Raw genomic sequence first — 41,087 nt, 5'->3', positions numbered from 1 at the left:
TGTCCTCGGTCGCCTTGGCCGTCTGGTTGGCGAGGTTCTTCACCTCCTGCGCCACCACGGCGAAGCCCTTGCCGGCCTCCCCCGCCCGCGCCGCCTCAATGGTCGCGTTGAGGGCGAGGAGGTTGGTCTGGCTGGCGATGCTCTGGATCAGGTTGGCGACCTCGCCGATGCGGCCGACGGCGTCGGACAGCGAGCGGATGGTGCCCTGGGTGCGCACCCCGGTCTCCACCGCCTGCCGGGTGACCGCGCCGGAGTGCGCGACCTGCGACGTGATCTCGCGGATCGAGGCGGCCAGCTCCTCGCTGGCGGCGGCGACGGTCTGGGCGTTGGCCTGCGCCTGCTCGGCGGCGGCGGCCACGCTCTGGGCGTTGGCGCTGACCCGCTCGGCCGAGCCGGCCATGCCCAGCGCGTCGCGCGCCATGGCGCCGGTGCGGTCGGCGACCTGCGACACCGCGGCGCCCGCCTCGCGCTCGACCGTCTCGGCCATGGTCTTCAGCGCGGTGACGCGCTCTTCCTCGGCGCGGCGCTGCTGCTCGGTGCTCTCCTGGACCGAGTAGGCGAGCTTCGCCTTCATCGCCCGCAGCAGCGCGGTGATGCGGGTGAACTCCGGCACGCGGGCGTTCTCGATGACGTAGGCGAAGTTGCCCAGCGCGATGGCGTCCAGGTGCGCCTCCATGCGCCGCAACGGGGTGCGGATCGTGGCCATCAGCAGCAGGCAGAACCCGACGGCGCCGAGCACGCCCAGCGCGTTGACGATCACCGCGACGAGGAGGTGACGCTGGTAGTTCTCCTCGGCCTCGCCGAACGCCTGCCCGGCGACGCGGACCTGCAGGGCGGCCAGTTCGCCAGCCAGCGCGGCGGCGCTGTCGGCCAGGGGGATCAGTTTCTCCCTGAGGTGCCGCTCGGCGCCGGCCGCATCGGCGGCGCGCAGCAGCCGCAGCGCCGGCGCGAACCCCTCGGTGTCGAGCGTGGCGCGGAGCCCGGCCAGGCGCCCCGCCAGGGCGGCCTGCTCCGGTGTCTGGGCCGCCGCCATGACGCGGTCCCAGGCGCCGGCGATCTGGCCGCTGGTCGCCGCCACGGCCGCCGCGCGCGCCTCCAGCGCCGGGGCCGGAGCCCCCGACCGGGCCTCCAGGACGCCGAGGGCGACCTGCTGCACGCTGCCGCGCCACCGCTCCTGGATCTCGCCGAGTTGCGCCACCGGCACCGTCCGGTCGCGGTAGACGCTGCTCAGCGCGTCCTCCGTCTCGGACATGCCGGCAAGCGAGGTCCACGACACCGCGATCATGGCGCAGATCAGCAGCACGAACGCCGCGATCATCCGGCCGCCGATGCTGGCCGCGATCTTCGACAGCCGGGCCGCGGCGCCGGTCCGCACGACCTGCCCGTCGTCGAGCCCGTAGCCGGCCCCCTTGCCGGTGCGGATCGCCTCGTAGATCCGCTCGGCGGCGGCGACGTCCTCGCGCGACGGCTTGGAGCGGATCGAGACGTAGCCGGTGATCCGCCCGTCCTCGGTCCACGGCGTGACGTTGGCGCGCACCCAGTAGTGGTCGCCGTTCTTCGCCCGGTTCTTCACCAGCCCTTCCCAGGGGCGGCCCGCCTTGATGGTCGCCCACAGGTTGGCGAACGCCTCCTTGGGCATGTGGGGATGGCGCACGAGGTTGTGCGGCGCCCCCAGCAGCTCCTCGCCGGAGAAGCCGCTGATGTCGGTGAACGCCTGGTTGACGAAGCTGATCCGGCCGCCGGTGTCCGTCCTCGACACCAGCAGGGTGCCGTCCTGCATCTCCACTTCGCGGTTGGTGATCGGCCCGTTGTCTCGCATGGCGCTCTCCCTCTCCGACGGCCGCCGCCGAGACCCGTGCATCCGGCCGCAGGCGATTGGCGTATATCAGTCGGTGTACGAAGGGCCGATAATTTTGGATCGAAGTTAATTTGCGTCAATTTGTGACATGACGCCCGCGCTCCGGGTTCCCGACACGCTCACGCGCTTGTGTTCCCGGTGTGATTCGCGCCGTTGCGCCACCATGGTTAGGGTGACCGCATCGATCAGCCGGTGTGTGGAGAGGGTCGGATGTTGCTCAGGTTCCCCAGGGCGTCGCAGGCGCGCGAGGATGAGGTCACGCCGCGGTCGCTGTTCCTGTCGCGCCGTTCGCTGCTGGCCGGCGCCGGCGCCGCGGCGCTGTTCCCGGACGCGGCGGCCGCGGCTCTCCAGGCGCCGACCACCCTGCGGCCGCAGGACGCCAAGCTGGACGAGGTGACGCCGAAGAAGTCGGCGACCACCTACAACAATTTCTACGAGTTCGGCGTCGCCAAGACCGACCCCGCCGAGGCCGCCGGCGCCCTGCGCACCCGCCCCTGGGAGGTCGTGGTCGAGGGCGAGGTCGCCAAGCCCAAGACTTTCGGCATCGAGGAACTGCTGACGTTCCCGCTGGAAGAGCGCATCTACCGCCTGCGCTGCGTCGAGGCGTGGTCGATGGTGATCCCCTGGGTCGGCTTCCCGCTGGCCGAGCTGCTGAAGCGGGTGGAGCCCACCGGTTCGGCCCGCTACGTCGCCTTCCAGACGCTGCACGCCCCCGACCAGATGCCGGTGCAGCGCACCGGATTCATGGAATGGCCGTACGTCGAGGGCCTGCGCCTGGACGAGGCGATGCACCCGCTGGCCATCCTGGCGGTGGGCATGTACGGCGACGTGCTGCCGAACCAGAACGGCGCGCCGGTGCGGCTGGTGGTGCCGTGGAAGTACGGCTTCAAGTCGATCAAGTCGATCGTCCGCATCCGGCTGACCCGCGACCTGCCGCCGACCACCTGGAACCGCATGCAGGCGAGCGAGTACGGCTTCTACGCCAACGTGAACCCGGACGTCGACCACCCGCGCTGGAGCCAGGCGACCGAGCGCCGGGTCGGCGAGTTCCTGCGCCGCAAGACGCTGCCCTTCAACGGCTACGCCGAGGAGGTCGCGTCGCTGTACGCCGGCCTGGACCTGAAGGCGAACTTCTGAGATGCGCCGCTGGATCGAGACGCGCCTGGCCTCGCGCCGGGCGAAGCCGGCGGCGTTCGCGCTGGCGCTGCTGCCGCTGGCGTGGATGGTGTGGCTGGCGCTGTCCGGCGGGCTGGGCGCCGAGCCGGTCGCCGGCGCGGTGCGGGAGACCGGGGTGTGGGCGCTGCGGTTCCTGCTGCTGGCGCTGGCGGTCACGCCGCTGCGCCGGCTGACCGGGCTGTCAGGGCTGGCGCGTTTCCGGCGGATGATCGGGCTGTTCGCCTTCTTCTACGCGGTGCTGCACCTGTCCACCTACGTCGGCATCGACCAGTTCTTCGACTGGGCCGCGGTGTGGAAGGACATCGTCAAGCGCCCGTACATCACCGTGGGCATGGGCGCCTTCCTGGTCCTGACGGTGCTGGCGGCGACCTCCACCGACGCCATGCTCCGCCGTCTCGGCGGGCGGCGCTGGCGGGCGCTGCACAAGGCGGTGTTCGCCGCGGGTGCCGCGGGCTGCCTGCACTACGTCATGCTGGTGAAGGGGTGGCAGACGGCGCCGCTGGTCTACGCCGCGGTGTTCGCCGCCCTGGCCGGCGTGCGGTCGTTCCGGCTGAACACGGCGCGCGGTCAGGCCGCCCGTCACGCTCTCAGGCGGAACGGCGCCGTTGGCTCGCCGCGTTAGGGTTGCGGCTTCAGCAGAGCCCCCTTACAGTTGTACCCCTGAGGTTGAGCGCCCTATCAGTGCGCGCGCAGGGCGGGCGCTCCCGCCGCTTCCGGGGGGAAGGTCATGACCAATTTCACCACCTATGTTCAGACCAGCACGGCCGGGGAAGGGAGCATCACGCAGGTCACATTCGACAATTATTATACACTGTCGACGACCCTCTCCTCGATTACGTGGAGGTATACGCTGCGCGGCACCCCGGTCATGGACGTCACGGCGACCGGGACCTATTCGGAATACTGGGGAACTCCATACGGAAGCCTTTCCTCGATTACAGCCCAGCGCCCCGATGGCAGCCCGATTGTAAGCATAACCAACATCAACAGAACCTTTTATGGTCTCTCGGGCCTGTCCTCGCTGCTGACCATGTCCTCGATGCTCTCCGGAAGCGATTCCATCATCGGATCCAGCTACAGCGACACGCTGTACGCCCGTGACGGCAACGACATCGTCTTTGGAAACGCGGGTTACGACCTCCTTGATGGCGGCGCTGGCGCCGACACGCTCTACGGCGGCTTCGACGGGGACGTGATCTATGGCGGTTCCGGCGCGGACGTCATCTACGGAGACGAGGCCGGAGACGTCCTCTACGGGGGCGCCGACAACGATTACGTGGTCGGCGGCAGCGGCAGCGACATCCTGTACGGAGACTCCGGGGACGACCGGCTGTTCGGGGCCGAAGGAGTGGATACGATCGTCGGCGGCACCGGCAACGATACCATCGCCGGCCAGGACGACAGCGACCTCCTGATGGGAAGCGAGGGCAACGACGAACTGCACGGCTGGACCGGCAACGACACCTTGTATGGCGGATCCGGCAACGACCTCCTGCTCGGCCAGTCGGGCGACGACGTGCTCTTCGCCGAGGATGGTGACGACAGGCTCGATGGCGGCGACGGCACCAACCTGCTGTTCTGCCAAGCCGGAGCGGACTGGGCGGTCGGCGGCAGCGGCGCCGATTCGCTGTATGGATGGACCGGCAACGACACGCTGATCGGCGGCGCCGGCGACGACGCGCTGTTCGGCGAACAGGACGCCGACCAGCTTTACGGCCAGGAGGGCAACGATGTTCTCTGGGGCGGCGCCGGCAACGACGAGCTGCATGGATGGGTCGGAGACGACACCCTCTACGGTGCCGGGGGCAACGATCTCCTCCTCGGCCAAGGGGGTGCCGACACGTACCTGTTCATCCCGGGTTCCGGAAACGACACCATCGTCGACTTCAACGCCGCCGAAGGCGACCGCATCCAGGTTGCGCCGAACACCGTCTGGTCGGTGCGGACTTATGCGGGCACGGGCGCGCAGATCACGTTCGGCAGCGGCGACACCGTCGTGCTGCAGAACATGGCGGCGTCGGCCGTGACGGCGGACGTCTTCCGGTTCGTATGAGCCGCACGCCTGAGCGGAGCGTGGAGACATGGAAAACAAAAAGGCCCAGCTGAAAAGCTGGGCCTTTTAATCTCGTGACCGATCCAAGAAAGGATGGCGTCCCCACGGGGATTCGAACCCCGGTTGCCGCCGTGAGAGGGCGGTGTCCTAGGCCTCTAGACGATGGGGACGTCGTTCGGCGTGGGCGGTTATGTACCGATACGCCGAACCGAGTTCAAGCTCTTTTTTACGCCGATGCCGCAGTTTTTACGAATTCGTCCACCGCCCACGCCGGCGTGTCGAACGCCGTCACCACACGCAGCAGCGAGCCCTCCCAGCGGTGGAAGCGGAAGCCGGCCGTCTCCAGCGCCCCGATGGCGCCTTCCGGCAGGCGGACGAACACCTCGTTGGCCTCGACCGCGAAGGCGAGTTCGGCCCCCGGCACCGCCGCCAGCCCGGCCGCCAGACGGTCGGCCATGGCGTTGGCGTGCCGCGCCAGCCGCAGCCACAGCCCGCCGGCCAGCCACGCCTCCATCTGCGCCGAGACGAAGCGCATCTTCGACAGCAGGTGGCCGCCGCGCTTGCGCAGGAAGCCCAGGTCATCGGCCAGCGCCGGGTTGAACACCACCACCGCCTCGGCGGCGAAGCAGCCGCCCTTGGTGCCGCCCAGCGACAGAACGTCCACCCCGGCCTTCCAGGTCAGCTCGGCCGGCGTGCAGCCCAGCCGCGCCACCGCGTTGGCGAACCGCGCGCCGTCCATGTGCACGGTCAGTCCGGCGCGGTGCGCCACGTCGGCGAGGCCCGCGATTTCGTCCGGGCGGTAGACGGTGCCGGCCTCGGTGGCCTGCGACAGGCTGAGCGCCGCCGGCTGCACCCGGTGCACCACGCCGATCCCCGACCCGGCCAGCGCCGAGTCGAGCGCCGCCGCCGTCAGCTTGCCCGAATCACCCTTCAGCCCGACCAGCTTGGCGCCGCCGGTGTACAGCTCCGGTGCGCCGCACTCGTCGACGTGGATGTGCGCCTCCTCGTGGCAGTACACCGCCCCGAAGGGTGGAGTCGCCGCGGCGAGCGCCAGGGAGTTGGCGGCGGTGCCGGTGGCCACCGGGAACACCGCGACCTCGGTCTCGAACAGCGCCGCGACCTGCGCCTTCAGCCGCTCGGTCCAGTCGTCGGCGCCGTAGGAGGCGGCGGTGCCGCGCGCGGCCAGCGCCAGCGCGTCCATCACCTCCGGCGCGCAGCCGGCCACGTTGTCGCTGCGGAAATCGTATCCGGTCATTGGAAAGCCTTCCCGGTGGTCACCGCCGGGCTGACGCCGCCGGTGCGCGGATCGAGGATATAGAGCGTGTCGGCCCCGTCGGGCACCGTCACCTTGAACACCACGCGGGCGCCCGCCGGCACCAGGTCGCCGATGCGCGCCCCGGCGGGCAGGCCCAGCGCCGCGACTCCGCCGGCCACCGGCGGGATCGGCCGCTCCTCGGGCGCCTCACGCGCCGGTTCCGACGCGTGGCGGGAGAAGCGTTTGATGACCTCGACGCCCAGATAGGCGTAGCCGGCCAGGATGAACACGCCCATGATGATCAGGGCCGCCTTGAGAACGCGCACGGTTCCGGTCCACTCTCAGACAATCATGCAGAACGACGAACGACCCGACACCGGCGGACGGCTGCACACCGTCGCCGTTCCCGACACCGCCGCGGGCGAGCGCCTGGACAAGGTTCTGGCCGCAAACATCGACGGCCTGTCGCGCTCGCGCGCGCAGGCGCTGCTGGAGCAGGGCCATGTCCGTCTCGACGGCCGGACCATAGCGGACCCCTCGCAGAGGGTCAAACCCGGCCAAACCGTCGAGGTTTTCCTGCCCGAGGCCGAGCCCGCGATTCCCGAGGCGCAGGACATCCCGCTCCAGGTGGTCTACGAGGACGAGGACGTGCTGGTGCTCGACAAACCCGCGGGGCTGGTGGTCCACCCGGCCGCCGGCAATCCGGACAACACGCTGGTCAACGCGCTGCTGGCGCATTGCGGCGACAGCCTGTCGGGCATCGGCGGGGTCAAGCGACCGGGAATCGTGCACCGACTCGACAAGGACACCAGCGGCCTGATGGTCGTCGCCAAGAACGACCGCGCGCACCACGGGCTGACCGAGCAATTCTCCGGCCGCAGCCTCAGCCGCACCTACCAGGCGCTGGTCTGGGGCGTGCCGTCGCCGTCGCGGGGCCGGATCGAGGGCAACATCGGCCGCGACCCGCACGACCGCAAGAAGATGGCGGTGGTCGCCGGTGGCAAGCCCGCCGCCACCCGCTACACGGTGCTCAAGGCCTTCCACGGCGGCGCGGCGCTGGTGGAGTGCACGCTGGAGACCGGCCGCACCCACCAGATCCGCGTGCACATGACGCACATCGGCCATCCGCTGGTGGGCGACCCGCTGTACGGCCGCGGCCGCTCCACCCGGTCCCGCGGGTCGAAGGCGACCCCGTTGCCGGAACCCCTGCGCGGCGCCCTTGTTGGCTTTCCCAGACAGGCCCTGCACGCGGTCGGCCTGACCTTCGCGCACCCGCGCACGGGCGACCGCCTGAGCTTCTCCGCCGACCTGCCGGAGGATCTGCAGGCCCTGATTCGGACTTTGGAATGAATAAAATGTAATTATGCCCCTCGTGCGGGGCGGGGTATCGTTTCCCAAGCATCGTTTGAAGGTGGCGACGCCGTCACGGCGTGGCATACTTGGTCCAAATCGGTCTGGCGCTCGTAAGAAGGCAGTGAAGAGGCCGAAGAGAGGGTTTCGACATGGCGGCAGTTCCCAGCGTCCCGGTGATCAGCGCGGAAAGCAACCTCTCGCGCTATCTGCAGGAAATCCGCAAGTTTCCGATGCTGGCGCCGGAGGAGGAGTACATGCTCGCCAAGAGCTGGCAGGAGCATGAGGACTCGCAGGCCGCGCACAAGCTGGTCACCAGCCATCTGCGTCTGGTGGCGAAGATCGCCATGGGCTACCGCGGCTACGGCCTGCCGCTGTCCGAGCTGATCTCGGAGGGCAACGTCGGCATGATGCAGGCGGTCAAGCGTTTCGACCCCGACCGCGGCTTCCGGCTGGCCACCTACGCGATGTGGTGGATCCGCGCCGCCATCCAGGAATACATCCTGCACTCCTGGTCGCTGGTGAAGATGGGCACCACGGCCGCGCAGAAGAAGCTGTTCTTCAACCTGCGCAAGCTGAAGGGCCAGATGCAGGCCATCGAGGAGGGCGACCTCAGCCCCGAGCAGGTGAAGCAGATCGCCACCAAGCTCGAGGTGCCCGAGCAGGACGTGGTCAACATGAACCGCCGTCTGGCGGCGCCCGACCATTCGCTGAACGCGCCGCTGCGCGCCGAGAGCGAGGGCGAGTGGCAGGACTGGCTGGTCGACGAGACCTCGAACCAGGAGATCACGCTGGCCGAGCAGGAGGAGCTGGGCAAGCGCCGCAAGCTGCTGGCGGCGGCGATGACCGGCCTCAACGACCGCGAGCGCGACATCCTGATCGAGCGCCGGCTGCGCGACAACCCGACCACGCTGGAGGATCTGTCGCAGAAGTACGGCATCAGCCGCGAACGCGTCCGCCAGATCGAGGTGCGCGCCTTCGAGAAGCTGCAGAAGGCCATCAAGAACGCCGCGCTGGAGCAGAAGCTGGCGGGCTGACGCCCGCCGCCGCGGCGAAGCCGCTTGTCAGACGCGGCCGGATCCTCTAGGATTTAATTCGCAAAAGCCCGTCGTGCGTCCGCAGCGTCCCGGGTGGTGAACTGAACAGCCCCCGCACACTGTTCCACGGTGTTCCAAACTGTTCCATTCGGCCGAGCGTCCTACTGAGCGGCGGCCGAGCCGATGTCCGGGCCGCCGGACTCGTCGAACATGTCGCCGGCGACGTCCGGCCCCCACTCCTGCACCAGGGCGACCTTGCGCTGCTTCAGCGCGTCGATGCGCCGTTCGGAACGCATGACCTCGGCGTTGGCCACCGCCGGCGGGATGCCGTAGTAGAAGGCCCAGCCCACCGCGGCGGCGCCGTACATCACCAGCCACGCCAACGGATCGCCGAACACCTTGAACGCCGCGTTGACACCGGCGCCGTGCTTCCACAGCTCGATGGCATAGGGCAGGCAGCCGCAGAAGTTCAGGCCGCCGACGGTGATCGGCGCCGGCTTCTCCGGGTCGCGGTCGATCACGTAGGCGACCATGGTCGGGATCATGCCCAGCCCGAACAGGATCGACGTCGGCAGCACCACCAGCCCGGCGGGCAGCAGCAGCAGCAGGAACGTCCACAGGCTCTTCTTCTTGCGCTTCCCGCCGCCGCGCGGGGGCGATTTTTTCGCCATGGCTGCGCGTCCCCTTCCTACAAGGCGAAGAACAGGATGATGCCGGCGACCAGCAGGGTCGAGACGACGCTGGACGCGATGGCCGCCACCTGCCGGCCGGTGGAATCGATGATGCCTTCGCGGTCGCCGACGGTCTGGCGCAGCCGTTCGATCTCGGCGTTGGCCTCGCGGTAGGCGATCTGCGCCGCCTCGAACTCGGCCTTGTCCTTGCGCAGCGAGTCGGGGTCGTCGACGATCTTCAGAAGTTCCGCCAGCCGCCCGTTGTGGGCCGCCGCGTCGGCCTGGCGGCGCACCTCCTCCTGGTGCGGGCGGTTGTGGAAGCGGCGGATCGCCGGGTCCAGCAACGACACGACCCAGCCGCACAGGTGCGGCAGCGGCTCGGTGTTGGTGCGCACCTGCACGTCGGCGAGGATGGTCAGCATGGCGATGATCCGCCGCATCGGCTCGACGGAGGCCGCCAGCTGGCCGTACAGGATCTCCTCGGCGCGCTTGTGGCGGGCGGCGAAGAAGGCGGCGATGTGGCGGTCGACGGGATCCTTGTTGCGCTCACCGCCGGACGCGGTCCAGTCCAGCGCCCGCAGCACGTCGGCCGGCGTCACCGGGTACTGCGCCGCCACCAGCGGGCTGATGCAGGGCATCGCCGGGTTGGCCTCGTACAGCACGCGCTCCAGCCCCAGGCCCGGCGCCGTGCGGTCGAGGAAGGTGCGCAGCTGGTCGAAGGCGTGCACCAACGGCACGAACTCCGGCTTGAAGTCGCTCTGGACATTGACCCAGAACATCGGCAGCTGGTTGCTGATGACCTCGGCCACCGACTGCGGTGACTCCCCGCGCAGGAACGCCTCGGCCAGCGCCGGCCCGACGCCGTCGGGCAGCACCGCCTTGGTGCGGTAGCGGATCGGCGCCGCCGGGTCGAGCGCCATGCACACGCGCGCCACCAGCCGGTCGGTGGCGGTGCCGCCCTTGCCCGAGGAGGCCGTCTGGATGGCGTTGGCGACGGCGTCGGCGCGGATCTCGTCGGACATGCTGCGGCGCAGCCACTTGTCCAGCTCGCCGCTTTCAATGACCGGCGTCGCCGCCGCCGGGCTGCGGCCGAAGGCGCGCGACAACGTGCGGCAGTACCAGTAATCCTGCCCCTGGAACTCCATGGGGCGCGCGGCGCGCTTGGGGATCTGCGGCTGCTTGGGGCTGAGGCGGCGGCCGGACAGCCAGAGGTCGAGGTCGTTCAGCGTCCAGCGCTGCTTGGGGTCGTCCACCAGCAGGCCGCGGATCACCTCGCCGATGGCGAGCGGCAGGCGCATCTGCCCGACCAGCGCCGGGTAGGACCCGCGCTCGATCTTGGTCTGGATCAGCACCTCGTCGTCGACGCCGGCCACCGGGTTGCGCCCCAGCAGCAGGATCAGCAGCGTGACGCCCAGCGAGTAGAGGTCGTCGGCGATGGTGCCGTTGCCGCGGCCGGACGGCATGGCCATGCCGCGCTCGATGGTCTCCAGCAGCACCGGCTGGCCGAATCCGGGCGGTGCCGTCACCGCCTCGCCCAGCATCAGCGTGCCGGACGCCACGTCGCGGTAGAAGAGGTTGTTCGGCCGGATGGCGCCGTGCACCACGCCGCGGCTCGACAGCTCCCGCAGCGCGCTGACCACCAGCTGCACCACCTGCCGGGTCAGCTGCTCCTCGGGCATGGGCTCGATCGGCTCGGCCAGCGAGTTCATCAGGCGGCGGCCGGCCGGCTTCTCGAAGACCATGCAGTAGCGCCGGGTCTTGTCGGCCGGCCAATCGACGACGCCCCAGTCGAACAGCTTCATGATCGCCGGGTTGTCGACGTTGGCGAAGGTCGACACGACGTCGGCCCGCGGCGGCACGGCGCCGTAGCAGATCACGGCGAACGGCTCGGTCCCCTTGCCGCGCAGCGAGCGCGCGGCGAAGGCGTTGGCGTTGACCGAATTGAGGCCGGGAAGCGCCGAGCTGGGCACCACCTCGTACCGCTCGGCCAGCTTGACGGTATCACCCGACATGGCGGCACGCGCGCGGAGGACGCGCCAAGCGTCGGAGGGGTTGGCGGGGGATGATCCTCACTCTCGGCACACGGAGCAGCCTAACTTGCGTCGTTCAGCGAAAATAACCGCTTAACGTTGCGCGGTCGAGCACGCTTCGCACAGCAACGCTCACGCTCGCGGTGCCGGTCACCGCGACACGCCGCTACTCGACGCAGGGAGGAAAATGTCATAAAGATGTACGCGCCGCACGAGAATCCTCCCGTGCGGCAAACTGGAGGGTAAGACCATGCGGAAACGCTGGCGTCTTAGCCTGAAGGTCCAGGTGACGGCGAAGGGAGTCACGATCCGCTTCGCCGTCGAGTACCTAGACTAGCGGCGGGGAGGTCCGGGAAACCGGCCCTCCCTCCCCTCCAAGATAGTGCAAGCGGGGCCGCCGTGCAACCGGCCGCCACCCCGCCTCAGTCGGCGAACGGGTCGTGCATCAGAATGGTGTCGTCGCGCTCGGGGCTGGTGGACAGCAGCGCCACCGGGCACTGGATCAGCTCCTCGATGTGGCGGACGTACTTGACCGCCTGCGCGGGCAGTTCGGCCCAGGAGCGGGCACCCTGGGTGCTCTCCTTCCAGCCCTCGAACGTCTCGTAGATCGGCTCGACGCGGGCCTGGGCGCTCTGGCCGGCCGGGAAGTAGTCCAGCTCCTGCCCGTCCAGGCGGTAGCCGACGCACACCTTGATCTCGTCGAAGCCGTCCAGCACGTCCAGCTTGGTCAGCGCGATGCCGTCGATGCCGCCGGTCTTGATCGCCTGGCGGACCATGACGGCGTCGAACCAGCCGCAGCGGCGCTTGCGGCCGGTGACGGTGCCGAACTCGCGCCCGCGCTCGCCGATCTTGTCGCCGATCTCGTTGATCTGCTCGGTCGGGAACGGGCCGGAGCCGACGCGCGTCGTGTACGCCTTGCAGATGCCCAGCACATAGCCGACCGCCCGCGGGCCCATGCCGCACCCGACGGCGGCGTTGCCGGCCAGCGTGTTGGAAGAGGTGACGAACGGGTACGTGCCGTGGTCGATGTCGAGCATCGAGCCCTGCGCGCCTTCGAACAGGATGCGCTTGCCGGAGCGGCGCAGCTCGTCCAGCCGCTTCCAGACCACCGCCATGTAGGGGAGGATCTTCGGCGCGACCTCCTTCAGCGGGGCCAGCAGCTCTTCCGGCTTGATCTCCGCCGCGCCCAGGCCGCGCAGCGAGGCGTTGTGGTGGAACAGCAGCTGGTCGACCTTCTCGGCCAGCAGCGCCTCGTCGGCGAGGTCGCACAGGCGGATGGCGCGGCGCGCCACCTTGTCCTCGTAGGCCGGACCGATGCCGCGGCCGGTGGTGCCGATCTTGGAGGCTCCGCGGGCTTCCTCGCGGGCGCGGTCGATGGCGCCGTGAATGGGCAGGATCAGCGGAACGTTCTCAGCCACCAGCAGGTTCGCCGGATTGACGTCGACGCCCTTCTCGCGGATGCCCTCGACCTCCTTGAGGAAGGCCCACGGGTCGAAGACCACGCCGTTGCCGATCACCGACAGCTTGCCCGAGCGCACCACGCCCGAGGGCAGCAGGCTGAGCTTGTAGGTGACGCCGTTGATCACCAGCGTATGGCCGGCGTTGTGGCCCCCCTGGAAACGGACGACGACGTCGGCCCGGCTGGACAGCCAGTCGACGATCTTGCCCTTGCCCTCGTCGCCCCACTGGGCGCCGACCACCGCCACGTTGGCCATGTCGATCTCCGCAATAAAACCGCTGTTTTCCCGAAGGAGGAAAGTTTCGCTACTCCGCCGGCGACACCGCGCCGCCCGTATAAACATGGCTGCAGGCCAGACGTTTGGCCTCGGCCTTCACGTCGGGCGCGGGCTCCAGCCCGGCCACCGTCACCCAGCCCTGGGTGCGCAGACCCGCCGCCTCGTCCACCGGGGTGCCGTGCGGCACGAAGACCCGGCGTGGCGCCTGCGGCGCCGGCACGGCGCGCAGCACGCTGTCCATGTAGAGGGTGAACCCGGTGGCGGGCTCGCCCTCGTCGTCCTTGCCGCTGCCGGCGCGGTAGCGCCCGCCGCCGCCCAGCTCGCCGCGCACGCCGCGCGCGAACAGGGTGAAGCTGAGGCCGGTCTGGTACTCGAAGCCGCGGTGTTCGACGAAGTCGATGGTGACCGTCAGCCCCGGATTGGCGGCGCGGATCAGGCGCACCACCTCGGTCAGGCGGCGGCGGTCCTTCTCCGCCGCCTCGGGCAGCGACAGGCCGGCCAGCGCCGTCATGGCGCGCTCGGCCGGGCCGGAGGCGACGATCAGCTTCTCCAGCAGCACCGCCGCCGGGCCGCCGACCGCCGCCACCGCGGCGGCGTCCTTGCGGTCGAGCGCGGCGCGCAACGTGGACGCCGTCTCGTCGTCGAGGCCCAGCGCGCCGAAGAGCAGCGGCACCATGGTCGGCACGCAGAGGTCAACCGACAGGTGCCTCACCCCCACCGCCTCCAGCGCGCGCGCTGCCAGCAGGATGACCTCGGCGTCGGATTCCGGCTGCAGGACGCCGATGATCTCGACGCCGACCTGGGCGAACTGCCGCTCGGGGCGCAGCTGCGAGCCCTTCACGCGCAGCACCTGCCCGGCGTAGCACAGGCGCAGCGGGCGCGGCGCCTTGGCCAAGCGGGTGGTGGCGATGCGGGCGATCTGCGGCGTCATGTCGGCGCGCACGGCCATCATGCGTTGCGACAGCGGGTCCATCAGACGGAAGGTCTGCTTCGCCATCGCGGCGCCGGAGCCGGACAGCAGGCTCTCCTCGAACTCGACCAGCGGCGGCTTCACGCGTTCGTAGCCGGTGGCTTCGAACGCGGCCATCAGACGCTCGATCGATGCGGCCTCGTGCGCGGCCTCGAGCGGAAGCACATCGTGCAGGCCTGCGGGAAGCAGCGCGGAACTGGACGGGTTGGGCATGGCTCGAGCAGGGTCGTTCTTAGGGCACCGCCCGCAGCACGGGCGCACGGAGCCGGTCAATAGCCGACACGCCGCCGCCGTGCAAACGGAAAAGGCCGGTGGGCATGCAAGGCGGCTCCGCGAAATTCATAGAACCTAAAGTTTGCGATTGAATTTATCCGAAAAAAGTTCGAATCCTGAATTGTCGTGCGGCAAATCGTCCGAGGCCAAAATGGCGGGCATCCGCGGCACCAGCTACGAGGTCCAGCTGTACCAGCAGGACCACTGGGTCATCGACTCCCGGTTCGATGACGAGGCCGAGGCACGCGCCTACGGCAAGCGCATCATCTCCGGCGGCAAGATCGAAGGGTTCCGCGTCGTCCGCGACTGGATGCGGCCGGACGGACGCCATGTCGAGACGCAGATCTGCGAAGAGTTCCGAGCCACCTCGAACACCATCACCATCGCCCCCATCGACGAGGCGCCGACCGCCTGCCAGACGGCGGGGCAGACCTACAGCGTCGAGAGCCGCATGGTGATGAATCGCCTGCTGCGCGGCTACGTCGAGCGCATGGTCGTCACCCCGACCGAGATCATGCACAACTACCAGGAACTCAAGCGCCTCCTGGACAAGGACAACCTCGTGCCGATGGCGGTTGGCCGGGTGGCGGCGCTGCAGGCGGAGGGCAGCGGCAAGGACAGCCGCTCGCGCCGCGACGAACTGTACGGCTTCGTCAACGAGATCACCGAGCGCGCCCGGCGCGCCTCGGCGCGCGAGGACCTGCCGCAGATCGGCCGGACCGGCTTCGGTCCCGCCTTCGAAGCGCTGGCGGCGAAGGAGACGCCGGAGGACCGCGATTTCTTTGCCCGGGTGGCGCTGTCGCGCGACCTCGTGCAGATGCGCAACTGGCTGGCCAAGCTGGACTTCCTGTCCGAGCTGGTGCGCGAGGACGGCGGCCTGAAGGACGAACCGCTGACCCTGGTGGACGGCGTCATGGCCGACGTGCTGGGGGCGCCCTCGGTGGCGCAGGAGTTGCTGGGCACCCAGCGAAATCTGGCCGAGGCGCTGTGCAACCTGATCGACCTGTCTTGCGGCCGGCTCGACGCCACCCACCGCACCGAGGAAGACCGCGCCCTGCACCTGAGCGAGCTGCTGGCCTACAACGCGCTGGACGAGACGCGGCTGGTCATCATCGACCTGGTGCGCCGCCAGCTGAAAAGCGCGCAGCCCTTGCACCGCAACGACGCGTCGGCCGAGCGCGACGCGTTCGACCGGGTACTGACGCGCGCCGTCTCGCCGGACGGCGTGGTCGGCGGCGGCGGCATGGCGGAGGCGCTGGTCCAGCGCTACATGCGTTTCCTGGAGGCGGGCGGCGCCACCGGGCGGCGGCAGGCGATCACCGACGTGTGCAACCGCCTCACCGATCCGAAGGACCGCGTGCGCTTCCTGCTGGCGCTGTCGCAGTCCGAGCTGGGGCAGATGCACGCCGAGGACATCCTCGGCGCGCTGCAGGCGCTCACCGGCGAGCCGTCGGCAGTGTCGCGCTTCGTGGATCGTGCACAGCCGATCAAGAACAACCTGGAGCAACTCACCAAGCTGTTCGTCCACGTCAACGAATCCCAGGCGCCCGACCCGTTGCGCCGTCAAATCGCCGAGAATCTCGATACCCTGCTGTGCGCCTACATCGTCAACAGCCGGGTGGTGGAGCGGTTGGACAACCCCAACGACATCCTGCGCCACCGCGCAAACCGCCTGATCCAGCTGTGCGCGCCGGGCACGCTGCGCAGCCGGAAGGCGTTGGACATGGTGCGCCAGCATGTCGTCAACCACCTGCGCCAGCCCAACTTCGAGCGCCGCTACGTCGAGGACATCGTCGATCCGGCCATGCAGGCCAAGCTGCTGCGCGACTTTTTCAAACTGCTGGGCGACGCCGGCTTCCGGTGAGACTCCCGATCAGAGCTGCAAGGACACGCGAAGTTCTTCCCTGGCATGTCGCTGACGAAATTGCCCGCAAAGCGTGTGCACGATAACTTTTTCGCAGCGCAACACAGTTCGTATCACAAGCCTTCTTTGCCGCAGGTCGGGAAACGGAGGACCGTGTTACAATGAACCCATGCGCAAAGACCAGGCGCATTACTTCAAGACGGGAGTGCGACATGGTCGACACACCCACCATGAGCCTTCGGGTTCCGCACAACGCCGACATGCGCAAGGCCCTGCGGGAAGCGGCCAGGGCGCTGCGGCAAGGACAGATCACCGCCGAGGCATTGCTGACGTGGCTCGCCAGCCGCCCGGCACACGACCAGGGGCTGACCGAACGCGTCACCGCCATCGAAGAGCGGCTCATCACCCTGGAAACCACGGTGGAACGCCTGCTCCCCACGAAGGGGCGCGACTTATTCTGCCGGGTGGCCAAGGCTGAATGATACGGCCGGCGCCTACAGGAGCGTGCGGTAGAACGCCTCGATCTCGGCCAGCCGGCCGGCTTGGTCGTAGCGGCCGAGATCCACCACGGCGCGCGGGCGCCGCTCGGATCCTGCACGGCGCAGGGCGGCGGCCAGCGCGTCCACGTCGTCCAGCGGCACCAGCTCCGCCGGCATGCCGGGCAGGATCGCCTCGGCGCCCGCCGTGCGCGTGGCGACCACGGGCAGTCCGGCGTCCAGCGCCTCCAGGAACACCAGTCCGAACGGCTCCTCCCGCGACGGCGACACGAACAGGTCGAACGCCTGATAAAGATCGAGCGCGTCGCTGCGGAAACCGGTGAACAGCACGCCGGGCGGGGCGGCGCGTTCCAGGGCCGCGCGCTCCGGCCCGTCACCGACCACGACCAGCCGCGCGTCCGGCAGGGCGGCACGGCGGAACGCCTCCAGCAACAGGTCGACGCCCTTCACCGGGATCAGGTGGCCGACGAAGCCGATGAGGAACGCCCCCTCCCCCGCTCCCAGCTCGCCGCGCAGGCGCGCGGCCTGGACAGCGTCCAGCCGGCGGTGCGGCCGGTACCAGAGATCGATGCGCGCAACCTTGCCCTTGTACTTTGGGGAAACCCCGTCGCGCTGCCAGTCGGTGGTGCAGATCAGCCCATCCACGTCGCGGTAGGACTTGTGCCGGTAATCGAGGTGGATCGTCGCAGCAACCGGCACCCGTCCGGCCAGCTTCGGCATCAGCCGACTCGCCCGGCCGCCGTGCGCGTGCACGACGTCCGGCTTGAAGCGGCGCAGCGCCGCCCAGCCCTGCAGCCACCAGACCGGCCGCCGCAGGCCGACCACCCGCACGCCGGGATCCAGCCAGTCGCGGATCGACAATCCCAGCTCGTCGATGCTGTCGGCGCGCAGCATCAACAGCACGTCGTGCGTCTTCGCCTGTGTGTTGACCAGCTCCGCCACATGCCGCTCGGCGCCGCGGAAGCCTTTGGACAGGATGGCCTGGACGATGCGCACGCGTCAGCCCTGATGGGACGTGGAAAGGGCTGGACGATAGGTGGCCGGCCGAGCAGCGTCAACGGAACCGGCGGTCAACGCGCCGCATGCACGCAAGATTGCAGACCGGGAAGGATGTCCACACCCAGGAAGGAGGATGGTGCATGATCCCACCACACGTCTTCCTTCATCTAAGGATTGAACTGTTCGGTCTGGTGATCGAACTGACGATCCGCAGGTGAAGGGCACCGGGGTGGCGCAGACACACCGCCCCGGCGTCCTTACAATATACGCGCGTCGGTTGCTTTTCAGCTAGACGGCCTCAAACCGCGACCGTGGCCGAGGGGCGCGCCGCGATGATCTGGTCGATGGCGCAGGTCAGCACCGGCTCGCCACGCTGGTTGCTGGTTGTGTAGGCGCAACGCACGATGCCTCGGTCGCCGCGGCGCGAGGGGCGCTTGTCCACCACATCGACGCGCACGCGCAGCGTGTCGCCCGGGCGAACCGGGCGCAGCCAGCGCACCTCGTCCATGGCGCCGCTGCCCAGGCTGGTGCCGTCCAGCACCCCCGTCGCCAGCAGCAGGCGGAAGGTGAGGCCGAGCGTCTGGAAGCCGCTGGCGATCAGCCCGCCGAACGGCCCTTCCGAGGCGGCGACGCCGTCGATGTGGAAGGCCTGCGGGTCGAACATCAGTGCGAAGTCGATGATCTGCGACTCGGTCACGGTGACGCCGCGCGTCTCGATGACGTCGCCGACGCTGAACTCCTCGAACCAGCGGCCCGCCATGCGTTCCCCCTCAGTAGGTCTTCTCGTAGTACAGCACGCCGTCCAGCGGGTTGTGGTAGTAGGCGGGGATCTCGCGGAATCCCAGGCGCTCGTAAAGCGCCCGCGCCGCCGTCAGCTTGCCGAGCGTGTCGAGCCGCATGGAGTGGTAGCCGGCCTCGCGGCCGATCGCCACGATGCGCTCCGCCAGCAGGCGTCCGGCGCCGGTGCCGCGGAACGGCGGCCGGACGTACATGCGCTTCATCTCGCACACGCCGTCGCCGAGCGGGCGCAGGCCGACCACCCCCGCCACCTCCCCGCCGACGCGGGCGAGCAGCAGCGCGCCGTCCGGCGGCGCGTATTTGCCGGGCAGTTCCGCCAACTCCTCCTCGAAGCCCTGGAAGCACAACGAGACGTTCAGTTCGCGCGCGTATTCGCGGAACAGAGCGCGGACGTGCCCGATGTCCTCGGGCCCGCCCGCGGGGGTGATGGTGACGGTCGAGGCGTCAGCCCCGGACCCAGCCTCAGACATGAATGGCGCCTTCCAGGTAAAGAACGGCCGTGCCGCCGATCTTCACCCGGTCGCCCGCCAACTCGCAAGCGAGATTGCCACCGCGCGCCGACACCTGCCGCGCCGACAGCGTGGTCTTGCCCAGACGCTGCGCCCAATACGGAATCAGCGTGCAGTGGGCAGAGCCGGTCACGGGATCCTCCGGGATGCCTTGGGCCGGCGCGAAGAAGCGCGAGACGAAGTCCACGCCGCCCTCGCCCGGCGCCGTCACGCTGACGGCGTAGCGGTCAAGCCCTGCCAGACGCGCCATGTCCGGCTTCAGCTCCCGCACCGTCGTCGCGTCGTCGTAGACGACGAGGTAGTCGCGCCCACCCAGCACCGCGGTGGGCTTCGGCCCGCCCAACGCCGGCAGCAGGTCCGGGTGCGGGTCCACGGCGGCCGGCGGCCGGGCGGGGAAGTCGAGGACGAATCGCTCCCCCTGCCGCGCCACGGTCAGCGCGCCAGCCTGCCGGGTGTTAAACGCGAAGTGCTCGCGCCCCGGCTCCAGAATCGTCGCAATGACGAACGCCGTCGCCAGCGTGGCGTGACCGCACAGGTCCACCTCGACAGCCGGGGTGAACCAGCGCAACTCGCAGCCGTCCCCCTCGCGGACGAAGAAGGCCGTCTCGGCCAGATTGTTCTCCGCCGCGATGGCGAGCAGCGTGGCGTCGGGCAGCCACGCCTCCAGCGGAACGACGGCCGCCGGGTTACCGGCGAAGACGGCGTCCGCGAAGGCATCCACCTGATAGATCGGCAGGCGCATGGCCGCTCACTCCTTCCAGAAGGGCTTGATGGCTTCGGACTCGGCATCGGCCCGGCTGACGCCGATGTCCTTCAGCAGATGGTCGTCCAGCCGCATCAGCGCCTGGCGTTGCCGCCAGCGGTCGTACCAGGGCTGGGTCGCCTCGCCGATCTTAAGGACGCTGCCGGCAACGACGGACACGGCGGCACGCAGGGAGGCCAGGAAGGTCGACGGGGACGCGCCGGACCGGCGGGCCGCTTCTTGGGTGTGCATGACAAACCTCCATCATCGGTACGGCAATCCGTCTCGGATCGTCGAGACAATCGCGATTATGATGGTGCAATTCACGGGGTCAATGGCGACATTGTCACCGTTACATTTCCGATTTCGGATGTAACGGCCTCGCCACACCCGTTAGATCATCCCACTTTCTGCGAATTCCCGGCTCCTTCAGCCGAAAGGCGAGTATGGGGACATTGTCATCACGCTTGCCCTGGTCATACCAGATTGTCTATATTGTCCCCATGACAAGCTGGACTCCTGACCTCTCCGGCCGTGCCGGTCCCCGCTACCGCGCCATTGCCGACGCGCTGGCGGAGGATGTCGCCAGCGGGCGTCTCCCTCCCGGCACCCGCCTGCCCACGCACCGCGACCTTGCCTACCGGCTGGGCGTCACCGTCGGCACCATCACCCGCTCCTATGCCGAGGCCGAGCGGCGCGGCCTGATCGGCGGCGAGGTCGGGCGCGGCACCTTCGTGCAGGGCCAGCAGCCGCCGCTCAGCCACGACTCGCTGGCGTGGCACCGGCCGCCGGAAACCTCGGCGATCAACATGACGGTGGTCACCCCGATCCAGAGCGGCGCCGAGCAGGCCATCGCCCAGACGCTGATGGCCATCGCCGCCTCCGGCTCCGCCGAGCAACTGGTCAACTACGCGCCGCATGCCGGCCTGCCGGCGCACCGCGCGGCGGCGGCGCAGTGGCTGACGCGGCAGCATCGGGTGACGGCGGGCCCTGAATCGGTGCTGGTGACCAGCGGGGCGCAGAACGCCATGGCGGTTGCCGTGGCCTCGATCGCGCAGGCCGGCGACGTGGTGCTGACCGAGCGGCTGACCAACTACGGCATGCGCGGCTTGGCGGCGACGCTGCAACTGCACCTGGAAGGCGTGGCGCTGGACGAGCACGGGATGATCCCCGACGCGCTGGACTCCGCCTGCCGCCGCCTCGCGCCGAAGGCGCTGTACCTCGTGCCGACGCTGCAGAACCCGACCGCGTCAGTGATGCCCGAGGCGCGGCGCGCGGAGATCGTCGCGATCTGCCGGCGCTACGGCGTGCTCATCCTCGAGGATGACGTCTTCGGCTTCCTGGTCAGGGACGCCACGCCGATCCAGGCCATGGCGCCGGACATCACGCTGTACCTCGGCAGCCTTTCCAAGAGCGTCGCCGCCGGCTTGCGCGTCGGCTACGTGCTGGCGCCGCCGGCGCTGGTGCGGCCCATCGAGGCGACGATCCGGGCGCTGCAATACTCCTCGCCGCCGCTGCCGGCGGAAGTGGCGACGCGCTGGATCCTCGACGGCTACGCCGACCGCATGGCCGAGTTGCAGCGCACCGAGGCCGCCGCCCGTCAGGCCATCGCCCGCGCCGTGCTGCCGCCCTCGGCGGTGTGCGGCCATCCCGCAGGCCTGCACCTGTGGCTGACCCTGCCCGAGCCCTGGCGCCGCGACGACTTCGTCGCCGAGGCGCGCCGGCGCGGCGTGGTGGTCACCAGCGCCGACACCTTCGCGGTAGGGCGCAGCAACGTGCCGCACGCGGTGCGCCTCGGTCTATGCATGCCACGCACCCGTGAGGAGACAGCGCAGGGCGTGCGCATCCTCGCTGACGCCCTGGCCAACCCCGCCGAGGCCGCGCTGTCGATCGTGTAGAGGCGGCGAGGCGGAACCTCCCGCTCAGCGACCGTGGCCTCCGCCACCGCTACCACCTCCTCCGCCATGGCCGCCCCCGCCGCCATGACCACCACCGTGCCCCGCTCCGCCGCCGCGGCCGCCACCATGGCCGCCGCCCGAGCCGCCACCGGATCCTGAGCCGCCGCTTCCGCCCGCCCCACCGCCAGATCCCGAACCGCCGCCCCCGGAAGCCCCTCCCCCTCCGGAACCGGAGTTGCCTCCGCCCTTCCCGGGTCCGGAACCGCCAGCGGCTCCGCTGCCGGATGCGGCCGATGCGCCTGCCGCGGCGCCGCTCCCGGAACTGGCCGAAGCGCCGCTCCCCTCCCCGGACGTTCCGGAGTCACCGGCCGCCGACGCGAAACCACGGGCCGCCCCGGCACCGCCGGACATCACCGTTCGCTTCCGCTCCGGCAAGGGCGGCGGCAAGGGTGGCTTCACGACGGTGTTGAGCGCCAGCGCGTCCTGACACAAGCCATCGGCGCGCGCCCGGTACAGCGCCGCCTTGTCGAGCGTCCAGCAATCGAGCACGACCGTCGGGCCGGTCTGCAGGCAGCCGGCGAGTCCCACCGCCAGCGTCAGACAAGCCCCCGTCGTCCACCGCCGCCGGACCATGGCGCCCCTCCCCCATCGGATCACCGCTCGTTGGAGCAACGCCGGCGGTCGAGCCGCCGTTCCGCCCTGTCGCCGAAAGGGACGCGGATCGATCCGTTCAGGGGAACGGGCGCACCGTGTGCAGGTGGTTGAGCGGGCCGTGGCCGTGCCCCAGGCCCGGGGCGGTCAGGATCGCCTCCATGACGTAGGCGCGCGCCCGCGCCACCGCATCGCGCATGCCCATCCCCTGGGCAATGCCGGTGGCGATGGCCGAGGCCAGCGTGCAGCCGGTGCCGTGGGTATGCGGGGTGTGCACGCGCGGGTTCTCGAAGATTTCGGCGCCGTCCTCGGTGACCAGCAGGTCCTGCACGAGGTCGCCCTCCATGTGGCCGCCCTTGAGCAGCACCGCCTTCGGGCCGAAGGTGCGGATCAGATCGGCGGCGCGGCGCATGTCGTCGAGGTCGCGGATCTCGACGTCGGTCAGCGCCTCGGCCTCGGGGATGTTCGGCGTGACGATGGCGGCGAGCGGCAGCAGACGCTTCTTCAGCGTGAGCTCCGCCTCCTCGGCCAGCAGGGAATGGCCACCCTTGGCGACCATCACCGGATCGACGACCAGCGGGATGTTCACCGCGCGCTCGATGTACTCGCCGGCCACCGCCTCGATCACCTCGGAGGTCGCCAGCATGCCGACCTTGACGGCGTCGGCGCCGAGATCCTCCAGCACCACGCGCATCTGCTGCACGACGAAGGCCGGATCGATGGGGTACACGCCGTGCACGCCCAGCGTGTTCTGCGCCGTCAGCGCGGTGATCGCGGTCATGGCGTAGCCGTTCAGCGCGCTGACCGCCTTGATGTCCGCCTGGATGCCGGCGCCGCCACCCGAGTCCGACCCGGCGACAATGAGAACGCGCCCCTTCATCACCGGGCCGCCTCGGCCTGGAGCGCCGCGGCGCGCTGCACGGCGGCGACGATGTCACCCACCACCGCATCGACCAGCGCGGCGTCGTCGCCCTCGGCCATCACGCGGATCAGCGGCTCGGTGCCGGACTTGCGGATCAGCAGGCGGCCGCAGCCGTTCAGGCGGCCTTCGCCCTCGCGGATCGCCTCCTTCACCTCGACCGCCTCCAGCGGCGCGGAGCCGGCGGTGAAGCGGACGTTGGTCAGCTTCTGCGGCACCGGGTCGAACAGGCGGCAGACCTCGCTGACCGCCTTCTCCGAGCCCTGGATGCAGGCCAGCACCTGCAGCGCGGCGATCAGCCCGTCGCCGGTGGTGGAGTAGTCGGACAGCACGATGTGCCCGGACTGCTCGCCGCCGACGTTGAAGCCGTAGCTGCGCATGTGCTCGACCACGTAGCGGTCGCCGACGGGGGTGCGCACCAGCTCCAGCCCGAAGCCCTGCAGCGCGCGCTCCAGTCCCAGGTTCGACATGACGGTGGCGACGATGCCGCCGCCCTTCAGCCGCTGCTCCGCCGCCCAGGAGCGGGCGACGAGGCCCATCACCTGGTCGCCGTCCACGACGCGGCCGCGCTCGTCCACCATGATCAGGCGGTCGGCGTCGCCGTCCAGCGCGATGCCCAGGTTCGCCCCCTCGGCCACCACGGTGTCCTGGAGGAGCTGGGTGGAGGTCGCGCCGCAGCCGCGGTTGATGTTCAGGCCGTCCGGCTGCACGCCGATCGGCACCACGTCGGCGCCCAGTTCGTACAGCACCTTGGGCGCCACGCGGTAGGCGGCGCCGTGCGCGCAATCGACGACGATCTTCAGCCCGTCGAGACGCAGGCCGCGCGGGAAGGTGTTCTTGACGTACTCGATGTAGCGGCCGGTCGCGTCCTCCATGCGGCTGGCGCGGCCGAGATCGGCGGAGCCGGCGAGGTCCGGCGCGAAGGGCTGGTCCATGCGCGCCTCGATGGCGGCCTCGACCTCGTCCGACAGCTTGTAGCCGTCCGGACCGAACAGCTTGATGCCGTTGTCCTGATACGGGTTGTGCGAGGCGGAGATCATCACGCCCATGTCGCAGCGCAGCGAGCGCGTCAGCATCGCCACCGCCGGGGTCGGCAGTGGGCCGACCAGCACCACCTCCATGCCCATGGAGATGAAGCCGGCGGTCAACGCCGGTTCCAGCAGGTAGCCCGAGAGCCGCGTGTCCTTGCCGATCACCACCCGGTGGCGGTGGGCGCCGCGGCGGAATTGCAGGGCCGTCGCCATCGCCACGCGCAGGGCCGTCTCGGCGGTCATCGGCTCGGTGTTGGCGGTGCCGCGGATGCCGTCGGTGCCGAACAGTCGTCGCGTCATGTGGAAACCCTCGGGTCGGAACGGGTGCTGATGCCCTCTTCTTCACCGCATCGGCGGCCCGGGTCAAGCGCCCTTCCGCGCTGGTGCGAAAGGGTTACGCATACGGCTCCCCGGCGCGAAAGGCGATGCCGGGGCGAGACGCCCCGCCTCCGGCGTTGTTCACGCCGTGAGCGACACCATAAGCCGCCCGGGACCGTATGCCATGCAGCCGCAACCCGCACCCCCAGAGATGGCCCCCGACGACCGCCCCCTGCACGCCGACCCGGTGACCGGCATCCTCGACGGTGCCCCGGGCGGCCACGGGCGCGGTGCCGGAAAGCTGCCGGCGCTGATGCTGGCGGCGCTCGGCATCGTCTACGGCGACATCGGCACCAGCCCGATCTACGCGCTGAAGGAGTGCTTCGGCCACACCGTGGGCGTGCCCCTGACGCCCGCCAACGTGCTGGGCTTCCTGTCGCTGATCGCCTGGGCGCTGATCCTGGTGGTCACGGTGAAGTACGTGGTCTTCGTCATGCGCGCCGACAACCGCGGCGAGGGGGGAATCCTGGCACTGACCGCGCTGGCTCTACGCGGCACCGAGGGGACCGGGCCGTCGCGCCGGCTGCTGATGGGGCTGGGCGTGTTCGGCGCCGCGCTGTTCTTCGGCGACGGCATGATCACCCCTGCAATCTCCGTTCTGTCCGCCGTCGAAGGGCTGGAGGTGATGGCGCCGAACATGGAGCGCTTCGTCGAACCGGCGGCCATCGTGATCCTGGTCGGGCTGTTCATGATGCAGCGCGGCGGCACCGCCACCGTCGGGCGGCTGTTCGGGCCGGTGATGGTGGTGTGGTTCCTGACGCTGGGCCTGATGGGCGCCTGGCAGGTGGTGCAGGAGCCGTCGGTGCTGCGCGCGCTGTCGCCGACCTACGCGCTGGCCTTCCTGGCGGAGAACCGCTGGCTGGCCTTCCTCGGCCTCGGCACCGTGGTGCTGGCGATCACCGGGGCGGAGGCGCTGTACGCCGACATGGGGCACCTGGGCCGGCCGGCGATCCGCTATGCCTGGATCGGGTTCGTGCTGCCGGCGCTGCTGCTGAACTATTTCGGGCAGGGGGCGCTGCTGATCCGCGACCCGGCGGCGCTGGAGCACCCGTTCTTCCGGCTGGTGCCGGAGTGGGGGCTGCTGCCGCTGCTGATCCTGACCACGGCGGCGACCATCATCGCCAGCCAGGCGATGATCTCCGGCGCCTTCTCCATGGCGCGGGAGGCGATCCAGATCGGCCTGATGCCGCGGCAGGCGATCCGCCACACCTCGGAAAGCGAGATCGGGCAGATCTACGTCCCCCGGGTCAACTGGTTCCTGCTGATGGCGGTGATCCTGCTGGTGCTGGGCTTCCAGTCGTCGAGCAACCTCGCCGCGGCCTACGGCATCGCGGTGATGGGGACCATGACGTGCACCAGCGTGCTGTTCGGCGTGGCGGCGCGGCGGCAGTGGAACTGGCCGCTGCCGGCGGCGGCGGCGGCGACGGTGCTGATGCTGTGCGTCGACCTGCCCTTCCTGGGGGCCAACCTGCTGAAGGTGCCGGAGGGCGGCTGGTTCCCGCTGCTGGCCGGCAGCGTGATGTTCTACCTGATGTGGGTGTGGCGGCAGGGCCGGACAGTGGTGATGAAGCGGCTGGAGGACGCCGGCATGGACGTCGACGACTTCCTCGCCTCGATCAGCCGGCGCGGGCCGCAGCGGGTGCCGGGGACGGCGGTGTTCCTCACCTCCAACATCGGGCGGGTGCCGCACGCGCTGCTGCACAACCTGAAGCACAACATGGTCCTGCACGAGCGGGTCGTCCTGCTGACCGTGCTGACCCGCGACGTGCCCTGGGTGCGGCCGGAGCGGCGGGCCGAGGTGACGCCGCTGGGCCACGGCTTCCACCGGGTGGTGCTGCGCTACGGCTTCAAGGAGAGCCCGCGGGTGCCGGAGGGGCTGGAGCAGTGCCGGCGCTTCGGCCTCAACGTCGATCCGATGCGGACCTCGTACTTCCTGGGGCGGGAGACGCTGGTGCCCTCGGTGCACCCGGACATGTCGCCGGTGAACGAGCGGGTCTTCATCCTGCTGTCGGCCAACGCGCTGTCGGCCTCCGACTTCTTCTGCATCCCGCCCAACCGGGTGGTCGAGTTGGGGACGCAGCTGGAAATCTAGACGGCCATCTAGACGGCCAGTTGGAGGTAGGCGGCCTCGCGGGGCTTCTCCGCGCCGGTCTCCTGCAGCCATTCGCCGAACTTGCGGTCGGCCGACTGGATGTGCAGCACCAGCCAGTTCAGCATGAAGCGGCCCAGGACCTCGCGGATCTCCTCCTCGCTGGCGGTGCCGGAGGCGAGGCGGTGGACCTCCTGCTCGGCCATGTCGTGCATCATGTGGTGCTGGTCGAGGAAGGGATAGCCGGCGTCGCGCATCAGCCCCTCCTCGTTGGTGAAGTGCTGCTCGGTGTAGAGCACCACCTCGGCCAGCATGGCGTACAGCTCCGCCTCGGGCAGGCTGCGCGTCTCGGCGTGGTTGAAGCGGTCGAGCAGGCGGATGAAGTGCTGGTGCTCCTCGTCGATCTGGTCCACGCCGACCGACAGCACCTCGGTCCACTGGGTTCTCTGGTCGTCCATGGAGCCCTCCCGCCCGCGGCTCGACCCACAGGCATCCCAAACTTTCGAACTAATACTTTCGAAAGGTATGACTGGTACTACCAGGAGGCAAGCAAAAACCCGACGGCGCCGGTCACCGCGGGCGGTGGTCAGCCAACCGCTGGATGCAACCCTTCCCACACGGCGCGGGCCTGGAAGGTCTCGGCCACGTCGTGGACACGCAGGATCTGCGCGCCCTGGCTCAGCGCGTCCAGGCCGGCGGCCAGCGAGCCGGCGACGCGCTGCTTCGGCGGCTCGCGGCGCGACAGGTGGCCGATGAAGCCCTTGCGCGACACCCCGATCAGCACCGGCCCGCCCAACGCGTGGTACAGCGCTGTGTGGCGCAGGACGTCCAGGTTGTGCTGGTGCGTCTTGCCGAAGCCGACGCCGGGGTCGACGCAGATCCGCTCCATCGGGATCCCGGCGGCGAGGCAGGCCTCCACCCGCGCCTCCAGCCAGTCGAAGACGTCGAGCGCCACGTCCTCGTAGGTGGGGTTCTGCTGCATGGTGACGGGGTCGCCCTGCATGTGCATGAGCACGACCGGCGCCTGGGCCTGCGCCACCACGGCGAGGCTGTCCGGATCGCCGGTCAGGCCGCTGATGTCGTTGACGATGCGCGCCCCCGCCTCCAGGGCCGATCGCATGACGCGGGCGTGCCGGGTGTCGATGGAGACGCACGCGCCCATGGCCGCGAAATGGCGGACGACGGGCAGGACGCGCGCCTCCTCCTCCTCCGGCGGCACCGGGGTGGCGCCGGGGCGCGTGGACTCCCCGCCGACGTCGAGGATGTCGGCGCCGGCCTCCAGCAACTCCTCGCCATGCCGCAGCGCCGCCGTGTGGTCGAAGAAGTCGCCGCCGTCGGAGAAGCTGTCGGGCGTGACGTTGACGATGCCCATGATCTGCGGCCGGTCGAGGGACAAGCCGGCGAACGGCGGGCGGGCGCGGGTGAGCGCGCCCAGCCGGCGATCGAGGGATTCGGCAACGGCGCGCGAGCGCTCCCAGCCCCAGGCCATGATCTCGGACAACGGGGCGAACGCCTTTTCGATACGGCCGGGCTGGCGGACCGCCAACTCCGCCATGGTGAAGGCGAAGCGCCCGCCGGCCAGCGGCACCGCCGCCCCCTTGGCCCAGGCGGCGACCGGCAGCAGCCCGACCGGGCGCAGGGCGACGCGTACACCCTCCTCCGCGGCCCAGGGGGCGAAGCTGGCGAGCGATCCGGCGGCGGAGCGGGGCTTGGTCATGGCGGAGCACCGGGGCTGGTGGAACGGGGTGTTTCGGCGTTGTGCCGGCGTGGCGCGGAGGGTGTTTCGCCGAACCCTTGGAAATCAAGGACTTGAGGCGAACCGGCCGTTGCGTGTGGAACACCGTGGAACACACTGGAACAGTGTGCGGGGGGTGTTCACTTCGCCGATCCGCCCCCGGGCCGACCCAAGGACAATGATCCTATGACAGATGCTTCCAGGGATCAAGTCCTGCGTGACGCTTCACACCCGGCTGGCGGTCGCCATGATGCCGCCGATGCCGACGAACATCGAGCCAGTGACGCGGTTGAACCAGCGGCCGTGCCGGCTGAGCCAGGGGGCGATGCGCTGCGCCATGCCGGCGAGGACCAGCTCGTAGATGAACTCGACCACCGCGAAGGTGCCGCCCAGCACGACGAACTGCGTCCAGAAGCCGGCCTCCGGCACCATGAACTGCGGCAGGAAGGCGGCGAAGAAGATCATCGCCTTGGGGTTCGAGGCGGCGACCAGGAAGCCCTGCAGGAACAGCCGCGCGGCGCCGTCCCCGCGGGCGTCGCCGCCGGCCGCGACGGTGCTGACCGCCGGCGGCGGCGCCTTCCACAGGCGCAGGCCGAGGTAGACGAGGTAGGCGGCGCCGACCCACTTGGCGATGGTGAAGGCGCTCTCCGACGCGGCGAGCAGCGCGCCGAGCCCGGCCAACGAGGCGGCGACCAGGACGAGGAAGCCGATCACACCACCGAGGACCGTGAACACGGTGCGCCGGGCGCCGAAGCGCACGCCGTGCGTCAGCGACAGCAGGCCGTTCGGGCCGGGTGTCAGCGACAGACCGATGGCGGCGAACAGGTAGATGATCCAGAGTTCCATGGTCATGGTCGGCGTCCTCGGGGCTTTGCCGGGGACGGTAGCATGACGGAGCGGAGCGGGCTATGGGTGGGGAAGGCTTAGGGAAGGAATCACTCCCGCTTGGCCTCAGTATGGCGGTCCGTAATCAGTTCATCAGCGAGCGACACGTCCTTCGGGACGAACTGCGCGACCATCGCCTGTGCTTGGCGAATTTGACGCCATGCACAGCCCCCTCACCCTAACCCTCTCCCCAGAGGGGAGAGGGAATTGTCGTTCATGCCCCAGCAGCCGGGATCCAAGGGCCCACCGGCCCTTGGTGGGGAGCGCGAGGGGCGAAGCCTCTCGCCTTTCCCCTCTCCACAAACGAAAACGGCGCCCCGGAGGGCGCCGTCTCGTTGCTCAGGGCCGTTACGCCCCGTGCGGTTCCGGGTCCATGCCGCCCGTCCCGCCGGTGGTCGGGGGGACCGAGGCGCGACGGCCGGGGGTGGGCTGCTTGGGCGGGGGCGTCATCGCGGAGTCCCGGTCCTCGCGGACGATCGGGTCGCCGCGCAGCAGGGTGCTGATGTCGTCGCCGCTCAGCGTCTCGTACTCCAGCAGGCCCTTGGCCACCGTGTGCAGCTGGTCGATGTGCTCCGTCAGGATCGTGCGGGCGTCGGCGTAGGCCTCCTCGACGATCCGGCGGATCTCCTCGTCCACCGTCTGCGCGGTGTGGTCGGAGATGTTCTTGTGCTGGGCGACGGAGTGGCCGAGGAAGACCTCCTGCGTCGGCTCGCCGTACAGCAGCGGGCCCAGCTTCTCGCTCATGCCCCACTCGGTGACCATGCGGCGCGACATCTCCGTGGCCATCTTGATGTCGCCCGAGGCGCCGGTGGTGACGCGGGCCGGGCCGAAGATCAGCTCCTCGGCGATGCGGCCGCCCATGGCGACGCGCAGGTCGGCCAGCAGCTTGGCCTTGGACAGCGAGATGCGGTCGCCCTCCGGCAGGCGCATCACCATGCCCAGCGCGCGGCCGCGCGGGATGATGGTGGCCTTGTGGATCGGGTCGCTGTCCGCGCAGTGCAGCGCGACCACGGCGTGGCCGGCCTCGTGGTAGGCGGTCAGCTTCTTCTCGTCCTCGGTCATGACCATGGAGCGGCGCTCCGCGCCCATCATGACCTTGTCCTTGGCGGCCTCGAACTCGGCCATGCCCACCACGCGCTTGCCGATGCGGGCGGCGAGCAGGGCGGCCTCGTTCACCAGGTTGGCGAGATCGGCACCGGAGAAGCCGGGGGTGCCGCGGGCGATGATGCGCGGGTCCACGTCGGGAGCCAGAGGCACCTTGCGCATGTGCACCTTGAGGATCTTCTCGCGGCCGAGCACGTCGGGGTTCGGCACCACGACCTGACGGTCGAAGCGGCCGGGACGCAGCAGCGCCGGGTCGAGCACGTCCGGACGGTTGGTGGCGGCGATGAGGATGACGCCCTCGTTCGCCTCGAAGCCGTCCATCTCGACCAGCAGCTGGTTGAGGGTCTGCTCGCGCTCGTCGTTGCCGCCGCCCAGGCCGGCGCCGCGATGGCGGCCGACCGCGTCGATCTCGTCGATGAAGATGATGCAGGGGGCGTTCTTCTTGCCCTGCTCGAACATGTCGCGGACACGGCTGGCGCCGACGCCGACGAACATCTCGACGAAGTCCGAACCCGAGATGGTGAAGAAGGGCACGTTGGCCTCGCCCGCCACGGCGCGCGCCGTGAGGGTCTTACCGGTGCCCGGCGGGCCGACCAGCAGCACGCCCTTCGGGATTTTGCCGCCCAGGCGCTGGAACTTCTGCGGGTCCTTGAGGAACTCGACGATCTCCGCCAGCTCCTGCTTGGCCTCGTCGATGCCGGCGACGTCGTCGAAGGTGACGCGGCCGACCTTCTCGGTCAGCAGGCGGGCGCGCGACTTGCCGAAGCCCATGGCCTTGCCGCCGCCGGACTGCATCTGGCGCATGAAGAAGATCCACACGCCGATCAGCAGGAGCATCGGGAACCAGCTGAGCAGCACGGAGAACAGCGACGGCACGTTGCTGTCGTCCGGAACGGCGCTGATGCGCACGTTCTTGCTGGTCAGCCGTTCGACCAGATTGGCCTCGGCGGGGATGTAGGTGCTGAAGGACCGGCCGTCGGTGAAGTGGCCGCTGACCTGGTTGCCCTTGATGGTGACGTCGGCCACCTGCCCCCGGTCGACTTCGGCGACCAGCTCGCTAAACGGCACGGTCGTCTGCGGGCTGCGGGTGGAGGAGCTCTGGAACAGATTGAACAGCGCCACCAGCAGCAAGCCGATGATGATCCAGAGCGCGAGGTTTTTGCCGAAGTTGTTCACGTGTTCACGCCTTTCTGCGAACCCTACCGGTCGGAACGTCTGGTCCGGAGGCCCCACCCCCCAATCCCGCGGGTACGTTCCCAGATTAAATAATGCCGGTGGTCCCCGAAACAACCGGAAAAGCAGGACCAGCCAGGGGGTATGCCGGAGTGAACGCGGCAGACGCCAGATCCGCCCCTAAGCCGAGTGTGGGTACCGCCACGAGAACGGCTCCGTCCCACAACGCCGGAAGCGCCGCGCGGGCCGGTTCGGGCAGCGGACTCTCCTTGAGGACCGGGGCCCGAGCGCACGCGGCCCGCCAGCCGTCGGCGCCCAGGCGTCCGACGGTGAGCGGCCGGTCCGCGGCCACCGCGAGGCGGACGCGGAAGCGGCGGTCCCACCAGACCTCGCCGCCGGGGGCGAGGGTGTGCCGGTCGGTGGCGCCCTCGGGCTCGCGGACCACCAGCAGGCCGCCCTTGCGCGGCAGCACCCGGCAGCCGCCGAGCGTGCGTCCGGCGGCCAGACCGGCGCGGATCTCGGCGTGCAGGCGCTCCAGCCGCTCGGCGCGGGGGGCGTAGGGGGCGCCGCCGACGCAGGCGAGGACGCGGGAAAGCGCGCGCAGGCCGATTTCCTCGGGCGCGGCCTTGAGCGCCGCCGGGTCGAGGCGCAGCCAGCCCTCCGGGTGCAGCGCGGCGGCGCGGCCGAGCAGGTCGGCGGTCAGTTCCTCCAGCGCCCGGCGGGCGCGGGCGGCGCGGCGGGCGGTGTCGGTCAGGCGTTCCGTGGTCAGCCCCTCGGCGGCCAGGGAGTCGGCGGCGGCGCGCAGCCGGCCGCGGGCGTAGGCGGGGGAGCGGTTGGACGGGTCCTCGATCCACTCCTGATCCTGTGCCCGGCAGGTGGCGACCAGGGCGGCGTGCGGGAGGTCGAGCAGCGGGCGCAGCACGCGGACGTGCGGATCCCAGCGCACCGGCGCCATGCCGGCGAGGCCGTCGATGCCGCTGCCGCGGGCGAGGCGCAGCAGCAGCGTCTCCGCCTGGTCGTCGGCGTGGTGGGCGAGAGCCAGATGGAGGATGCCCTCGGCGCGGCAGCGCTCGGCCAGCAGGCGGTGGCGGGCGTCGCGGGCGGCGGCCTGGATGCCGGAGGCGGGCTTTTCGCCCTCCCAGCGCAGGGTGGCGTGCGCGATGCCGCGGGCGGCCATCCAGGCGGCGACGCGGGCGGTCTCGGCGGCGGACTCGGGGCGCAGGCCGTGATCGACGGTGAGCGCCAGCACGGAGCCCCCTTGCCCCGCCGCCCAGCCCTGCGCCAGCAGCGCCAGCGCGAGGCTGTCGGCGCCGCCGGAGACTCCGACCGCGAGGCGCGGGGCCGGCTCGAAGCCGCCGAGCCGCGCCATGCGGGCGGCGAAGTCCTGTGCGGTGACGGGAGCGGCTTGTGGTCCCACGGCCTCGGCACCCTTTTGACCGTCACCCCCGCGAAGGCGGGGATCCATACGTTCCATAGCCACTCGCTTTGGGAGTTATGGATCCCCGCCTTCGCGGGGATGACGGCTGAAAGAGGAGAAGCGTCAGCCGCAATTCAGCTTCTTGCGCTCCATCTCGGAGCGGCGCTTCACGCTGGGGGCGGCGTCCGGGTACATCTTGTTCATCTGGCCGAGCGCGGTGCACGCCTCGGTCTTCTTGTTCAGCGAGGCCAGGGACAGGCCGAGCTTGAGCAGCGCGTCCGGCGCCTTGTTGCCCTTCGGGTACTTCTGCAGCACCTCGCCGAAGCTGGCCGCCGCCTCGCCGAAGCGGTTGCGCACGTAGTAGGTCTCGCCCAGCCAGTACTGCGCGCTGCCGGTCAGGTTGTGCGCCTTGTTCTTGGCGATGAAGGTGGAGAACTCCTTCTCCGCCACGTCGTAGTGGCCGTTGCGCAGCTGCTCGAAGGCGTGCTCGTACTGCTTGTCGGGGGTGGCGTTGGCGGGCAGCGCCGCGACCTGCGGGCCGGCGGCCGGCTTCTCCGTCGGCTTGGTGCTGCCGAGCTGGCCGGCGGCGGGTGCCGCGGCCGGCTTCTCCGGCGCCTTCTCCGGCGCGGCGGCGGCGACGGCGCCCGCTCCACCGGCGCCGCCGCCCTTCTCCAGCTGCTGGAGGCGGAAGTCGATGTCGGCGTTCAGGCGCTCCAGCCGGTCCTTCAGCTGATTCGACTGATAGGTGCTCTCCTCGTAGCGGCCGGTCAGCTCGGACACGGCGCGCTCCAGGCGCTGCAGGCGCACCTCGAAGTCGGCGGCGAGCGACGGCGCCATTTGCGCCACCTGCGTGGATTCGGCGACCTGCAGGCCGAGCTGGGATTCCAGCCGCTCCAGCCGGTCGGCGATCCCCTCGGCGTGCGCCGGGCCGATCCAGAACACCCCGCCCAGCAGAAGGGCGGCCACACGCGTCGTCGTCTTCATCGCAGATGCCCACATTGACCGGCGCCAAGCCTTTGCCGCCGCAACCCGGCGAAAATATGGCGGTCGTCCCAATTCTGCAAACGCGAAACGCCGCCCCGGTCACCCGGAGCGGCGTTTCACAGCAGACCGATCGGTCGTGCGCCGGCCGACTTAGTCGACGACGGTCACGCCGCGACGGTTCTGGGCCCAGGCCGCCTCGTTCGAGCCGAGCACCGCCGGGCGCTCCTTGCCGTAGGAGATGACCTTGACGCGCGACGGGTTGGTGCCCTGCGCGACCAGGTAGTTCTTGGCCGAGTTGGCACGACGCTCGCCCAGCGCCAAGTTGTACTCGCGGGTGCCGCGCTCGTCGGCGTGACCCTCGATGGTCACGGTGACGTTCGGGTACTGCTTCAGCCAGGCGGCCTGACGGTCCAGGGTGGCGCGAGCCTCCGGGGACAGGTCGTAGCGGTCGAAGCCGTAGAACACGCGGTCGCCGACGTTGACGACCAGGTCTTCCTGCGAGCCCGGACGGATGGTGGACTGGGTGCCCGTGGCCGAAGCGTTGCCGGCGTCCTTCGGAGCGGTTTCGCAGGCGGCGAGCAGAGCCAGGGCGGCGCAGAGGCTCACGATCTTGAGATTCATTGTATAGGACCCCCTATAGCACAGTCGGTATTTGGTATCGGAGAAGGAAGAAGCGGGTGCGCGAAACCTCCGCCAGCCCCGGCGGAAGACGACACTGCGGCAAAGATCCAGCGATCCTTTGCCGCAGTGCCGCACGCGCGGGGCGCAAAATAGGACTACTCCTCTAGGGAATCAAGGGCGACCATGCGGGATCCGACGCGTCGAGCGGCGTGGACACGCGACGCTCGTTGAAGCCGGTGACGTCGATGGAGTAGAGTCGTGCGTTTCGGGCGTTGCCCGACGGCAGGTCCTTGAAGAACATCAGGACGCGGCCGTTCGGCGCCCAGGTCGGGCCTTCCACGTGGAAGCCTTCCGACAGGACGCGCTCGCCGGTGCCGTCCGGACGGATCACGCCGATGGCGAAGTTCGAGCCGCGCTGCCGCGTGAAGGCGATCAGATCCCCGCGCGGCGACCACACCGGCGTGCCGTAGCGGCCCTCGCCGAAGGACAGGCGCTTCACCCCCGAGCCGTCGGCGTTCATGATGTAGAGCTGCTGGCTGCCGCCGCGGTCCGACTCGAAGACGATCCGGTTGCCGTCCGGCGAGTAGCTCGGGCCGGTGTCGATGCCCGGGCTGTCGGTCAGTTGGGTCTGCCGGCGGGTGCGCAGGTCGAGCGTGTAGATATCGGTATTGCCGTTCTGCGCCATGCTCATGACGACCTTCTTGCCGTCCGGCGAGAAGCGCGGGGCGAAGGTCATGCCGGGGAAGTCGCCCAGCACCTCCTGGCGGCCGGTGTCGATGTTGAACACGTACACGCGCGGCTTCTTGCCGAAGTACGACATGTACGTGATCTCCTGCGCCGTCGGCGAGAAGCGCGGAGTCAGCACCAGCGACTGGCCGTCGGTGAGGAACTGATGGTTCTCGCCGTCCTGGTCCATGATGGCCAGGCGCTTCTTGCGCGCGTTGGCCGGACCCGACTCGGAGATGTAGACGATGCGGGTGTCGAAGTAGCCGTCCTCGCCGGTGAGGCGCTTGTAGATGGCGTCGGCGATGATGTGGGCGATGCGGCGCCAGCTGTCGGTGGTCGCCGTGTAGGACAGGCCGGCCATGTACTGACCGGCGGCGACGTCCCACAGACGGAAGTCCACCTTCATGCGGCCGTCCGGGGTGCTCTGCACGCCGCCGGCGACCAGCGCCTGGGCGCCGACCGCGCGCCAGTCGGCGTAGCGCGGCTCGCCGGTCTGCAGCTGCTGCGGCGTCTGCAGGAAGGCGGCCGGGTTGACCGGCTTGAAGAGCCCTGAGCGCTCCAGGTCGGCGGAGATGACGCGCGACATGTCGTTGCCGACCTGCGCCTCGCGCCCGCCGGCGCCGAAGAAGCTGGTGATGGCGATGGGCAGCGGTTCGATCACGCCCTTGGTGATGTCGATGCGCAGCTCGGCCTGCGCCGGGGCGGCCACGCCGACCGCCAGCAGCAGCGCCCCGGCCCAGCCGGCAAGCCGCAGCAGAAACGTCTTCCTCATGGTCAGAACATGTCCCTCGGATCGAAGGTGAATACGATGGTTCGCCACTTGTCGTAGGTGTCCGGCGTAAATTCGCTCGTCAGTAGATCCAGCTTTTGTGTCCGCAATACGGCGCGCAGAGCGGCCTCCGCAGCCGAGCGGAAGTGGCTGTCGGAGCCCATGCGGGCGCGCGTCTCCGGCTCGAAGTCCGCCTTGATGACGGTGCCGTCGAGGGCGACGTCGATGCGCAGCTGAACCACCATCGACGACGAGTCCTTGCGGCCCGGGTCGAAGTTCCAGTTCTTCGACACCTGCCCGCGGATCGCGTCGATGGCGCGGCCCGACGGCTTGAAGGCGCGGTCCGGCCCGGCGACGTTCTTCGGCCCGCTGGGCGCGGCGTGCGCCGACGCGGTCTGCGTGGACGACGGCGAGGGCTTGGCGTCGGACTTCTGGTCCGACGGCTTCAGCTTCGCCACGTCCTTCAGCAGGTTGGCCAGCGGGTCCGGCGCCTTCTCCGGCTGCTTGGGCGGCTGCGGCTTCGGCGGCTCCGGTTTCGGAGGCTGCGGCTTGGGCGGCTCAGGCTTCGGCGGTTCCGGCTTCGGGGGTTCCGGTTTCGGCGGCTCGGGCTTCGGCGGTTCCGGCTTGGGCGGCTCCGGCTTCGGAGGCTCGGGCTTGGGCGGCTCGACCTTCGGCGGCGGCGGCTTCGGCACCGGCTGCGGCGTCGGATCCGGCGGCGGCGGCGGCGGCGGCGGGGGCTCGCGCTTCGGCGGCTCCGGCTCGCGCGGCGGCGGCGGCGGCAGCTGGGCGACCTTCGGCGGCTCCGGCGCCTTGGGCGGCGGCGGAGGCGGCGGGGGTTCGGACGCCGGCTCGGGCGGCGGCGGCGCCGGCGGAGTCGGCTTCGCCTCGGGCATCGGCGGCTTCGGCGGCTCCGGCTTGCTGTCGCCCTGGACGACGCGGGCAGCCTCCGTCACCTCGCCGATATCGACGATCTCGATGGGGATCGAGGCGGGGATGTCCAGCTTGCGATCGCTGGGCGGCAGTCCGAGCACGATGAGCGCGATCAGCGCGACGTGCAGCACCACCGAGGCGATCAGGGGTTGGCGCATCACGGCAGGGTCTGCCTCAGCGTTTGGCCGGCGCGGGAGCCGACGTGGGCCGCACCGCGGGGGTGGCCGGGCCGGTGGCGGTGTTCGGCAGCTCGGCGACGAGGCCGACCTTCTTGAAGCCGGCGGCGCTCATGGTGCCCATCACCTCCAGCATCTTGCCGTAGGCGATCTTGGCGTCGCCGCGCACGAAGATGCGGGCCTCCGCGTTCGACTGCGTGATGGCGACCAGGAGCGGCACGAGGTTGGCCACGTCGGTGCGCTGCTCCTGCACGTACACGGTGCCGTCCGACTGCACGGTGACGAACAGCGGGTCCTTCTGCGCCTCCAGCGGCGCGGCGTTGGTCTTCGGCAGGTCGACCGGCACGCCGACGGTCAGCATCGGGGCGGCGACCATGAAGACGATCAGCAGCACCAGCATGACGTCGATGAACGGCGTCATGTTGATCTCGGCCATGGCGCGGTAGCCGCGCTTGCGGCCGCGGCCGTGCCCCTTGCCGGCGAGTTGGGCGGCCATTTACGCGGCTCCCCGTTCCTCGAGGTGGCGCGACAGGATAGCGGCGAACTCGCCCGCGAAGGTCTCCAGCCGGTCGGCGTAGCGCGACAGGTCGGTGGAGAACTTGTTGTAGGCGATCACCGCGGGGATGGCGGCCAGCAGGCCCATGGCGGTGGCGAACAGAGCCTCGGCGATGCCGGGCGCGACCACGGCGAGGCTGGTATTGTTCGACGCGGCGATCGAGGTGAAGGAGTTCATGATGCCCCACACCGTGCCGAACAGCCCGATGAACGGCGCCGTCGAGCCCACCGACGCCAGCAGCGTCATGTAGCGCTCGGCCCGCGCCATCTCGCGTCCGATGGTGACGGACATCACGCGCTCGACGCGCTGCTGCAGCGAGGTCTTCATCGGCGCGCCCAGGCCGCGGTCGGCGGCGTGCCGCCACTCGCGCATGCCGGCGGCGAAGGTCGCCGACATCGGGTCCTCCGGCCGCTTGCCGATGCGGTCATAGAGGGCGTCCAGCGAGCCGCCCGACCAGAAGCTCTCCTCGAAGGCGTCCGCCTGGGCGTTCAGCCGGCGGATGCGCATCAGCTTCTCGATGATGATGGCCCAGCACCACACCGAGGCCACCAGCAGCAGCACCATGACCAGCTTCACCAGCAGGTCCGCCTGCCAGAACAGGCCCCAGATCGTGATCTGGTGAGCCGTGGCTACCGCACCGGCCGCATTCATCGCTCGCTCCTTCCAGGGTCGTTCCGCATTTGCCGCTCGTACAGCTCCTTGAGCGCCGTCCGAACCTCCGCCCCGAGGCGGGCGGGCCGTCCGGCCCGGTTCAGCGTCGCCAGCTTGAGGTCCGCGCGCGCCAGCTCCTTGCCGTCGCGGCGAATGGTTTGATCAACGGCAAACGAAGCGCCGCCGATATCCGTGATTCGCGTCTCTACTTCAAGCGTATCGTCGAGCTTCGCGGGAGCGATAAAATCGATCTCGCACCTGCGTACCGCAAATGACACACCTTGGTCCGCAAGAAGTCCCGTGTGGTGCCACCCCATCAGACGCAGCATCTCGGTGCGTGCACGCTCCATGAAGCGCAGATAATTGGCGTGGTAGACAATGTTACCGGCGTCCGTGTCCTCGTAATAGACGCGGAGCGGGTAGCGGTGCACGCCATTCTCGTCGAAACGACCGGACAGCTCAGGCATCGCCGTCCCCGTCCGTTTCGTTGAGCTTGTCGAGCAGGTCGAACTGCCGCGTCGGCTGCGCCGGCGGGTTGAGGCCCAGGTAGCGGAAGCCCTGGTCGGTCAGCATGCGCCCGCGCGGCGTGCGCTGCAGGAAGCCCTGCTGGATCAGGTAGGGCTCGACCACCTCCTCCAGCACGTCGCGCTGCTCGCCCAGGGCGGCGCCCAGCGTTTCCACGCCGACCGGCCCGCCGTTGTAGTTGCCCGCGATGATGCCGAGGTAGCGGCGGTCCATGCTGTCGAGGCCGAGGCGGTCGACCTCCAGCCGGGTCAGCGCGGCGTCGGCGATCTTGGCGTCCACCTCCGGCACGCCGGCCACGGCGGCGAAGTCGCGCACCCGGCGCAGCAGGCGCCCGGCGACGCGCGGCGTGCCGCGCGAGCGGTTGGCGATCTCGCGCGCCCCCTCCGGGGTGATCAGCATGTTGAGCACGCGGGCGGCGCGGCTGACGATCAGCTCCAGCTCGTCCGGTTCGTAGAACTGCAGGCGGACGGGGATGCCGAAGCGCTCGCGCAGCGGCCGGGTGATCAGGCCCGAGCGGGTGGTGGCACCGACCAGCGTGAAGGGCGGCAGGTCGATGCGGATCGAGCGCGCCGCCGGCCCCTCGCCGATGATGAGGTCGAGCTGGAAGTCCTCCATGGCGGGGTAGAGGATCTCCTCCACCGCCGGGTTCAGGCGGTGGATCTCGTCGATGAACAGCACGTCGTGCGGCTGCAGGTTGGTCAGCAGCGCCGCGAGGTCGCCGGCGCGCGCGATCACCGGGCCGGAGGTGGCGCGGAAGCCGACCCCCAGCTCGCGCGAGACGATCTGCGCGAGGGTGGTCTTGCCCAGGCCGGGGGGGCCGAACAGCAGCACGTGGTCCAGCGCCTCGGCGCGCGAGCGGGCGGCCTGGATGAAGATGGACAGGTTCTCGCGCGCCTGCCGCTGGCCGATGAACTCGGACAGGGAGAGCGGGCGGATCGAGGACTCGGTGGTGTCGCCCGCGCCCTGGCCCGGCTGGACCAGACGTTCCGGGTTGTCGCTCACTGGCTAAGCTCCTTGAGGCCGAGGCGGATCAGGTCGGCGACCTTGGCGCCGTCGCCCAGGCCGCGCCCGGCCGCGACCACCGCGCCGAACGCCTCCGAGCGGCCGTAGCCGAGGTTGACCAGCGCGGAGACCGCGTCCGCCATGGCGGCGTTGTCGGGGGACGGGCCGGCGGCGGGGGCGCCGCCCTTCGCCGGGGCCCCCGCGGTGGCGGAAACGCCCAGCGCGAGGTTGCCGACCTTGTCCTTCAGTTCGTTGACGATGCGCGTGGCGACCTTGGCGCCGACGCCGTCGGCGCGGGTGAGCGCCGTCTTGTCCTGGGACGCGATGGCGCGCGTCAGCTGGTCGGCGTCGAGCACGCCGAGGATCGACAGCGCGAGGCGCGATCCCACGCCCTGGATGGTGGTGAGCAGGCGGAACCAGTCGCGCTCCGCCGCGTCGGCGAAGCCGTAGAGCACGATGCGGTCGTCGCGCACGAAGGTCTCGACCACCATCGACGCGCGCTCGCCGCCCATCAGGCGCGACAGCGTGCGGCTGGAGGCGGTGAGCTGGTACCCCACGCCGTTCACGTCGATCACCACCCAGTCGGTGCCGACCGAATCCACGACGCCGGTGAGCTTGGCGATCATCCGAGAGTCTCCTTTCCAGACGGCTGGCGGCGCACCACCGCGGTTTCTTCAAGGCGCGCGCGGATGGTTTCCAGCACGCCGTCCAGATTGTCGTTCACTTCGTTGTTCCAGAACCGGATCACTCGGAATCCGGCCTGTTCCAGCATGCGTGTGCGCCGCTGGTCGTAGTCCACGCGCTCGGCGTGCTGCCCGCCGTCCAGCTCAATGACCAAGCGATGGTCATGCGAAACGAAATCCACGGTGAAGCCGAGGATGGGCTCTTGCCGCCTGAACTTCGCTCCCATCTGCGCGTTGCGCAGCCTCTGCCAAAGCACCTTCTCCACGTCCGTCGAATCGCGGCGCAGCTGCTTGGCGAAATTCGTTTGCGACGGCGTCGGCTTATCCTTCGCGAGCGGGCTCAAAGCCCCCTCTCCCCCCTGGGGA

At 69.9% G+C, this 41,087-nt stretch carries 39 protein-coding genes and 1 tRNA gene; 10 read left to right on the top strand and 30 right to left on the bottom strand.

The genetic code is table 11. The features are described from left to right. Positions 1-1,819 (bottom strand): methyl-accepting chemotaxis protein (locus ACRWK7_RS00595; RefSeq protein WP_431854220.1); only part of this gene is annotated, 1,819 nt, incomplete at its 3' end. 249 nt (positions 1,820-2,068) lie between these two features. Between ACRWK7_RS00595 and msrP the strand changes: the two genes are divergently transcribed. The 3 genes from msrP (at position 2,069) to ACRWK7_RS00580 (ending at position 5,087) form a co-directional block, all read left to right on the top strand. Then, positions 2,069-2,995, top strand: coding sequence for a protein-methionine-sulfoxide reductase catalytic subunit MsrP (gene msrP, locus ACRWK7_RS00590; RefSeq protein ID WP_431854219.1), 927 nt, complete (start codon positions 2,069-2,071; stop codon positions 2,993-2,995). A gap of 1 nt (position 2,996) precedes the next feature. Continuing rightward, positions 2,997-3,656 (top strand): sulfite oxidase heme-binding subunit YedZ, encoded by a 660-nt coding sequence (locus ACRWK7_RS00585; protein ID WP_431854218.1) that lies wholly within the window; start codon positions 2,997-2,999, stop codon positions 3,654-3,656. 105 nt (positions 3,657-3,761) lie between these two features. Then, a complete protein-coding gene (locus ACRWK7_RS00580; protein WP_431854217.1) occupies positions 3,762-5,087 on the top strand; it encodes a calcium-binding protein in 1,326 nt (441 codons plus the stop codon). 94 nt (positions 5,088-5,181) lie between these two features. On the opposite strand, the gene ACRWK7_RS00575 is transcribed toward ACRWK7_RS00580, so the two are convergent. The 3 genes from ACRWK7_RS00575 to ACRWK7_RS00565 form a co-directional block, all read right to left on the bottom strand. Next, positions 5,182-5,257: transfer RNA gene (locus ACRWK7_RS00575), tRNA-Glu, on the bottom strand. Between the two features lie 56 nt (positions 5,258-5,313). Next, entirely contained in the window at positions 5,314-6,342 is a 1,029-nt protein-coding gene (locus ACRWK7_RS00570) for a threonine aldolase family protein (protein ID WP_431854216.1), read from the bottom strand. After that, positions 6,339-6,668, bottom strand: a complete 330-nt coding sequence (locus ACRWK7_RS00565; RefSeq protein WP_431854215.1) for a hypothetical protein — start codon at positions 6,666-6,668, stop codon at positions 6,339-6,341. The genes ACRWK7_RS00570 and ACRWK7_RS00565 overlap by 4 nt, the downstream gene beginning before the upstream one ends. A gap of 25 nt (positions 6,669-6,693) precedes the next feature. Here ACRWK7_RS00565 and ACRWK7_RS00560 point away from each other — a divergent pair, with 25 nt between their 5' ends. Beyond that, the gene (locus tag ACRWK7_RS00560) at positions 6,694-7,692 is read left to right on the top strand and encodes an RluA family pseudouridine synthase (RefSeq protein ID WP_431854214.1); all 999 of its coding nucleotides are present in this window, start codon (positions 6,694-6,696) and stop codon (positions 7,690-7,692) included. Between the two features lie 152 nt (positions 7,693-7,844). After that, a complete protein-coding gene (gene rpoH / locus ACRWK7_RS00555; protein ID WP_431854213.1) occupies positions 7,845-8,729 on the top strand; it encodes an RNA polymerase sigma factor RpoH in 885 nt (294 codons plus the stop codon). A 161-nt stretch (positions 8,730-8,890) separates the two neighbouring features. Here the strand turns inward: rpoH and ACRWK7_RS00550 are convergent, their stop codons facing one another. The 4 genes from ACRWK7_RS00550 to ACRWK7_RS00535 form a co-directional block, all read right to left on the bottom strand. Further along, positions 8,891-9,400, bottom strand: a complete 510-nt coding sequence (locus ACRWK7_RS00550) for a hypothetical protein (RefSeq protein ID WP_431854212.1) — start codon at positions 9,398-9,400, stop codon at positions 8,891-8,893. Positions 9,401-9,417: 17 nt separating this feature from the next. Then, positions 9,418-11,412: a serine/threonine protein kinase gene (locus ACRWK7_RS00545; protein WP_431854211.1), complete on the bottom strand. Its 1,995-nt coding sequence runs from the start codon at positions 11,410-11,412 to the stop codon at positions 9,418-9,420. Positions 11,413-11,852: 440 nt separating this feature from the next. Beyond that, positions 11,853-13,145 carry an adenylosuccinate synthase gene (locus ACRWK7_RS00540; protein WP_431854210.1) on the bottom strand — a complete coding sequence of 431 codons (1,293 nt, stop codon included), beginning with the start codon at positions 13,143-13,145 and terminating at the stop codon, positions 11,853-11,855. Positions 13,146-13,194: 49 nt separating this feature from the next. Continuing rightward, positions 13,195-14,349: an ATP phosphoribosyltransferase regulatory subunit gene (locus ACRWK7_RS00535; RefSeq protein ID WP_431854209.1), complete on the bottom strand. Its 1,155-nt coding sequence runs from the start codon at positions 14,347-14,349 to the stop codon at positions 13,195-13,197. A 211-nt stretch (positions 14,350-14,560) separates the two neighbouring features. Between ACRWK7_RS00535 and ACRWK7_RS00530 the strand changes: the two genes are divergently transcribed. After that, positions 14,561-16,273 carry a hypothetical protein gene (locus ACRWK7_RS00530; RefSeq protein WP_431854208.1) on the top strand — a complete coding sequence of 571 codons (1,713 nt, stop codon included), beginning with the start codon at positions 14,561-14,563 and terminating at the stop codon, positions 16,271-16,273. A gap of 212 nt (positions 16,274-16,485) precedes the next feature. Further along, positions 16,486-16,755 (top strand): hypothetical protein, encoded by a 270-nt coding sequence (locus ACRWK7_RS00525; RefSeq protein ID WP_431854207.1) that lies wholly within the window; start codon positions 16,486-16,488, stop codon positions 16,753-16,755. Between the two features lie 12 nt (positions 16,756-16,767). On the opposite strand, the gene ACRWK7_RS00520 is transcribed toward ACRWK7_RS00525, so the two are convergent. From ACRWK7_RS00520 to ACRWK7_RS00500, 5 genes are all read right to left on the bottom strand, one after another. Next, on the bottom strand, positions 16,768-17,766 hold the full coding sequence (locus tag ACRWK7_RS00520; RefSeq protein WP_431854206.1) for a glycosyltransferase: 999 nt from the start codon (positions 17,764-17,766) through the stop codon (positions 16,768-16,770). A 301-nt stretch (positions 17,767-18,067) separates the two neighbouring features. After that, positions 18,068-18,529, bottom strand: a complete 462-nt coding sequence (locus ACRWK7_RS00515; RefSeq protein ID WP_431854205.1) for a MaoC family dehydratase — start codon at positions 18,527-18,529, stop codon at positions 18,068-18,070. Positions 18,530-18,539: 10 nt separating this feature from the next. Continuing rightward, the gene (locus ACRWK7_RS00510; RefSeq protein ID WP_431854204.1) at positions 18,540-19,037 is read right to left on the bottom strand and encodes a GNAT family N-acetyltransferase; all 498 of its coding nucleotides are present in this window, start codon (positions 19,035-19,037) and stop codon (positions 18,540-18,542) included. Continuing rightward, the gene (locus tag ACRWK7_RS00505) at positions 19,030-19,818 is read right to left on the bottom strand and encodes a PhzF family phenazine biosynthesis protein (protein WP_431854203.1); all 789 of its coding nucleotides are present in this window, start codon (positions 19,816-19,818) and stop codon (positions 19,030-19,032) included. Before ACRWK7_RS00505 ends, ACRWK7_RS00510 begins: the two co-directional genes overlap by 8 nt. Positions 19,819-19,824: 6 nt before the next feature. Then, on the bottom strand, positions 19,825-20,070 hold the full coding sequence (locus ACRWK7_RS00500; RefSeq protein WP_431854202.1) for a DUF1127 domain-containing protein: 246 nt from the start codon (positions 20,068-20,070) through the stop codon (positions 19,825-19,827). Positions 20,071-20,321: 251 nt separating this feature from the next. Between ACRWK7_RS00500 and ACRWK7_RS00495 the strand changes: the two genes are divergently transcribed. After that, positions 20,322-21,716 carry a PLP-dependent aminotransferase family protein gene (locus ACRWK7_RS00495; RefSeq protein WP_431854201.1) on the top strand — a complete coding sequence of 465 codons (1,395 nt, stop codon included), beginning with the start codon at positions 20,322-20,324 and terminating at the stop codon, positions 21,714-21,716. Between the two features lie 33 nt (positions 21,717-21,749). After that, positions 21,750-21,875, top strand: a complete 126-nt coding sequence (locus ACRWK7_RS00490) for a hypothetical protein (RefSeq protein WP_431854200.1) — start codon at positions 21,750-21,752, stop codon at positions 21,873-21,875. A gap of 571 nt (positions 21,876-22,446) precedes the next feature. Here the strand turns inward: ACRWK7_RS00490 and thiD are convergent. Next, the gene (thiD, locus tag ACRWK7_RS00485; RefSeq protein ID WP_431854199.1) at positions 22,447-23,247 is read right to left on the bottom strand and encodes a bifunctional hydroxymethylpyrimidine kinase/phosphomethylpyrimidine kinase; all 801 of its coding nucleotides are present in this window, start codon (positions 23,245-23,247) and stop codon (positions 22,447-22,449) included. Continuing rightward, positions 23,247-24,617: a phosphoglucosamine mutase gene (gene glmM, locus ACRWK7_RS00480; RefSeq protein ID WP_431854198.1), complete on the bottom strand. Its 1,371-nt coding sequence runs from the start codon at positions 24,615-24,617 to the stop codon at positions 23,247-23,249. The genes thiD and glmM overlap by 1 nt, the downstream gene beginning before the upstream one ends. A 202-nt stretch (positions 24,618-24,819) precedes the next feature. Between glmM and ACRWK7_RS00475 the strand changes: the two genes are divergently transcribed. Continuing rightward, the gene (locus ACRWK7_RS00475) at positions 24,820-26,787 is read left to right on the top strand and encodes a potassium transporter Kup (protein ID WP_431854197.1); all 1,968 of its coding nucleotides are present in this window, start codon (positions 24,820-24,822) and stop codon (positions 26,785-26,787) included. A gap of 8 nt (positions 26,788-26,795) precedes the next feature. Here ACRWK7_RS00475 and ACRWK7_RS00470 read toward each other — a convergent pair whose 3' ends face one another. The 15 genes from ACRWK7_RS00470 to ACRWK7_RS00400 all read right to left on the bottom strand — a co-directional run. Beyond that, positions 26,796-27,242: a bacteriohemerythrin gene (locus ACRWK7_RS00470; protein WP_431854196.1), complete on the bottom strand. Its 447-nt coding sequence runs from the start codon at positions 27,240-27,242 to the stop codon at positions 26,796-26,798. Positions 27,243-27,370: 128 nt separating this feature from the next. Next, positions 27,371-28,501 carry a dihydropteroate synthase gene (gene folP / locus ACRWK7_RS00465; protein WP_431854195.1) on the bottom strand — a complete coding sequence of 377 codons (1,131 nt, stop codon included), beginning with the start codon at positions 28,499-28,501 and terminating at the stop codon, positions 27,371-27,373. A gap of 243 nt (positions 28,502-28,744) precedes the next feature. Next, positions 28,745-29,371: a LysE family translocator gene (locus ACRWK7_RS00460; RefSeq protein WP_431854194.1), complete on the bottom strand. Its 627-nt coding sequence runs from the start codon at positions 29,369-29,371 to the stop codon at positions 28,745-28,747. A gap of 381 nt (positions 29,372-29,752) precedes the next feature. Further along, positions 29,753-31,684 carry an ATP-dependent zinc metalloprotease FtsH gene (gene ftsH, locus ACRWK7_RS00455; protein WP_431854193.1) on the bottom strand — a complete coding sequence of 644 codons (1,932 nt, stop codon included), beginning with the start codon at positions 31,682-31,684 and terminating at the stop codon, positions 29,753-29,755. An 85-nt stretch (positions 31,685-31,769) separates the two neighbouring features. After that, the gene (gene tilS / locus ACRWK7_RS00450) at positions 31,770-33,098 is read right to left on the bottom strand and encodes a tRNA lysidine(34) synthetase TilS (RefSeq protein ID WP_431854192.1); all 1,329 of its coding nucleotides are present in this window, start codon (positions 33,096-33,098) and stop codon (positions 31,770-31,772) included. 123 nt (positions 33,099-33,221) lie between these two features. Further along, a complete protein-coding gene (ybgF, locus tag ACRWK7_RS00445; protein WP_431854191.1) occupies positions 33,222-34,082 on the bottom strand; it encodes a tol-pal system protein YbgF in 861 nt (286 codons plus the stop codon). A gap of 150 nt (positions 34,083-34,232) precedes the next feature. Then, positions 34,233-34,703, bottom strand: coding sequence for a peptidoglycan-associated lipoprotein Pal (gene pal / locus ACRWK7_RS00440; protein WP_431854190.1), 471 nt, complete (start codon positions 34,701-34,703; stop codon positions 34,233-34,235). A gap of 163 nt (positions 34,704-34,866) precedes the next feature. After that, positions 34,867-36,201, bottom strand: a complete 1,335-nt coding sequence (gene tolB / locus ACRWK7_RS00435) for a Tol-Pal system beta propeller repeat protein TolB (RefSeq protein ID WP_431854189.1) — start codon at positions 36,199-36,201, stop codon at positions 34,867-34,869. 2 nt (positions 36,202-36,203) lie between these two features. Next, positions 36,204-37,286 (bottom strand): cell envelope integrity protein TolA, encoded by a 1,083-nt coding sequence (locus ACRWK7_RS00430; protein WP_431854221.1) that lies wholly within the window; start codon positions 37,284-37,286, stop codon positions 36,204-36,206. Between the two features lie 16 nt (positions 37,287-37,302). Then, complete coding sequence (gene tolR / locus ACRWK7_RS00425; protein ID WP_431854188.1) at positions 37,303-37,800, bottom strand: protein TolR; 498 nt, start codon at positions 37,798-37,800, stop codon at positions 37,303-37,305. Then, on the bottom strand, positions 37,801-38,511 hold the full coding sequence (gene tolQ / locus ACRWK7_RS00420; protein ID WP_431854187.1) for a protein TolQ: 711 nt from the start codon (positions 38,509-38,511) through the stop codon (positions 37,801-37,803). It abuts the gene before it with no gap. Next, positions 38,508-38,978, bottom strand: a complete 471-nt coding sequence (gene ybgC, locus ACRWK7_RS00415; RefSeq protein WP_431854186.1) for a tol-pal system-associated acyl-CoA thioesterase — start codon at positions 38,976-38,978, stop codon at positions 38,508-38,510. The genes tolQ and ybgC overlap by 4 nt, the downstream gene beginning before the upstream one ends. Beyond that, a complete protein-coding gene (ruvB, locus tag ACRWK7_RS00410) occupies positions 38,971-40,038 on the bottom strand; it encodes a Holliday junction branch migration DNA helicase RuvB (protein ID WP_431854185.1) in 1,068 nt (355 codons plus the stop codon). Before ruvB ends, ybgC begins: the two co-directional genes overlap by 8 nt. Continuing rightward, positions 40,035-40,664 carry a Holliday junction branch migration protein RuvA gene (gene ruvA, locus ACRWK7_RS00405; RefSeq protein ID WP_431854184.1) on the bottom strand — a complete coding sequence of 210 codons (630 nt, stop codon included), beginning with the start codon at positions 40,662-40,664 and terminating at the stop codon, positions 40,035-40,037. Before ruvA ends, ruvB begins: the two co-directional genes overlap by 4 nt. Then, positions 40,661-41,087, bottom strand: a 427-nt coding sequence (locus tag ACRWK7_RS00400; RefSeq protein WP_431854183.1) for an endonuclease domain-containing protein, incomplete at its 5' end; no start/stop codon positions are given. The genes ACRWK7_RS00400 and ruvA, both read right to left, overlap by 4 nt.

The sequence above is a fragment of the Azospirillum sp. genome (assembly GCF_050789165.1).
Note: the sequence above shows the minus strand (reverse complement) of the source record. Positions and strands in the feature narration are given on the sequence as shown.

Excerpts from the sequence above, each read along its gene's own strand:
- ACRWK7_RS00530 (WP_431854208.1), top strand. The coding sequence starts at position 14,561 with ATGGCGGGCATCCGCGGCACCAGCTACGAGGTCCAGCTGTACCAGCAG.
- ybgF (WP_431854191.1), bottom strand. The coding sequence starts at position 34,082 with ATGAAGACGACGACGCGTGTGGCCGCCCTTCTGCTGGGCGGGGTGTTC.
- ACRWK7_RS00570 (WP_431854216.1), bottom strand. The coding sequence starts at position 6,342 with ATGACCGGATACGATTTCCGCAGCGACAACGTGGCCGGCTGCGCGCCG.
- tolR (WP_431854188.1), bottom strand. The coding sequence starts at position 37,800 with ATGGCCGCCCAACTCGCCGGCAAGGGGCACGGCCGCGGCCGCAAGCGC.
- ACRWK7_RS00580 (WP_431854217.1), top strand. The coding sequence starts at position 3,762 with ATGACCAATTTCACCACCTATGTTCAGACCAGCACGGCCGGGGAAGGG.
- ACRWK7_RS00535 (WP_431854209.1), bottom strand. The coding sequence starts at position 14,349 with ATGCCCAACCCGTCCAGTTCCGCGCTGCTTCCCGCAGGCCTGCACGAT.
- ACRWK7_RS00510 (WP_431854204.1), bottom strand. The coding sequence starts at position 19,037 with ATGTCTGAGGCTGGGTCCGGGGCTGACGCCTCGACCGTCACCATCACC.
- ACRWK7_RS00550 (WP_431854212.1), bottom strand. The coding sequence starts at position 9,400 with ATGGCGAAAAAATCGCCCCCGCGCGGCGGCGGGAAGCGCAAGAAGAAG.
- folP (WP_431854195.1), bottom strand. The coding sequence starts at position 28,501 with ATGACCAAGCCCCGCTCCGCCGCCGGATCGCTCGCCAGCTTCGCCCCC.
- ACRWK7_RS00545 (WP_431854211.1), bottom strand. The coding sequence starts at position 11,412 with ATGTCGGGTGATACCGTCAAGCTGGCCGAGCGGTACGAGGTGGTGCCC.
- pal (WP_431854190.1), bottom strand. The coding sequence starts at position 34,703 with ATGAATCTCAAGATCGTGAGCCTCTGCGCCGCCCTGGCTCTGCTCGCC.
- ACRWK7_RS00460 (WP_431854194.1), bottom strand. The coding sequence starts at position 29,371 with ATGACCATGGAACTCTGGATCATCTACCTGTTCGCCGCCATCGGTCTG.
- glmM (WP_431854198.1), bottom strand. The coding sequence starts at position 24,617 with ATGACGCGACGACTGTTCGGCACCGACGGCATCCGCGGCACCGCCAAC.
- ACRWK7_RS00540 (WP_431854210.1), bottom strand. The coding sequence starts at position 13,145 with ATGGCCAACGTGGCGGTGGTCGGCGCCCAGTGGGGCGACGAGGGCAAG.
- ACRWK7_RS00505 (WP_431854203.1), bottom strand. The coding sequence starts at position 19,818 with ATGCGCCTGCCGATCTATCAGGTGGATGCCTTCGCGGACGCCGTCTTC.
- tolQ (WP_431854187.1), bottom strand. The coding sequence starts at position 38,511 with ATGAATGCGGCCGGTGCGGTAGCCACGGCTCACCAGATCACGATCTGG.
- ACRWK7_RS00430 (WP_431854221.1), bottom strand. The coding sequence starts at position 37,286 with ATGCGCCAACCCCTGATCGCCTCGGTGGTGCTGCACGTCGCGCTGATC.
- tolB (WP_431854189.1), bottom strand. The coding sequence starts at position 36,201 with ATGAGGAAGACGTTTCTGCTGCGGCTTGCCGGCTGGGCCGGGGCGCTG.
- ACRWK7_RS00585 (WP_431854218.1), top strand. The coding sequence starts at position 2,997 with ATGCGCCGCTGGATCGAGACGCGCCTGGCCTCGCGCCGGGCGAAGCCG.
- ruvA (WP_431854184.1), bottom strand. The coding sequence starts at position 40,664 with ATGATCGCCAAGCTCACCGGCGTCGTGGATTCGGTCGGCACCGACTGG.
- thiD (WP_431854199.1), bottom strand. The coding sequence starts at position 23,247 with ATGAAGGGGCGCGTTCTCATTGTCGCCGGGTCGGACTCGGGTGGCGGC.
- ACRWK7_RS00470 (WP_431854196.1), bottom strand. The coding sequence starts at position 27,242 with ATGGACGACCAGAGAACCCAGTGGACCGAGGTGCTGTCGGTCGGCGTG.
- ACRWK7_RS00500 (WP_431854202.1), bottom strand. The coding sequence starts at position 20,070 with ATGCACACCCAAGAAGCGGCCCGCCGGTCCGGCGCGTCCCCGTCGACC.
- ACRWK7_RS00495 (WP_431854201.1), top strand. The coding sequence starts at position 20,322 with ATGACAAGCTGGACTCCTGACCTCTCCGGCCGTGCCGGTCCCCGCTAC.
- rpoH (WP_431854213.1), top strand. The coding sequence starts at position 7,845 with ATGGCGGCAGTTCCCAGCGTCCCGGTGATCAGCGCGGAAAGCAACCTC.
- ACRWK7_RS00475 (WP_431854197.1), top strand. The coding sequence starts at position 24,820 with ATGCAGCCGCAACCCGCACCCCCAGAGATGGCCCCCGACGACCGCCCC.
- ACRWK7_RS00525 (WP_431854207.1), top strand. The coding sequence starts at position 16,486 with ATGGTCGACACACCCACCATGAGCCTTCGGGTTCCGCACAACGCCGAC.
- ybgC (WP_431854186.1), bottom strand. The coding sequence starts at position 38,978 with ATGCCTGAGCTGTCCGGTCGTTTCGACGAGAATGGCGTGCACCGCTAC.
- msrP (WP_431854219.1), top strand. The coding sequence starts at position 2,069 with ATGTTGCTCAGGTTCCCCAGGGCGTCGCAGGCGCGCGAGGATGAGGTC.
- ACRWK7_RS00560 (WP_431854214.1), top strand. The coding sequence starts at position 6,694 with ATGCAGAACGACGAACGACCCGACACCGGCGGACGGCTGCACACCGTC.
- ACRWK7_RS00515 (WP_431854205.1), bottom strand. The coding sequence starts at position 18,529 with ATGGCGGGCCGCTGGTTCGAGGAGTTCAGCGTCGGCGACGTCATCGAG.